The organism is Variovorax saccharolyticus (genome assembly GCF_030316765.1).
Taxonomy (GTDB): Bacteria; Pseudomonadota; Gammaproteobacteria; order Burkholderiales; family Burkholderiaceae_C; genus Variovorax; species Variovorax saccharolyticus.
The window spans coordinates 110,934-164,281 of the sequence record NZ_JASZYT010000001.1 but is presented as its reverse complement, the minus strand read 5'-3'; the positions used below and the strand labels follow the sequence as shown (position 1 = coordinate 164,281).

Genomic DNA, 53,348 nt, shown 5'->3' with positions numbered 1-53,348 from the left:
AGGAGAGCTTGTACCTGCCGATGGACCGCTAGTCAGGGTCCGCTGCGGCGATAGGCGCCCGGCGCGCTGCCGGTCCAGACCTTGAAGGCGCGCTGGAAGGCCGCGCTGTCGGCGAATCCGAGTTCGAAGGCCAGTGTCGCCAGCGGCACGCTGCCGCCGATCAGGCGCACGATCGCCGTGTCGCGCCGAAGCTCGTCCTTGAGCGACTGGAACGATGTTCCTTCCGCGGCCAGGTGCCGCTGCAGCGTCGAGGTCGACATGTGCAGCGCTTCGGCGGTCGCGGCCAGGTCGGGCCACGCAGGCTGGGTGTGCTGCAAATGGCTGCGCACGCGCGCACCGCAGAGCTCGTTGCCGCGCCTCGGCACGATGATCTGGGCCTGGGCACTGGCCAGGAAGGCACGCAGCGCGGCCTCGTCGCGGCGCACCGGCTCGCGCAGCCGCGCGGCATCGAACCAGAACGCCGACTGCGCGCAGCCGAAGCGCAGCGGCGCCGGAAACACCTTGCCGTAGCTGTCGGCGTAGGCCGGGCAGTCGAAGGCGAAATCGAATCGGGCGGCCGGCAGCGCGCCGCCCGCGAGCCAGGCCAGCAGGCGCCAGACCACACGCAGCAGCAGTTCATGCAGGAAGACCGGCCCGTTGGCCGCAGCGCCGGTGAGGCGCAGCGCGATGCCGGCAAGCGCGCCGTCGCGCACCGGCTCCAGCAGCACGTCGTCCTGCAGCAGGCGGAAGACACGGGCGACGCGGCGGGCCGCGGCCTCCAGGCTCGGCGCGTCGATCGCGCAGCGGGTCATGAGCGCCAGGCTGCCGCGCCGGATCGGCCGCGACAGGAAGCCGAGGCACTCGTCGTCGAAGCGTTCGATCAGGAGCCCGAACAGCGCCACGTACTGGTCGGCGGTCACGCGGGCAGCGGGCTGCTGCAGCAGCGCGGGCGGAATGCCGGCCTCGGCCAGCAGCGGCTCGCAGTCGTGCCCGCGCGCACTCACCCCGCCCAGCATGCCCTTGACGAAGGCGATCGAGATCGTGACCGGTGGACGCATCGAAGCTGGAGGGTTGAGGTGTTTTGCCATCGGTTCGAGACGAAGCGCAATGGCCCGGGCGGCCGCCGGTTTCTACCATGAGCCCGACGACGAACAAGGCCTCGGATTCCCGCGGTCGCAAGGAGACAGACAGCATGTACATGACCCAGGGCTTGCATCGCGCGATGCAGCAGCATCCGGATCGCGTTGCCGTGCGATACGGCCCGCGGCAACGCAGCTTCCGCGAATTCGGCGACCGCGTCGCGCGGCTGGCCGGCGCGCTCCAGGGGCTGGGCATGCGCACCGGCGACCGGGTGGCGATGCTGGCGCTCAACTCCGACCGCTACCTCGAGTACCAGATGGCCGTGCCCTGGGGCGGCGGCGTGCTGAACCCGTGCAACATCCGCTGGTCGCCGGCGGAGATCCTCTACTCGCTGAACGACTCCGGCTCGACCCTGCTGCTGGTCGACCAGACCTTCGGCCCGCTGGTCGAGCAGTTCCGGCGCGAGGCGACCAGCCTGCGCGAGGTGGTCTACTGCGGCGAGGGCGACGTGCCCGCCGGCATGCATTCCTACGAGGCCCTGCTGGAAGCTGCCGCGCCGGTGCCCGACGCCCTGCGCCGCGACGAGGACCTGGCCGGCATCTTCTACACCGGCGGCACCACCGGCTTCCCCAAGGGCGTGATGCTGAGCCACGCCAACCTGTGCAGCTCGGGCATGGCCCTGCGCTCGGAGGGCCTGGCCGAGCCGGACGGCATCTACCTGCACTGCGCGCCGATGTTCCATCTGGCGGACATGGGGCTGTCGATGCCGCACTGGATCGAAGGCAACACGCACGCCATCGTGGCGGCCTTCAATCCCGAAGTGGTGCTCGACACGCTGGAGCGCGACCGCGTCACCCACCTGCTGCTGGTGCCGACGATGATCCAGATGCTGGTCGACCATCCGGCCATGAAGAAGCCGCGCGACCTCGGCGCGCTGCGCACCATCGCCTATGGCGCCTCGCCGATCTCGGAGGCGGTGCTCGAGCGCGCCATGGCCGCGCTGCCGGGCGTCGGTTTCGTGCAGGCCTACGGCATGACCGAGCTGTCGCCGCTGGCCACCCTGAACCCGGCCTGGTACCACACGGCCGAAGGGCGCCGGCTCGGCAAGCTGCGTTCGGCCGGACGGGCCAGCCACTGCACCGAAGTCCGCATCGTCGATCCGCAGGACCGGGAAGTGCCGCGCGGCACGGTCGGCGAAGTGGTGGTGCGCGGGCCCAATGTGATGCAGGGCTACTGGAACCAGCCGGCGTTGACGGCCGCCGCCCTGCGCGACGGCTGGATGCACACCGGCGACGGCGCCTGGATGGACGAGGACGGCTTCATCTTCATCGCCGACCGGCTCAAGGACATGATCATCACCGGCGGCGAGAACGTCTACTCGGCGGAGGTCGAGAACGCCCTCGCCCAGCACCCGGCGGTCGCCGCCTGCGCGGTCATCGGCATCCCCAGCGACGAGTGGGGCGAGAGCGTGCACGCGGTGGTCGTGCGCCATCCGCAGCACGAGGTCGCGGCCGATGCGCTGATGGCCCACTGCAGGCCGCTGATCGCGGGCTACAAGTGCCCGCGCAGCGTGGACTTCGTCGAAGCGCTGCCGCTGTCGGGCGCCGGCAAGGTGCTCAAGACGAAGTTGCGCGAACCCTTCTGGCGCGGCCGCGAACGCAGCGTCGCCTGAACAACCAAGGAGAAGCACCATGAGCCATGACGTCTTTGTCGCCGGGGTCGGCATGATCCCCTTCACCAAGCCCGGGGCCGGCGAGCCCTATCCCCAGATGGCCGCGACAGCCGCGCGCGCGGCGCTGGCCGACGCCGGCATCGGCTACGAAGCCGTGCAGCAAGCCTATGTCGGCTATGTCTACGGCGACTCCACCGCGGGCCAGCGCGCGCTCTACGAAGTCGGCATGAGCGGCATCCCGATCGTCAACGTCAACAACAACTGCTCCACCGGCTCGACCGCGCTGTTCCTAGCCCGCCAGGCGGTGGCCAGCGGCGCCGCCGACTGCGTGCTCGCGCTCGGATTCGAGCAGATGAGCCCCGGCGCCCTCGGGGCCGTCTTCGCCGACCGGCCCAGCCCCTTCGAGCACTTCGACCGCGCCACCGCCGAGCTGGTCGGGCACGAGGAGATTCCGCTGGCCCTGCGCTACTTCGGCGGTGCCGGCCTCGCGCACATGCAGCAGTACGGCACCCTGCTGTCGACCTTCGCCAAGGTCCGCGCCAAGGCCAGCCGCCATGCGGCGAACAACCCGCTGGCCTTGTTCCGCAACGTGGTCAGCGAAGAAGACGTCATGAACACGCCCGTGATGTGGCCCGGCGTGATGACCCGCCTCATGGCCTGCCCGCCGACCTGCGGCGCCGCGGCGGCCATCGTCTGCTCGGAGGCCTTCGCCGGGCGGCACGGCCTGCATCGCGGCGTGCGCATCCGGGCGCAGGCGATGACCACCGACCGCCCGGCCACCTTCGAGGCCCGCGACATGCGCGAGGTGGTCGGCTTCGGCATGGCGCAGGCGGCCGCGCAGCAGGTCTACGAGGCAGCGGGCATCGGTCCGCAGGATCTCGACGTGGTCGAGCTGCACGACTGCTTCGCGCAGAACGAGCTGATCAGCTACGAGGCGCTCGGCCTGTGCGCGCCGGGCGGCGCCGAGCAGTTCATCTGCGACGGCGACAACAGCTATGGCGGGAAGGTCGTCACCAACCCCTCGGGCGGACTGCTGAGCAAGGGCCATCCGCTGGGCGCCACCGGCCTGGCCCAGTGCTACGAACTCACCCACCAGTTGCGCGGTACGGCCGAGCAGCGCCAGGTCGAGGGCGCGCGGCTGGCGCTGCAGCACAACCTCGGGCTCGGCGGCGCCTGCGTGGTCACCCTGTACGAACGCGTCTGAAAAAAAGGAAAGCTCCCATGATCGACAAGAAATGGATCGGCCACGAACTGCCCGCGTCGGTGCTGCCGATCGAGCGCAGCCGGCTGCAGTTCTTCGCGAAGGCGATCGGCGAGACCGACCCGGTCTACACCGACGCCGCCGCCGCGCGCGATGCCGGCTACCCCGACCTGCCGGCGCCGCCGACCTTCCTGTTCGCGGCGGAGCTGGACTCTGGCGCCTCCGAACGGCTGCTCGCCGACCTGCAGATCCCGATCGCCAGGCTGCTGCACGGCGAGCAGGGATTCAGCTACCACCTGCCGGCCTGCGTCGGCGACACCGTGACCGTGCGCAGCACGATCAGCGACATCTACGACAAGAAGAACGGCGCCCTCGAGTTCGTCGTCAAGACCGCGCGAGCGACCAACCAGCGCGACGAACTGGTGGCCGAACTGCGCACCGTGATCGTCTGCAGGAACTGAAGGAGCCAGCCGCATGACCTCTCCCACTTTCGACAGCGTGCAGGTCGGCGACGCACTGCCGCCGCTGCAGCTGCCTGCGGTGACCCGGACCGCGCTGGCCCTGTTCGCCGGCGCCTCGGGCGACCACAACCCGATCCACATCGACACCGACGTGGCGCGCCGCGCCGGCATGCCCGACGTGTTCGCGCAGGGCATGCTCGGGATGGCCTGGCTCGGCCGCGTGCTCACCGGCTGGGCGCCGCAGGGCCGGCTGCGCCGCTTCGACGCGCGCTTCCAGGGCATCACCCACCTGGGCAACGCGATGCGCTGCAGCGGCACCGTGGCCGAGAAGCTCGAGCACGAGGGCGAACGCTGCGTGCGCATCGAACTGCAGAGCGCCAACCAGTTCGGCCAGACCAAGATCGTCGGCGAGGCGCTGGTCGCCCTGCCCTGAACACAAGCAAAGGAAAGAACCATGACACGCAAACTCGAAGGCAAGGTCGCCCTCATCACCGGCTCGGGCCGCGGCATCGGGCGCTCGATCGCCCTCAAGCTGGCCGGCGAAGGCGCGCGCATCGTCGTCAACGATCTCGATGCCGAGCCGGCGCAGGAAGCGGTGCAGGCGATCCGCGAGGCCGGCGGCCAGGCGGTCGCCTGCGTCGGCAACGTCACGGCGCCGGATTTCGCCGAGCGCTTCGTCGGCACCGCGGTGAGCGAATACAAGGGCCTGGACATCGTCGTCAACAACGCCGGCTACACCTGGGACAACGTGATCCAGAAGATGACCGACGAGCAGTGGTACGCGATGCTCGACTGCCACCTGACGGCGCCGTTCAGGATCCTGCGCGCGGCGCAGCCGGTGATCCGCGCGCTCGCCAAGTCCGAAGGCGAAGCCGGCCGGCGCGTGATGCGCAAGGTGGTCAACATCTCCTCGGTGGCCGGCCTGTTCGGCAATGCAGGGCAGGCCAACTACTCGGCCGCCAAGGCCGGCATCGTCGGCATGACGCAGACACTGGCCAAGGAATGGGGCCGCATGAACGTCACGGTCAACTGCGTCGCCTACGGCTTCATCAAGACCCGGCTGACCGGCAACGCCGCCGACGGCGGCACCGCCCGCATCGACGGCCGCGACATCAAGGTCGGCGTCAACCCCGAGCTGATGGCCGCGATGGAACGCAGCATCCCGCTCGGCCGCGGCGGCACGCCCGACGAGGCGGCCGGCGCGGTGTACCTGCTGTGCATCCCCGAGTCGGACTACGTGAGCGGCCAGACGCTGATGTGCAGCGGCGGGCTGACCGGGATCTAGCCGATGGCCACCTTGGTGCGCAGCACGCTGCAGGACGGGGTCGCCACCCTCACGCTCGACCGGCCCCAGGCGCTCAATGCGCTTTCGCCGGGGCTGATGGTCGAGCTCGCGGCAGCGCTGCAGGCCTGCATCGCCGACCGCGGCACGCAGGCCGTGGTGCTGACCGGCGCCGGCCGCGCCTTCTCGGCCGGCGGCGACATCGGCTGGTTCGGCGAAGTGCTGGCCGGCGGCGCGCAGCATGCGCGGGCCGAGATCGGCGGCTACATGGAAGAGGTCGGCAATCCGCTGACCCGGGCGATCGCCGAATGCCCGCTGCCGGTGGTCGCGGCGGTCAACGGACCCTGCGTCGGCGGCGCGGTCGGCATTGCGTTGGCGGCCGACATCGTGCTGGCCGCGAGCTCGGCCTACTTTCTCGTGCCGCAGCTGCCGCAGCTCGGCGCGGTGCCCGACCTCGGCGCCACCTGGATGCTGGCGCGGCTGCTCGGACGCAGCCGGGCCCTGGGCATCGCGCTGACCGGCGAGCGCGTCGGGGCGGCGCAGGCGCAGCAGTGGGGGCTGATCTGGCGCTGCTGCGCCGATGACGAGCTGCAGGCGCAGGCTTTCGCGCTGGCCCGGCGCCTGGGCGGCGCATCGCCCGCCGCGCTGCGCGACACGCGGCGGCTGGTCGATGCGGCGACCGCCAACACCCTCGAGCGGCAGCTCGCGGACGAATGCGCGGCCCAGCGCGAGCACGTGGCCGGCGATTTCTTCAACGACGCCTGCGCGCGCTTCCTGGCCCGCCCGGCAAGCCACGACTGAGGACGGAACGAGCATGCTGCTGCCCCGACTGCTGCGCCATCCATGGATGGACGACGACATCGAGCTGTTTCGCGAGCAGGTCCGGCGCTACGTCGGCGCCGAGTTGTCGCCCCGGCTCGACGGCTGGCGCCGCCAGGGCTACATCCCGCGCGAGGTCTGGCGCCCCTTCGGACGGATGGGCTTCCTGCTGCCCGAACTGGACGAAGCCTACGGGGGTGCGGGCGCCTCGCCGGCCTACCAGATGGTGGTGCAGGACGAGCTCGCCCGGGCCGAAGTCCCGGCCAACACCGGCGTCCACAACCTGGCCGCGCACTACATCCTCGACTACGGCACCGAGGCCCAGAAGCAGCGCTGGCTGCCCCGGCTCGCGAGCGGCGAGATGCTGGCTGGCATCGCGCTCACCGAACCCGGCTGCGGCTCGGACCTGAAGGCCCTGCGAACGCGCGCCCGGCGCGACGGCGACGCCTACGTCATCGATGGCGCCAAGACCTTCATCACCAACGGATTCACCGCCAACCTGCTGGTGGTCGCGGTGCGCACCGGCGACGCCGGCAGCCGCGGGGTCTCGCTGATCGTGCTCGAGACCGAGGACCTGCCGGGCTTCCGGGTCGGCCGCAGGCTCGAGAAGCTGGGCCAGCACGCCTCGGACACGGCCGAGCTGTTCTTCGATGGCGTGCGCGTGCCCGCCGACCACCTGCTGGGCGCGCAGGAAGGCAAGGGCTTCGTGCAGCTGATGAGCCAGCTGCCCTACGAGCGCCTTTTCCTGTGTGTGCCGGCGGCCGCCGTGATCGAGCGGGCGGTCGAGCTCACGCTGGCCTACACGCAGCAGCGAAAGGCCTTTGGCCAGACCGTGTTCGACTTCCAGAACACCCGCTTCAAGCTGGCGGAGTGCGCGACCATCGCGCACGTGGTGCGCAGCTTCGTCAACGACTGCATCCAGCGCCTTGTCGACGGCAGCCTCGACCCCGAAGCCGCCTACATGGCCAAGTGGTGGTGCACCGAGCAGCAGGGCAAGGTCACCGACGAATGCCTGCAGTTGTTCGGCGGCTATGGCTACATGGTCGAGTATCCGATCGCCCGGCTCTATGCGGACGCCCGCATCCAGCGCATCTACGGCGGCACCAGCGAAATCATGAAGGACCTGATCGCGCGGAAGCTGGGTGCATGACGGCGGCGGGCATGGGGCTCGCTAGAATCCCGCCCCTTGTCCCGCATCCGCATCGCGCTCCATGAACATCGTCGTCAACGAAGACCTGAAATCCTATATCGACCCGTTGACTCCGGACGAATACGAATCCCTCGAACGCAGCATCCTCGCCGAAGGCTGCCGCGATGCGCTGGTGCTGTGGGGCGAGGTGCTGGTCGACGGCCACAACCGCTACGGCATCTGCCAGAAGCACGGCCTGCCCTTCCAGACGGTGCAGAACACGCGCTTCAAGTCGCTCGAGGACGTGCACCTGTGGATGATCGACCAGCACCTGGGCCGGCGCAGCGTGTCGGACTTCCTGCGCGGCGTGCTGGCCTTGCGCAAGAAGGAGATCGTCGCCGGGCGGCAGGCCCGTGCCGCCGCCGCGCCGGCCGATGCCGCGGACGATCCGCCCTTCGATGCCGATCCCGCCGTGCCGCCGCCGGCGCCGCTCAACAGCCGCGAGGCGATCGCCAAGGCGGCGCGCCTGAGCAGCAGCCAGGTCGTGATGATCGAGAAGATCCAGAAGCAGGCGGCGCCCGAAGTGGTGGCCGCGCTCAAGTCCGGCACGATCTCGATCAATGCGGCGGCCGCGGTTGCGAGCCTGCCGGCCGAGGAACAGGTCGCCGCGGCCCACGGCGGCAAGGACGAACTCAAGCAGGCGGCCAAGCGCGTGCGCGAGGCCAAGCGGCCGGCGCGCGCGGAAGCTGCCCAGGCCGGAGCTTCGGATGAGCCGGACGAGGTTCAGCGCCTGACGCAACGCGTCGCCGAACTGACGGCCGAGAACGCGGACCTGCGCCGCCAGGTGGCCTCGCTGCACGCGCTGCTGGCGGCCGAAGCCTGACGCGCTTTCGGTGGTCCCGGCCGAGTTCCCGGCCGGAGCATGCGCCCTCCCAAAATACCGGTTCTCGGTGATGGACAAGAGGTGTCCGGCCTCCAAGAATATCCATCAGAAGCCCCTCAGGCCTTCAGCCTGAGGGGCTTCTTTGCGTTCACCTATAAATTGAATGAGGGCCGAGGATGACGTTGAGTCAATTGAGTTTCTACGGGCGCTGCGGCGCGGTGGCAGGCGCGATCGCGCTGCTGGCTTCTTGTGGTGGGGGCGGAAGCAACGCAGCTGGCTTCGTTGCGCCAGCATCGACCCCGGCGCAGACGGAACTGGCGCCCGCGACCCCGGTCGTCAAGAAGCATGCTGTTGGCGGTACCGTGACTGGCCTGGTCGGCAGCCTGGCGCTGCAGAGCAGCGCGGGTGACGACCTCCAGCTGACAGCCGACGGCAAGTTCACCTTTTCGACCGCGATTGCCGAAGGCTCGACCTACGAAGTCAGCGTGCGCACCCAGCCCTTCTGGCAGTTCTGCACCGTGACCCAAGGCAGCGGCACCGTCACGGCCGACGTCGGTGACGTGGCCGTGACCTGCTCGGCGGCCTTGGCACAGGTCTCGACGCTGGCCGGATCGGGCAATTTCGGTGCACTCGATGGCAACGGCACCGCCGCAACCTTCGCCGACCCCTACGGCATCGTCATCGACAAGAATGGCGGGCTGATCGTGTCGGACGTGGGCGGCAACCGCGTGCGCAAGATCACGGCCAACGGCGACGTCACCACCTTTGCCGGCAACAACACGACCGCCACGGTCGACGGCCACGGCACCGCGGCATCGTTCAACAATCTGAGCGCCATCGCCCTCGCGCCCGCGGGCGATATCTACGCTGCGGAATTCAGCGGCAACCGCATTCGCAAGATCTCACCCGCAGCCGACGTGACCTCGTTCGTGGGCACCGGTGCGGGCACGTCGGTCGACGGCAACGCCACCAACGCCACGTTCACCGGCCCCATCGCGATGACGGTCGACAGTGCCGGCAACATCTACCTGGCCGAACTCAACACCTCCCTCATCCGCAAGATCACGCCGGCGGGCGACGTGATCACGCTGGCCGGCTCCGGCGGGTTCGGCTTTGCCGACGGCACCGGCGGCGCGGCATCATTCTACCGGCCCTACGGCATCGCCATCGACGCCGCGGGCAACCTCTTCGTGGCCGACAGCGAAAACAACAGGATCCGCAAGGTGACACCAGGCGGCGTGGTCACGACCTTCGCGGGCTCGGGAGCGCCGGGCTCCGCGGACGGCGTGGCCGCCAGCGCGAGCTTCCAACGCCCGGGCGGCGTGGCCTTCGACGCCACCGGCAACCTCTACGTGGCTGACACGGGCAACAGCCTGCTGCGCAAGATCACGCCGGCGGGCGTGGTGTCCACGCTCGCAGGCCAGGCCGGCGTGACCGGGGGCCAGAACGGCATCGGGTCGGCTGCAAGGTTCAGTCAACCGTCCGGCGTGGCGGTCGGCGCCGACGGCACGGTCTACGTGGCCGATACCCTGGGCAACCGGATCCGCAAAGTCACACCGGTCGGCGCGCCCTAAGGCGCGAGAAAGCCCGCCCCGCGCAGCGCGCGCTGTCCGGTGCCGCTGCGCAGGTCGTCCGCGAACGCCTGCGCCGCAGGGGGCGCATCCCTGCGCACCGCGAGTCCGTACTCGGCGCTGACGTTGATCGCCGCGGGCAGTTCGATGCGCTGCAGCTTCGGCTCTTCGGCGATGGCGATCACGGCGTTGGTGCAGTAGGTCAGGAACAGGTCGGCCTGTCCGCTCGCGACCAGCATGCCGTACACGTTGCGCCCTGCAGGCGGCGGTGGCGAACCGGGCCCGCCGGTCAATTGCAGGGCTTGGCCGCCAGCACGCGGGCCGAGCCCGCGGCCGCCGCGCCGCTGCGCTCCACGCGCTCGAACAGCTCGAAGGCATAGTCGCCCGACGGATCGGCCCTGGGCGTCGAGGTGCCGAGCTTGACCGCCGGATCGAGCATCGTCCCGACCAGCGTGTCGGGCGTCACCGCCAGTCCGGGCCGCACCAGCGCGCACAGGGCATTGCGCGCGAAGGCCTGCGTCGGCGTCCAGCCGGCACCGAGCGACTGCGGATGCGCCATGTTGGCCGAGGCGAACACGTCGGCTTGTTCGCCCGCCGCAATGCGGTCGCGCAGCAGGCCCGAGGCGCCGAAGATCAATGTGATGCGCGTGCCGGGATGAACCGCTTCGAAGGCCCGTGCGGCCTGCGTGATCGGGCCGCGCAGGCTGCCCGCCGCGTAGACCGACAGCGGCTCGCCAGCCCGCGCAGAAGGGGCAATTGCCAGGCTCGATGCCAGCGCCACGACACGCAGCCCGTCAGGGGTTCGCATTCGGGAAGAAGAGCTGCTCGCCGCCGATCTTGTAGGCCGCGATGGTCGACTGCCCGGCCGGCGAGATGACCCAGTCGACGAACTTCTGCGCGCCCGCGCTGTTGAGGTTCGGGAACTTGCTCGGGCTCACGACCATCACGCCGTACTGGTTGAACAGCCGCTTGTCGCCCTCCACCAGCACCGCGAGCTCGGCGCGGTTCTTGAAGCTGAGCCAGGTGCCGCGATCGGCCAGCACGTAGGCGCCGCTCGACGCCGCGATGTTGAGCGCCGGCCCCATGCCGCAGCCGCACTCCTTGTAGCCCGTGCCCTTCTTGTCGTTCGGCACCGGCTGGCCCGCCTCGCCGATCCCGGTCTGCGCCCACAGCCGGCGCTCGGCGGCGTCGGTGCCGCTCTTGTCGCCGCGCGAGACGAAGGGCGCGTTGGCGGCCGCGATCTTCTTCAAGGCGGCCACGATGTCCTGGCCCTTGACGCCCGCCGGATCGGTCTTCGGCCCGACCAGCACGAAGTCGTTGTACATCACCGGGAAGCGCTTGGCGGCGAAGCCTTCGGTGACGAATTTCTCCTCGGCCGCGGTGTCGTGCACGAACAGCACGTCGGCATCGCCGCGCTTGGCCATGTCGATCGCCTGCCCGGTGCCGACCGCGACCACCTTGATGTCGATCCCGCTGGCCTGCTTGAAGGCCGGCAGCAGGTGCGAGAACAGGCCCGACTGCTCGGTCGAGGTGGTCGAGGCCATGGTGAGGGTCTCGGCATGCGCGGCCAGCGCGCTCGCCGCCAGCACGACGGCACCGAAGTTGGACACCAGGCCCTTGGACAGATTGAACAGCTTCATACCAGTTCTCCTTTGACAAACAGACGGGCTTCCTCGGGCAGGGGCCCGCGGAAGAATTCGTGCACCGGCAGGTCGGCCACCACCCTGCCGTGCTCGAGGTAGACGACGCGGCTCGCGAGCCGCTTGACCTGCCCCAGGTTGTGGCTCGCGAAGACCAGCGTGCGTCCCCGCGCAGCCTCCGCGATCAATGCCTCGACATCGCGCTTGGCGGTCGGGTCCAGGCTGGCGGTGGGCTCGTCCAGCAGCATCACGTCCGGATGCAGGGCCCAGGCCCGCGCCAGCGCCATGCGCTGCTGCTGGCCGCCCGACAGCGTGCGCGCGTTGCGGCCCGCGAGATCGGCCAGGCCGACCCGTCCGAGCGCGATCGTGGCCTCGTGCTTCGCATTGCGCCACGACGCGCCCTGCAGCCACAGGGCCAGCGCCACGTTGTTGCGGACGCTGGCGCGCAACATGTGGGGACGCTGGAACAACATGGCTTGCGAGGCCGCCGACACGCTGCTGAGAAAGACGCCCGCGGAATGCGGAACCAGCCCATGCAGCAAACGCAGCAGGCTGCTCTTGCCGCTGCCGTTGGCGCCGATCAGCGCCACCCGCTCGCCGGTCGCGATCTCGAGGTTGATGCCGGCCAGCGCCTGGACCTTGCCGAAGCGCAGTGCCACGCCGTGCAGGCTGAACAGGGGCGCACCCACTTCCGGCAGCGCGGCCGACTTCATGGCGCAGCCTCCAGCATCCGCGCGCGCAGCGCATCCGCTGCGCCGCCGTCGATCCGCTCGCGCCAGGCGCGCAAGGCCGCGATCCCCAGGTTCAGCAGCAGCACCACGGCCAGCAGCACCAGGCCCAGCGCCAAGGCCAGCGGCAGGTCGCCCTTGCTGGTCTCGAGCGCGATCGCGGTGGTCATCACGCGCGTGAAGCCGTCGATGTTGCCGCCGACGATCATCACGGCGCCGACCTCCGACACGGCACGGCCGAAGGCGGTGATCACGACCGTGAGCAGCGCGTAGCGCTCGTCCGCCACCAGCAGCAGGCCGCGCGTGAAGCTGCCGGCACCGAGCGAGCGCAGTTGCTCGCCGTGGGCGCGGTCGGCGTCCTCGATCGCCTGCCGCGTCAATGCCGTGACCACCGGCAGCACGAGAACGGTCTGGGCCAGCACCATGGCCTTGAAAGAAAACAGCCAGCCCAGGAAGCCCAGCGGACCCGAGCGCGACAGCAGCAGGTAGATCACCAGGCCCACCACCACCGACGGCAGCGCCAGCAGCGTGTTGAGCACGGTCAGCAGCAGGCCCCGTGCCGGGAAGCGGGCCACCGCCAGCCAGGCCCCCAGCAGCAGGCCGAAGCCGCAGGCCAGCAGGCAGGCCGTCGCGCTGACCGCCAGCGATCGCCCGACGATGGAGAGCAGCAGGGGGTCGGCGGAGACGACAAGGTGCCAGGCGGCAGCGGTGCTGTCGGCGAAGGTGTTCATGTGGGCGTGAAACGGGGAGCGTGCAGTATGGTCAAGACGGCACAGTGGACCTATGCAATCACTTGCATAAGTGAGGGGCCGGCTCTGCATAATCTCCCCGGCGCTCCCCTCTCTCCTTTCGCTTCCCCGTGCAACAGATCGAACTCTCCTACGCCATCGCACCGCGCCGCCAGGGCCGCGCCCTGATCCGCAACCCGCTGATGGAACTGCTGCACGCGGTGCGCGAGCACGGCTCGATCTCGGCGGCGGCGCGGGCCGTGGGCTATTCGTACCGCCACGTGTGGGGCGAACTCAAGCGCTGGGAGCAGACGCTCGGCCATCCGCTGGTGACCGGCGACCAGGGCCGCTCGGCCCAGCTGTCGGAGTTCGGGGACAAGCTGCTGTGGGCCGAACGCCAGGCCCAGGCCCGCCTGGCGCCGCAGATCGAGGCGCTGCATGCCGACCTCGAACGCGCCTTCGCGCTCGCCTTCGACGACAGCACGCACGTGCTGAGCCTGCACGCCAGCCACGACGATGCGCTGGTGCTGCTGCGCGCGCACGCGGCGGCCACGGCACGGCTGCAGCTCGACATCCGCTTCACCGGCAGCGTGGATGCGATCAGTGCGCTGAACCAGGGGCGCTGCGTGATGGCGGGCTTCCACACGCTGGAGCGGCCGCCGTCCGGATCGCTCGCGCAACGCACCTACAAGCCGCTGCTCAAGCCCGGACTGCACAAGATCATCGGCTTCGCGCGCCGCACCCAGGGCCTGATCGTCGCGCCGGGAAATCCGCTCGGGCTGAAGAAGCTGTCGGACGTGGCGGGCCGCCACGCCCGCTACGTGAACCGGTCCATCGGCACCGGCACCAGGGTGCTGTTCGACGAACTGCTGGAGCGCGACGGCCTGTCGGCCGACGCCATCGACGGCTATGCGCGCGACGAGCCCTCGCACGCGGCCGCGGCACACGCGGTGGCGGCCGGCGAGGCCGACGCCGCGCTCGGGATCGAGTCGGCGGCGCTCGGTGCCGGCCTGGGCTTCGTGCCGCTGGTGCAGGAGCGCTATCACCTCGCCTGCCTCAAGTCGGCGCTGGCGCAGCCGGCCATCGAGGCCCTGCTGGTGCTGCTGCGCGGCGCCGCCTGGCAGCACCAGCTCGGCACGCTGCCGGGCTACGAGAGCGCCAGCAGCGGCGAAGTGGAGTCGCTGCGCTCGCTGCTGCCGTGGTGGAACTTCAAGCCGAAGAAGAACACCTGAGACCTTGGTCTGTCCTCGACTGATCAGGTCGCGCAGGTCCGAAAGCCGAAGAAGCCGTCGTCGCGGCCGGGCAGCGCGAAGCCGCGGCGCTTGGCCGATCGCAGCCGCGCACGGGTGGCGAACGAGGCGCCGCGCAGCACGCGGGCCTGGCCGAAGGCGGGCACCGGATCGAACTCGGCGCCCTGGCTCCAGGGGTCGACACGGAAGCCCGTCCAGGGCTGCAGCGTTCCGGAGGTCCATTCGTGCACGTCGGCCCAGCGGAAGCCGCGGCGGCCGGCGGTGTGGGCCGCGACCTCCCATTCGACCTCGGTCGCCACGCGGCGGCCGGCCCAGCGCGCCCAGGCGTCGGCCTCCCACCAGGCGACATGGACCGCGCTGCGGTTGCCGGCGGCCCGCACCGTGCGTCCGAACTGCTGCTGCAGCACCGAGCCGCCGGTGCCGTGGCGGGCCGCGCCGATCTGTTCCACGTGCCGCGGTCCGCGGCGGCCCTCGGCCTGCTGCGCCAGCCAAGCCAGCCCTTCGGGACGCCAGAGTTCGGGCCGATCGTAGCCGCCGTCGTCGACGAACTCCACGTACTGGCTCCAGGTGACCGGCTGGGCATCGATCTCGAACTCGGGCACCCGGATGCGCTCGAGGCCGCGCTCCTGCGCGAAGGCGAAGCCGGCGTCGGCGAGGCCGAGCTCCCAGTCGACAGCCGGCAGGTCGAGTGGCGGCCGCGTCACGGCGGCCGGCGGCAGCTCGACCGTCAGCGGCAGGCCGAGGGTCTGCGCCATCACCAGCAGCTGCTCGCCGCGCAGGTCCTCGTGGAACAGCGCGAGCCGATAGAAGTACAGGCCGGCGTCGGTCTCGGCCGCATGCTCGAGCAGTTCGAGCGTGCTCTCGAGCGTGTCGAGCAGGTAGGCCTTGGTCTGCGCGAGGTCCGGCAGGCCGGGCGCGGCGCGGTCGGCCGGCGCGCACTGGGCAGGATTCCACCAGTCGTCGGCCTCCGGCTCGATGGCGGACAGCCGCGTCGGCCGCACCGGGCAATCGGCGCCGAAGGCCCGCTGCGTGTTGCGTCCGATCCACCATTCGGCGAACCAGCCGATGTGCCCGGCCAGCCAGACCGGCGGGTCCAGGCCTTCGGTGCGGGGCAGCGCCAGCGTGGGAGAGCCCAGCGCCTGCTCGTAGAGCGACAACAGGTGGAGCGTGTGGTTGCGGGCGTCGATCAGCGCCAGCGAGAGCAGTTCGCGGCCGGCCCGGCGCATGTCCGGGGAGTCGATCGAATGCGGCCGGCCGGGCGTGCTGAACGGCGTCGAAGACGACGAGCTTGAAGGCATGGACCATTATCGCGAGGCGCGGGCGCGGGGTTCGCGCGGTAACTCCCCATCGGGTAAACCCGAGGGGCTGGGGCAGCCAGAGCGATGGCAACACCGCGTTACCATTGAGAACTTTGCGCCCCACGACCGGCGTTACAGCATTACATCCCGCCGGGAGACAACGAGTTGCCAGCTTTCCTCAAATTCACCCTCGCCATGGACTGGATCAGCGCCCAGCTCGGCAAGGTGGCCGCCTGGGCCGTGCTCTTGGCCGCGCTCATTTCCGCCGGCAACGCGGTGATCCGCTATGGCCTCGACCTCAGCAACAACGCCTGGCTCGAGATCCAGTGGTACCTGTTCGCCGCCACCGTCATGCTCGGCGCTCCGCTGGTGCTGAAGCTCAACGAGCATGTGCGCGTCGACATCATCTACGGCAAGCTCAAGCGCAACGGTCCGGTCTACGTCGACCTGTTCGGCCTGGTGTTCTTCCTGCTGCCGGTGATGGGCCTGCTGTTCTGGCTGACCTTCCCCTTCTTCCTCGGCATGCTTCGCACGGGGGAGATCTCCGGCAACATCGGCGGCCTGATCCGCTGGCCCGCCGCCTTGATGATGCCCCTGGGATTCGGCGCCATGTTCCTGCAGGGCGTGGCCGAGATCATCAAGCGCATCGCCTATCTGCGCGGCCTCATCGAGATGGACACGCACTACGAGAAACCCGTGCAATGAGCGCCGCCCGCTTCTCGCATCGCTTCCCAGGATAAGAAAAAATGCAAATGGAGAATTTCGCCCCGATCATGTTCGCGGGGCTGATCGTGATCATGCTGATCGGGTTTCCGGTCGCGTTCTCGCTGTCCGCCCTCGGCCTGCTCAGCGGCTTCATCGCCATCGAGATGGGCTGGTTCCCGGCCGGCTTCATGGCCAACCTGCCGCTCAACGTGTTCGGCATCCTGTCCAACGAGACCCTGCTGGCGATCCCGTTCTTCACGCTGATGGGCGCGGTGCTCGAGAAATGCGGGCTGGCCGAGGACATGCTCGACTCGATGGGCCAGCTCTTCGGCCCGATCCGCGGCGGCCTCGGCTACTCGGTCATCATCGTCGGCTTCATCCTCGGCGCCATCACCGGCACCGTGGCCGGCCAGGTGATCGCGATGGCCATGATCTCGCTGCCCGTGATGATGCGCTACGGCTACAACATGCGCTACTCGACCGGCGTGCTGGCAGCCTCCGGCACCATCACGCAGCTGGTGCCGCCGTCGCTGGTGCTGATCGTGATGGCCGACCAGCTCGGCACCGACGTCGGCCAGATGTACAAGGGCGCCTGGGGTCCGTCGATCCTGCAGGTGCTGATCTTCGCGATCTACACCTTCCTGGTCGCGCGCATCCGCCCGAGCTACGTGCCGGGCGTTCCGGCCTCGGCCCGCACCCTCACCGGCTGGGCGCTGTGGGGCAAGTGCCTGCGCGGCATCATTCCATCGGCCATCCTGATCTTCGCGGTGCTCGGCTCGATGGGCGGCCTGCCCTTCATGGACCATGCGATCGCGACGCCGACCGAAGCCGGCGCGATGGGCGCCGTGGGTTCGCTGATCCTCGCCGCGATCCACCGCCGCCTGAGCTGGCCGATGCTCAAGGACGCGATGAACGGCACCATGCGCCTGACCGCGATGGTGGTGTTCATCCTGATCGGCTCGCGCGTGTTCTCGCTCGTGTTCCAGGGCGTCGACGGCGCGAAGTGGATCGAGCACATGCTCTCCGGCCTGCCGGGCGGCCAGATCGGCTTCCTGATCGCGGTCAACATCTTCATCTTCTTCCTGGCCTTCTTCCTCGACTTCTTCGAGATCGCCTTCATCATCCTGCCGATGCTCGGGCCGGTCGCGGCCAAACTCGGCATCGACATGGTCTGGTTCGGCGTGCTGCTGTGCGTGAACATGCAGACCTCGTTCATGCACCCGCCCTTCGGCTTCGCGCTGTTCTACCTGCGGGGCATCGCCGACACGCTGTTCAAGACCGGCGCGCTGCCGCGCAAGATCGAATCGCGCGACATCTACCTGGGCGCCATCCCGTGGGTCGGGCTGCAGCTGCTGCTGGTGGCGATCGTGATCTTCTTCCCGCAGACCGTGACCGTCTTCCTCGACAAGAAGGTGGTGGTCGACGTCGACAAGGTGCAGCTCGAGATCCCGGCCGAGGCCCAGGGCTCGGACAGCGGCGGCATCAACATGGAAGATCCGTTCGGGACCCAGAAGCAGTCCACGCCGGAAGAGCCCGCGCCGGCCAGCCCGGCGCCGGACGCCGATACCAAGCAGTGAGTGCCATCGAGACCGGAGACCCCGGTTCGCCGGGCGAGGCCGAGGCCGCAGCCGCTCTCGAGAGCCCGGCCTATCCGCGCTTCATACGTATCCTGGCGATCATCGTGGTGGTCGACCTGATCGGCTTCGGCATCTGGAGCATGCCCGCGCTGAGCGGCGAATCGTGGTCCGCGGGCAGCCTCGCCCTGTTCGGGCTGGCGGCGCTCTGCATCGGCTGGACGGGCTTCTGGATCGTCAACAGCCGCACCCGCCTCGAAGGCGACGTGCTCAGCCAGACCTGGCTCTGGAACAAGCGCGAGGATGCGGCCGACGTGGCGCAGCTCAAGCTCGTGCACTGGCGCTGGCTCGAGCGCGTGATGGCGCCGCGCCTGCTGGTGCGCCGCCGCAACGGCGCCGTCACCTGGTTCCACTCGGCCGACGCGCGCCTGCTGACGGGCTTCGCCGAGCGTGTCGCGGCACGCGGTCTGGCGCCGCCGCGGCGCTGAACCTCCGGCGCCCGGCGCCATGAAAAAAGCCCCGCTGTCGCCAGCGGGGCTTTTTGCCTTCGGAAGACGACCGGGCCGGCCGCTCAGGACAGCTTCTGCTGCTGCATGAAGCGGTCGAAGGTGCCTTCGGTGAAGCGGAACCAGGCGTTCTGGTCGGCCAGGAACTTCGAGTAGTCGGGGTAGACCTTCTTCCACTCGGGATTGCTGCTGTTGAGGTCCGAGTAGATCTGCTGGGCCGACTTGAAGGCGGCGTTCATGACGTCCTGGGTGAAGGGACGCAGCTTGGTGCCGGAGCCGACGAGCTGCTTGAGCGCGACCGGATTGCGGGCGTCGTACTTCGCCGTCATGCCGATGTTGGCCTGTGCAGCCGCTGCGGTGACGATCGCCTTGTATTCGGCCGACAGGCCTTCCCACGCCTTGGTGTTGATGTAGAAGTCGAGCTGCGGGCCGCCTTCCCACCAGCCGGGGTAGTAGTAGAACGGCGCGACCTTGTTGAAGCCGAGCTTCTGGTCGTCATACGGGCCGACCCATTCGAGCGCGTCCAGCGTGCCCTTTTCGAGCGCCGGGTACAGGTCGGCGCCGGGGATCGATTGCGGGATCACGCCGAAGGGCTCGAGCACGCGGCCGGCGAACGGGTTGGTGCGGAACTTCAGGCCCTTGAGGTCGGCGACCGACTTGATCTCCTTGCGGAACCAGCCGCCCATCTGAGCGCCGGTGTTGCCGCCCGGCAGGTTGTAGATGTTGTACTTGGCGTAGAACTCGCGCATCAGCTTGAGGCCGTTGCCTTCGTACATCCAGGCATTCATCTGGCGCGTGTTGAGGCCGAAGGGCACCGCGCAACCGAGACAGAAGGTCGGGTCCTTGCCGTAGAAGTAGTAGGGCGCGGTGTGCGCCATTTCGACCGACGCGTTCTGCACGCCGTCGACCACGCCGAAAGCCGGCATCAGTTCGCCACCGGCATGCACCGAGATCTGGAACTTGCCGCCCGTCATGTCGCTCACGCTCTTGGAAAACGTTTCGGCCGTTCCGAAAATGGTGTCCAGGGACTTGGGGAAGCTCGACGCGAGGCGCCAGCGGACGGCCGCCTGCGCATGGACCGCAGGCGCGATGCCGGCGGCGAGGACACCGGCAATGCCAGCGTTTTTGATGAGGGAACGACGATCCATTGAATTCACTCCGAGTGCATGGGAAAAACGACAACGCGGCTTGTGGCCGCGTCAATGACTTTTTGGGTCGACAGCGATTGTAAAAAGCGCTTACAAGCCGCCGGGGGGGGTTTTCCCTGCGGAACTCCCACTGTCGAACCGCGTCCGTATCGACTGCTCGATGCCCGTGGCATCGAGGCCGATGCCGGCCAGCAGCTTGGCCGGATCCCCGTGCTCGATGAAGCGGTCGGGCAGGCCCAGTTGCAGCACCGGCTTCTGCACGCCGGCCGCCTGCAGCGCCTCCAGCACCGCACTGCCGGCACCGCCCATGAGTGCGCCCTCTTCGAGCGTGACGATCGCATCGTGCCCGGCCGCGACCTGCAGCAGCAGTTCGACATCGAGCGGCTTGGCCCAGCGCATGTTGACCACCGTGGCGTCGAGCGCCTCGGCGGCGCTGAGCGCCGGATACAGCAAGGTGCCGAAAGCCAGGATCGCGATGCGGCTGCCTTCGCGGCGGATCTCTCCCTTGCCGAAGGGCAAGGCATCGAGCGTGAGATGCGGCGCGACGCCGGCGCCGGCACCGCGCGGATAGCGCACCGCCACCGGATGGTTCTGCTCGAAGGCGGAAGACAGCAGTTGCCGGCACTCGGCCTCGTCGGCCGGGCAAGCCACGCTCATGTTCGGGATGCAGCGCAGGAACGGGATGTCGTAGGCACCGGCATGGGTGGCGCCGTCGGCCCCCACCAGGCCGGCACGGTCGAGCGCGAACACCACCGGCAGGTTCTGGATCGCGACATCGTGGATCAGCTGGTCGTAGGCGCGCTGCAGGAAGGTCGAGTAGATCGCCACCACCGGCTTGAGGCCCTCGCAGGCCAGGCCGGCGGCGAAGGTCACGGCGTGCTGCTCGGCGATGCCGACGTCGTAGTAGCGGCCGGGAAAGCGCTGCTCGAACTCCACCAGCCCCGAGCCTTCGCGCATCGCGGGCGTGATGCCGACCAGCCGGCCGTCCTGCGCCGCCATGTCGCACAGCCAGTGGCCGAAGACCTGCGTGAAGGTCTGCTTCGGCGCGGTGGCCGGCTTGACGAGGCCGACCGCGGGATCGAACTTGGAGGGTCCGTGGTAGGCCACCGGATCGGCCTCGGCCAGCTTGTAGCCCTGCCCCTTCTTGGTGACCACGTGCAGGAACTGCGGACCCTCGAGATGCTTGAGGTTCTCGAGCGTCGGGATCAGCGAATCGAGGTCGTGGCCGTCGATCGGCCCGACGTAGTTGAAGCCGAACTGCTCGAACAGCGTGGCCGGCACCACCATGCCCTTGGCATGCTGCTCGAAGCGCTTGGCCAGCTCGAACAGCGGCGGCGCGGCGCGCAGCACGCTCTTGCCGACGTTCTTCGCGGCGGCGTAGAAGTTGCCGCTCATGAGTTGCGCGAGGTAGCGGTTGAGCGCGCCGACCGGAGGACTGATCGACATGTCGTTGTCGTTCAGGATCACCAGCAGCTTGCAGTCGCACACGCCCGCATTGTTGAGCGCCTCGAAGGCCATGCCGGCGGTCAGCGCGCCGTCGCCGATGATCGCGACCGAATGCCGGTCCTCGCCCTTCTGCTTGGCCGCCATCGCCATGCCGAGCGCGGCCGAGATGCTGGTCGACGAATGGGCGGTGCCGAAGGTGTCGTACTCGCTCTCGCTGCGCTGCGGAAAGCCCGAGATGCCGCCGAGCTGGCGCAGGGTCGGCATGCGCTCGCGCCGGCCGGTGAGGATCTTGTGCGGATAGGTCTGGTGGCCCACGTCCCACACCAGCCGGTCGTGCGGCGTGTTGAAGACATGGTGCAGCGCGACCGTGAGCTCGACCGTGCCGAGGTTGGAACTCAGGTGGCCACCGGTGCGCGACACGTTGTCGAGCACGCAGGTGCGCACCTCGTCGGCCAGTTGCTTGAGCTGCGCGCGGTCGAACTGGCGCAGCGCGGAAGGATCGTGGAGAGTGGGGAGCAGCGGAGCCATGGGGGTGTCTTGTTGTTATCGATCGCGATCCACGACCATGCAGGCCAGCGCCCGCAAGGCGCCGGTGTCGGCCAGCATGCTGCGATCGAGGGCGGCGAGCGCCTGCGCGAGCAGTTCGCGGGCCTGCGCACGCGCGCCTTCGAGGCCGAGCAGCGAGACATAGGTCGGCTTGTCGCTGGCGGCATCCTTGCCGGCGGTCTTGCCGAGCGTTTCCGAATCGGCGACGACGTCGAGGATGTCGTCGACCACCTGGAAGGCCAGCCCGACGGCCGCGCCATAGTCGCGCAGCGCGGCCGGCGTCGCGGGCGAGGTCGATTCATCGCCGCAGGCCGCGCCCATCTCGACGCTGCCCTGCAGCAGTGCGCCGGTCTTGAGGCGGTGCATTTCGCGCAGCTGCGCCTCGTCGAGGGCCAGGCCGACGCTGGCGAGATCGATCGCCTGGCCGCCCGCCATGCCCTGGCTGCCCGCCGCACCAGCCAGCAGGCGGCACAGCCGGGCCTGCACCGCGGGCGCCACCTCGTCGCCGGCCGGCGTGAGGAGCTCGAAGGCCAGCGCCTGCAGGGCGTCGCCGGCCAGCAGGGCACCGGCTTCGCCGAACTTCACATGCACCGTCGGCTTGCCGCGGCGAAGCACATCGTTGTCCATGCACGGCAGGTCGTCGTGCACCAGCGAGTAGGCATGGATCAGCTCGACCGCGCAGGCCGCACGCAAGGCCGCCTCGGGCCGGCCGCCGACCGCCTCGCTGGCGGCGAAGACCAGGAGCGGCCGCAGCCGCTTGCCGCCGTCGAGCACCGCATAGCGCATCGCGTCGCCGAGCTGCGCCGGGGCGTCGACGCCGACCCATTTCGACAGCGCGGCCTCGACCCGCGCCAGATGGGGTTCGCTCCAGGCGGACAGGCGCGCCGCATCCCAGCGCAGGGCATCCGCGCGGCTCATTCGGCCCAGGCCTTGAGGCTGCCTGCGTCGAGCACCTTGATCTGGTCTTCGACCGCCTGCAGCCGCTCGCGGCAGAAGGCCAGCAGCGCGGCGCCGCGCTGGTAGCTGCCAAGCAGCTGGTCGAGCGGCAACTGCCCGGATTCGAGTTCGGTCACGAGTTGTTCGAGTTCCTGGAGCCCGGCTTCGTAGCTCGCGGGCAGGGCGCTGGCGTCGGGCAAGTCAGGCACGGCGGCCGATGGGGAGGAAGGCACCTTGGGCATTCAGGAGTTTGGCGTGAAACGCGCCATTTTAGGGCGGGGGGCGGGGATGCATGGCCGAGGGTACAATCGCCGTCTCCCAAAGCCGGCCCTGCCGGCGCCCTCCTCCGGGCCGTCTGTACCTTCGACGGCAGCCTTCCGTTTCATCTCTTTCTCCCTGTGGGGAGCTTGGTCAGGTCACCCATGTCTGATTTAAGTCTTCAACTGCAGCAGGCCTCGAGCCAACTTCCGGTTTCCGCGTACTTCGACGAGGCGCTCTACGCCCGCGAGCTGCAAACGCTGTTCGCCAACGGGCCGCGCTACGTCGGCCATCGCCTCGCGGTGCCCGAACCCGGCACCTTCCACACCTTGCCGCAGGAGCAGCAAGGCCGCGCGCTGGTGCACACGCCGAAGGGGGTCGAACTGATCTCCAACGTCTGCCGCCACCGCCAGGCCCTGATCCTGCAAGGCCGCGGCCAGCTCGACGCCAGGTCCGGCGGCAACATCGTCTGCCCGCTGCACCGCTGGACCTACGCCGCCGCCGACCCGCGCACCACCGGCACGCTGATCGGCGCGCCGCATTTCGAACAGGACCCCTGCCTCAACCTGCACAACTATCCGCTGCGCGAGTGGAACGGGCTGCTGTTCGAGCAGAACGCCGACAGCCAGGGCCGCGACGTCGCCGCCGACCTGGCCCGCATCGGTCCGCGCCTCGACCTCGATTTCGAAGGCTACGCCTTCGATCGCGTCGAACTGCACGAGTGCAACTACAACTGGAAGACCTTCATCGAGGTCTACCTCGAGGACTACCACGTCGGGCCCTTCCATCCGGGCCTGGGAAGCTTCGTCACCTGCGACGACCTGCGCTGGGAATTCGGCCACCACTTCTCGGTCCAGACCGTGGGCGTGGCCAACCGGCTCGGCCGCGCCGGCAGCCCGGTCTACCAGCGCTGGCAGGAGCAACTTCTCAAGTACCGCAACGGCAACCCGCCGCGCTACGGGGCGATCTGGCTCAGCTACTACCCGCACGTCATGGTCGAGTGGTATCCGCACGTGCTCACGGTCTCGACGCTGCATCCGGTCGGTCCGCAAAAGACGCTCAACATGGTCGAGTTCTTCTATCCCGAGGAAATCGTCGCCTTCGAGCGCGAGTTCGTCGAAGCCCAGCAGGCGGCCTACATGGAGACCTGCGTCGAGGACGACGAGATCGCCGAGCGCATGGACGCCGGCCGCCGCGCGCTGATGCTGCGCGGCGACGACGAGAGCGGTCCCTACCAGAGCCCGATGGAAGACGGCATGCAGCAGTTCCACGAGTGGTACCGCAGGGAAATGAGCTCCCCCCCAGTCAGCGTCTGATGCAGGCTCTCTGGATGGTGCTGGGCGCACTGATCTTCGCCACCATGGGCGTGTGCGTGAAGTTCGCCTCGGCCTGGTTCTCCAGCGCCGAACTGGTTTTCTACCGCGGCCTGATCGGTATCGTGTTCCTGTGGGTGCTGGCGCGCAGCCGCGGTGTCACGCTGGCCACGCGCTACCCGGGCATGCATGCCTGGCGCAGCCTGATCGGCGTGGTCTCGCTGGGCGCCTGGTTCTTCGCCATCGCCCACATGCCGCTGGCCACCGCGATGACGCTCAACTACATGAGCAGCGTCTGGATCGCGGCCTTCCTGGTCGGCGGCGCCCTGCTGGCCTGGGTGCCGGTGCCGGGCCGCGACGGCAAGCTGCCGCGGCCGCCGCTGCAGGGCCCGCTGGTTCTGACGGTGCTGGCCGGCTTCGGCGGCGTGGTGCTGATGCTCAAGCCCACGGTGGGCGACAACCAGGGTTTCGCCGGGCTCATGGGGCTGCTGTCGGGCCTGACGGCGGCCTTCGCCTACATGCAGGTGGTGGCCCTGTCGCGGCTTGGCGAACCCGAGGCGCGCACGGTGTTCTATTTCGCGGTCGGCTCCGCGGTGGCCGGCGGCTTCGGCACGCTGCTGGGCGGGGCCACGCCCTGGGACCAGTGGACCTGGGGCCACGCTGCGTGGCTGCTGCCGGTCGGCGTGCTGGCGGCGCTGGGCCAGCTCTGCATGACCCGCGCCTACGCCAGCGCCAAGACCGAGAGCGGGACGCTCCTGGTCGCCAATCTCCAATACTCCGGCATCGTCTTCGCCGCCATCTACAGCGTGCTGCTGTTCGGCGACCGCATCGACGCCGCGGGCTGGGCCGGCATGACGCTGATCGTCTGCAGCGGCATCGCCGCCACCGTGCTGCGCCAGCGCTCGCTGCCCAAGGCACCGGCCGAAGAGCACTAGGCTCGCACATCGGGCCAGCGGCCCGGCGAAGCCGGTTCCGCGGTGTTTCACGAGCGGGCAAAGAGGCAAAGAGCGCGGATATCGTTGGACAATCTGCTTTTCGCCGAGGCCATGATGCAAAACCCGCCCTTCACCACCCTGATCACCGCCGAGCAACTCAAGGCCCTGCTCGACCGCAGCGCAGCGTCGACGATGGTGTTCGACTGCAGCTTCGAGCTCATGAAGCCCGACGCCGGCCCGCAGCTCTACCGCACGGCCCACATCCCGGGCGCCGTCTATGCCAACCTCGACACCGACCTGAGCGCGAAGCACGGCGCACCCGGCGCGCGCGGCGTGGTGATCGCCCAGGACGACGGCCCGCCGGCCTCGGGCGGGCGCCACCCGCTGCCCAGCCGCGAGCGCTTCGCCACCTGGCTGTCGAGCGTCGGCTTCGCCAACGGCATGCAGGCCGTGGTGTACGACCGCAACGGCGCCAACTACTGCGGCCGGCTCTGGTGGATGCTGAAGTGGATCGGCCACGAGGCCGTCGCCGTGCTCGACGGCGGCCTGCAAGCCTGGCAGGCCGCCGGCGGCGAGGTGACGAGCCGCGAGGAGCCGACGCACTTCCAGTCGAACTTCGTCGCCGGCGAGCCGCTGCTGAAGCTGGTCGACACGCCGACGGTGGCGGCGCGGCTCGAACAGGCCGGCCAGACGCTGGTCGACGCCCGCGCCGCCGCAAGATATCGCGGCGAGGTGGAACCTCTGGACCCGATCGCGGGTCACATCCCGGGGGCCCTGAACCGGCCCTTCACCGAGAACCTCGGTCCCGACGGAAAGTTCAAGCCGGCCGCGCAGTTGCGCGCCGAGTTCGAGAACCTGTTGGCGGGCCGGGATCCCGCGACGGTCGTCCACCAGTGCGGCAGCGGCGTGAGCGCCGTGCCCAACCTGCTCGCCATGCAGATCGCGGGCCTCGGGCCGACCGCGCTCTATGCCGGCAGCTGGAGCGAGTGGAGCAACACGCCGGGGCTGCCGACCCGGCAAGGCACCCAAGCATGAACCTGTTCCGACGGCCCTTCTTCACCTTCGCCCTCAGCGCCTTCCTGGCCGCCCCCTTCGCCGCATCGGCACAGAGCCCGGCGGCCCACGTGCACGGGCAGGTCAGGCTCGACATCGTGATCGACGGCCCGACCATCGTGATCGCGATGGAATCCCCGCTCGACAACTTCGTCGGCTTCGAACGCGCGCCGCGCACCGACGCCGAGAAGAAGACCGCCGAGGACGCGATCGCGCAGCTGCGCGCCGGCGCCCAGCTGTTCAAGATCGACCCGGCCGCCAACTGCAAGCTCGGCCCGGTCACGCTGCGTTCCTCGGCGCTGGGCCTGGGCAAGAACGAGGAAGGCGCCGGCGAAGGCCACGCCGACCTCGACGGCAGCTTCGCCTTCAACTGCACCAACACGGCGGCCGCCAAGTTCATCGACATCGATCTCTTCAACGCCTTCAAGGGACCGCGCCAGATCGAGGCCCAGATCGCCGCGCCGCAGGGCCAGTTCAAGCGCACGCTGAAGCGGCCGGCGACACGGCTGGCCTGGAACAAATGACGCGGCCAAGAGCCGCCCGGCCGCTCCGAAGGCGCGCTGCGAAGCGCTGCCGCCACGCGAAGGTCCTGCGGTGAGCTTCGTCCTTTCGGCAGCGGCGCTGCGCTTTTGCTGGCCCGGCGCCCCGCACCCCTGCATCGACATCGAGCGCTTCGAGGTCGCCGCCGGCGAGGCCGTGTTCCTGCATGGCCCGAGCGGCTGCGGCAAGAGCACGCTGCTGTCGCTGCTGGCGGGCGTGCTGATCGCCGACGCCGGCCAGGTGCGGCTGCTGGGCCACGACTGGGCCCAGCTCTCGGGCACCGCCCGGGACCGGACGCGGGTCGCACATGTCGGCTACATCTTCCAGCAGTTCAACCTGCTGCCCTATCTCAGCGTGCTCGACAACGTGCTGCTGCCGTGCCGCTTCTCGGCCCGGCGCAGCGCACGGGCCTCGCGCGACGGCGCCGCACGCGAGCAGGCCGGCGAACTGCTCGACCGCATGGGCCTGGAGCGCAGCCTGTGGCCGCGCCAGGCGATGCAGCTGTCGGTCGGCCAGCAGCAGCGCGTGGCCGCGGCGCGGGCGCTGATCGGCCACCCCGAGGTGGTGATCGCCGACGAGCCCACCTCGGCGCTCGACGAGGACCGCCGCGAAGCCTTCCTCGACGTGCTGCTCGCGGCCTGCGAGGCGAACCGCAGCGCACTGGTCTTCGTGAGCCACGACCAGCGCATCGCCGGCCGCTTCTCGCGCCATGTGCTGCTGCCCGAGATCAATCGCGCGGCTTCGGAGGCATCCCGATGACCGCGCTGTTCCAGATCGCCTGGCGCAGCGCGTGGAACCGGCGCTTCACGCTCGCGCTCACCGTGCTGTCGATCGCGCTGTCGACCTTCCTGCTGCTCGGCGTCGAGCGCATCCGCACCGAACTGCGCGAGAATTTTTCCTCGTCGGTGTCCGGCACCGACCTGATCGTCGGCGCCCGCACCGGCTCGACGCAGCTGCTGCTGTACTCGGTGTTCCGCATCGGCGCCGCCACCAACAACATGCAGTGGAAGAGCGTGCAGGCGCTGGCCGCGCACCCGGGCGTGGCCTGGGTGGTGCCGCTGTCGCTCGGCGACTCGCACCGCGGCTTCTCGGTGCTGGCCACCACGCCGGCCTACTTCGAGCATTTCCGCTACGGCAACCGCCAGCCGCTGCAGCTGCGCGAGGGCCGGCCCTTCGCCGAGCTGTTCGACGCGGTGGTCGGGGCCGAAGTGGCCGACGCGCTGGGCTACCGAGTCGGCCAGCAGATCACGCTCGCGCATGGCAGCGGCGAGCTCAACGTCGCCGAGCATGCCGACAAGCCCTTCACCGTGGTGGGCGTGCTCGCACGCACCGGCACGCCGGTCGACCGCACGGTGCACATCGGACTCGAGGCGATGGAGGCGATCCATCTCGAATGGATGAGCGGCGCGCCGATGCCCGGGCTCAAGATTCCGGCCGAGCAGGTGCGCAAGTTCGACCTGACGCCGAAGAACGTGACCGCGGTGATGGTCGGGCTGAAGAACCGGGCCGCGGTGTTCGCGGTCCAGCGCTGGGTCTCGACCTATGCCGGCGAGCCGCTGATGGCGATCCTGCCGGGCGTGGCGCTCGACGAACTGTGGAGCGTGGTCGGCGTCGGCGAGCGGGCGCTGCTGCTGATGTCGGCGCTGGTCGCGCTGGTGAGCCTGGCCGGCCTGGTGTCGGTGGTGATGGCCGGCCTCAACGAGCGGCGCCGCGAACTGGCCGTGCTGCGGGCCGTGGGCGCCAGCCTGCGCCATGTGCTGGCCTTGCTGGCGCTCGAGGGCGCCCTCGTGACGCTGCTGGGCGTGGCGCTCGGCGTCCTGGCGGCGGTGCTCGGCATCGCCTTCCTGTCGCCATGGCTTCAATCGCACTTCGGACTCGCGCTGCGGCTGTCCGAACCTACGCACAACGAATGGCTGCTGCTCGCGAGCCTGGTCGCTGCGGGCTGGCTCGCCAGCCTGCTGCCGGGCATCCGGGCCTACCGGCTGTCGCTCGCCGATGGGCTTTCACCCAGAATCTGAATACCTTGCGGGACAGAGCAAGAAACTGCACAGCAGTTTTTGCTCTGTCCTCAACCAGCCAGAATAGACCATCATGACCCGTCCCCTTCTCCTCACGCTGCTCTCGCTGGTCGTCGCCGGCACCGCCTTCGCTGCCGGCCCCGCCCCGCAGGCCACTTCGCCGACCCAGCCGCTCGGCGGCAAGGCCGCGGAAGCCAAGCCCGCGCCGGGCCAGCCCCGGCTCATCAGCTGGGAAGAGCTGGTGCCCAAGGACTGGGATCCGATGAAGGAACTCAAGGGCATGGACCTGAGCAAGCTCGACGACAGCGACCCGCGCGCCAACGAGCTGCTCATGAAGCTGCAGGAAGTGTCGAACAACGCACCCACCAACCCGGCGCTCAACGGCGTCGAGGTGAAGATCCCCGGCTTCATCGTGCCGCTCGAGGAGAACAAGGGCGAGATCACCGAGTTCCTGCTGGTGCCCTACTTCGGCGCCTGCATCCACACGCCGCCGCCGCCGGCCAACCAGATCCTGCACGTGCGCCCGAAACAGGGTGCGAAGTTCCGCGCCATGGACACCGTCTGGGTCACAGGCAAGCTCCAGACGGTGCGCAACGATTCGATGATGGGCGTCAGCGGCTACCAGGTCACGGCCGACAGCGTCACCAAGTACACGGGCAGCCCGAAGTAGCCGGCGCCGCCCTCAGCGGCTGAACAGGCGGTAGATCCGGTCGTAGAAGTCGGCCGGGAAGCGCCAGTAGCGCGCCCCGCCCGGCGTCGTCTGCTCGTCCAGCCCGCGGCGCGGCGGCGGCGCATTCAGAAGAAACTGCGCCAGCATGTCGCCGCTGACCCATGGATCGTCGTACCAGAACGCGTGCGAGCTCTCCGGCAGGTTGGGGATGTCCTTCGGGTCGACGCGGATCAGGTCGAAGCGCAGCTTGCGCGAAGCCTCGACCAGAAAGCGGGTCTGCTCCTCGTCCAGTTCGGTGACATCGGGCCGGCCTGCGCGCGACGCCCGGCCGACGATGGCCGCGAAGCGGAGCACCGAATCGTTGAGGTTGGCCGCGATGCTCACGCGCTCGATGATGTCGATGTAGCCGCCGAGCTCGGTCACGAAGCGGCGGGTGTCGATGTCCGGCGCCGCGAAATAGATCTGGCCCAGCCGCAGCCGCTGCTGCAGCTGCTCGCGCGACTCCCCGGGCCGCGGCGTGCCCAGGCGCACCAGTGCCGGGCTCAGCACCTGCGCGCCGGCGCTGTAGGCCAGCACGTCGATCTTCGACGCCGTCGTGTTCTCTGCCAGCAGCTCGACCATCCGTGCGAAGGGCTCGACCGTGCTGGCCGCGTTGCTGACGTCGGTCAGGTAGCGCAGGATCGAGCCCGCCGACGGCCACATGAAGACCAGCACGACCATGCGCCGTCCGGTGAAGTGCCGGAACTGCGCCGCCTGCGCCGCCGCGCGCGGCACCGTGTTGTTGGAGCCATGCACATAGATCAGCAGCTCGCTGTTGGGGCTGGCGGCCAGGGCCTTGTTCACCAGCGCGAAGAAGGCCTTGGCCTCGGGCGAGTTCTTCACTTCTTCGTTGGACCGCAGCACGGCCAGCTGCTCGAGCCGTTCCAGGTGGACGATCGGCCGCTCGTCCGGATCGGCGCTGGTGGACAGGCGGTGCAGGGTCTCCCAGTCGAGCGTCTCGTCGCCGACCCGGACATGCGCGACCCCCATGCGCAGGTCGTCGGTGGGCACGATGGTGTGGACCGGCTCCGGCTGCTCGATCAGCGCCAGCCGGTTGGTGGCGTACAGCACCGGAACCTCGGTGGACTTGAGCTTCTCGCCGATCTGCTCGAAGGGATCGACATCGCCGTTGCTGAAGCTCACCGGCGTGGGCATGAGCCGCACCGGTGCATAGCAGCCGGCCAGCAGGACCGAGGCCAGCACCATGGAAAGGACCGCGGCCGTCCTGGCGATTCCGAATGTTCCGAGTTCGAGGTTGCGCATGCGCCGGAAGTATAGGGAGCCTCCACAGACCGCCCCGGACGTGCCACCATGGCGTCTCTCAAAAAAGGAGACCCCCATGTCGGATCACGTCTACAAGCTACTCGAACTCACCGGCTCCTCGCCGACCAGCAGCGACGACGCCGTGCGCCGCGCGATCGCCAAGGCCAGCGAATCGGTGCGCAACATCCAGTGGTTCCAGGTCACCGAGACCCGCGGCCACGTGGTCGACGGCAAGGTCGGCCACTGGCAGGTCACGCTGAAAGTGGGCTTCACCCTGGAAGACTGAAAGCAGACCCCGCGAGCAGGCCGGCGAAGCCCGGCCTTGTTGGTGAAACACCGCGGAACTGGCTTTGCCAGGCCGCTGGTGTTGCCCCCGGCAGGGGGTGGGCGCCCGGACACGAAGTGCCGGGCAACCTGGGGGCGAGCAACTAATCCGGCGCCTGCATCACCCGATCGAATTCCTCGTCCGCCGGCACGTTGTCGGCGTCGAGTTCGCTGGCGTCGGTGAGGTCGATGCCGGTCTCGTCGGAGAGCTCGTCCGTGGCTTCGGCCTCGGAATCGAATTCTTCCTCCTCTTCGGGCAAAGCGTCGTCGGCTTCGTCGATCTCGGGTTCTTCGGCGGCATCGGCGGACCGTGGAGGAGGCTCGGCGCTGATCATGATCTGACTCCTGGATGACTGCCTTGCATGATGCACCCACTGTGCACCTGCTGCCGAATCAGCCTCATCGGCAAAGGGGGAAGTAGCTTGTCAGAAAGCGCGCCGTGTGTCCAATCAGTGGGTGTGGCCGGACTCGTGGACGTGGCCGTGGTCGGCGCCCTCGTGGTCGTGGTCGGCATGGGCCAGCCGGCTCACCAGCGTGACCAGCAGGATGCCGGCCACCAGCCAGACGATCTGCAGCGCGGTCTGGCGCGCCGGCAGGCGCTTCTGCAACTGCGGGATCAGGTCGGCCAAGGCGACGTAGACGAAGCTGCTGGCCGCCAGCACCAGGAAGTACGGCAGCCATCCGTGCAGCTGGTCGACCAGCCACCAGCCGGCCAGGCCGCCCAGGGCGGTCATGGTGCCGGCCAGCGACACCTTGACCAGCGCCGCCCGGTGGTTGGTCGAACTCTGGCGCAGCACGACGAGGTCGCCGATGTGGTGCGGAACCTCGTGCGCCAGCACCGCGATCGCGGCCACCACCCCCAGGCGCAGGTCGGCGACGAAGGCCGAGGCGATCAGGATGCCGTCGCCGAAGCAGTGCACGCTGTCGCCGGTGAGGACGGCCCAGCCGCCACCGCCCCGAGGCGCATGCGCGTGGTCGTGCGAATGGTCATGCGCATGGCCGTGATGGTCGTGGCCGTGGCCGCCTTCATGCCCATGGTGATGCTCGTGCCCGTGGTGCCACAGCTCCGCCTTGTCGAGCAGGAAGAAGAAGACCAGGCCGAACAGCAGCACCCCGAACAGCACGCCCGGCTCGATCCGGCTTTCGAAGGCCTCCGGCAGCAGATGCATGAAGGCGGTCGCCAGCAAGGCGCCCGCGGCCAGGCTCAGCAGATGCTGCGGATTGACGCCGCCGGCGCCGCTGCGCACGCCCACGCGCAGCAGCAGCGCGGCGATCCAGACACTTCCGATGCCGGCGACCAGGGTCGCGGCGATGATGGCTAACAAATTCATGACGGCGTTGCGCAACAGGGCAAAAACAAAAAGCCGCCTCGAGGACGGCTTTCGCGCGACCCGCTTCGGGGCACACGGCGAATCGCGACGCCCTGGCGGCCGGGGTGCCGGGTGGCCAGGGGGGCTTTCGTCATCTTATCAACCGTGTCAAGGGGCTGCCCCGAGGTGGTAGGCACGGGAGGCCAGCGCCGACGCCAGCACCTGCGCCGGATCCAGCAGGTCCAGGCGCTCGACCTCGTCGGCGCCCTGAAGGCCGAGCGGGATCTCGGTGCAGCCCATGACGATCGCGACCGGCCCGTGCCGTTGCGCCAGTTGCAGCGCCACCCGGCTGAAACAGGAACGGGCCAGCGCCCTGTCTCCGGCCTTCACGCCCTCGTAGATGCCGCGCATGAGCAGTCGGCGCTCGTCCTCGCGTGGCAGGTGGCAGGCGATGCCGGCGCGGGCCATCGCCTGCTCGTAGAGACCGATGCGGTAGGTGCCCTCGGTTGCCATGAGCGCGGCGCCCTGCACGCCGCGCGCGGCGAGGTGGGCCGCGACTTCGCGCGCCACATGCAGCACCTCGATCTGGGGAAAGCGCTGCTGCAGCGTCTCGTGCCAGGCGTGCGCGGTGTTGCAGGCGATGGCCACCGCCCGGCTGCCCAGGGCGGCCAGCCGGCCCAGCGCCTGCAGCATCGGCTCGAGCGGCTGGTGCGCACCGAGCTGCGCCGATTCGATCGCCTCGCTGCGGTCGGGCACCGGCACCTGGGCCAGCCAGTGCTCCGGGAACGCCTGGTCCCCCACTGCCTGGCCGCGCGCCCGCAGCAGCACCGCGCAGGCCTCGACGAACAGGCGCACGAAGTCGGCGCCCGCTGCCGGGCCCATGCCACCGAGAATGCCGACGGTCTGCGGCGTGCGCATGGGATGCCGGGCTCCGCGCTCAGGTCGCCGGCTTGTCGCTCGGCGACTGGATGTTCTCGCGCAGCTGCGGCGCCATCGGCAGGTTCAGCGGCACGCCCTTGGGCGGGATCGGCTGCAGGAACCACTTGGTGTACATCTTCTCGAACTCGCCGCTCTTCATGAGGCCGATGAAGGTGTCGTCCACCAGCTTCTTGAAGGCCGGGTCGTCCTTGGCCATCATGCAGGCGTAGGGTTCGACCTGCAGCGCATCGCCCACCACCTCGAAGTCGGCCGGGTTCTTGGCATTGGCGATCAGGCCGAACAGCAGGATGTCGTCCATCGCGAAGGCCACCGCGCGGTCGCTCTCGACCAGCAGGAAGGCGTCGGCGTGGTCCTTGCCGAGCACGATGTCCATGTCGAGGTTCTTGTCGGTGTTGTACTTGCGCATGACCAGCGCGTTGGTCGTGCCGGTGGTGCTGGCCACGGTCTTCTTCGCGAGGTCGGCGTAGTTCTTGATCTTCGAGGACTTCTTCACCAGCAGCCGGGTGCCGGTATAGAAGTGGTTGATCGCAAAGCTGACGTCCTTGGCGCGGGCCGTGTTGTTGGTGGTCGAGCCGCATTCGAGGTCGACCGTGCCGTTGCTGATCAGCGGAATCCGGTTCTGCGAAGTCACCGGCGTCAACGCCACTTCGAGGTTCGGCTTGTTGAGCTTCTTCTTGACCGCCTCGACCACCGCATTCGACAGGTCGACCGAGAAGCCGATCGGCTTGTTGGAGCCCTCGAGGTAGCTGAAGGGCACCGAGGACTCCCGGTAGGCCAGCGTGATCTTGCCGGTCTCGGCGATCTTGGCCAGGGTGTCGGCGGCCTGGGCGGCCGTGGTGGCGGCGGCAGCGAGCAGAACCGCTGCCATCGATGCGGTGAATTTCATGCGAGCCCTTTCGAGTTTTTGAAGGTGAGGGAGTGTAGGAATCATTCGCCCGCCGCTCACAATTCCTTTAGCACCATCGGCCATGACCAAAAGTCATGGGCTGGCCATGCCATGCGCTTTGGCTATGGGCCGCGGTGCTTTTGGCATTTCCCGATCCGCGGCTGCCGGCCTAGAGTCGACCCTCCACAGAACAGCGAGAGGAAAGCGTCATGCACGTCTGCGTGCTGGGGGCCGGCATCGTCGGCCTGGCGACCGCCTGGCACCTGAACCGCGAGGGTTTCCAGGTCAGCGTGATCGATCGCGCCGTGCCCGGCGCCGGAGCCAGCGGCGGCAATGGCGCCCAGCTGAGCTATTCCTACGTGCAGCCGCTGGCCGACCCGTCGATCTGGAGGCAGTTGCCCAAGCTGCTGCTTTCGCCCTCTTCGCCGCTCAAGCTGCGCCCGCAACTCGACCCCCTGCAATGGCGCTGGGCGCTGGCCTTCCTGGCCGCCTGCAACGCCCGCACCTCGCGCGACAGCACCGCCAGCCTGCTGGCGCTGGCGGCGCAAAGCCGCGCAGCCTTCGAGGCCATGCGCGCCGACATCGGGCCCGACTGCGATTTCTCGGCCACCGGCAAGCTGGTGCTCTATGGCGGAGCGGCGTCGCTGGCGGGTGCCCAGCGGCAGCTCGAACTGCAGCGCGCGATGGGCAGCCAGCAGCGCCTGGTGACCGCCGACGAGTGCGTCGCCCTCGAACCGGCGCTGGCGGACTACCGCGCGCAGATCGCGGGGGCGGTCCACACGCCCAGCGAATGTGCGGCCGACTGCCTCAAGGTCTGCAGCGAACTCGTGCGGGCGCTCGATGCCCGCGGCGTGCGCTTCCTGCTCGATACCGAGATCCACGGCTTCGATGTGCGCGGCGGACGCGTGGCTGCGGTGCAGACGGCCGGCGGCAGCATCGAGGCCGATGCCTTCGTGATGGCGCTGGGCACCGCCTCGCACCGGCTCGGCCGCCAACTCGGCGCCTACCTGCCGGTCTACCCGCTCAAGGGCTACAGCATCACGGTCGACGTCGATCCTGCGCCCGGCGCCGCGCCGCAGGTGAGCGTCACCGACAGCGCCCGCAAGGTGGTTTTCGCGCGCATCGGTTCGCGCCTGCGCGTCGCCGGCATGGCCGAGCTGGTCGGACACGATGCGAGCATCCCCGCGGCCCGCATCGACACCCTGGCCGAGGCCACGCGCGCGGTGTTCCCGCGGGCCGGCCGGCTGGACGCGCTGCACCCCTGGACCGGCATGCGCCCAGCCACGCCGACCGGCGTGCCGATCGTCGGCCGGCTCGAGGGCGCGCCGTCCAACATGATCTTCAACACCGGGCACGGCGCGCTGGGCTTCACGCTCGCTTTCGGCTCGGCGCTGCGGGTGGGCGAGGCGCTGGTCCCCGCGCCGGCCACTTTGGGGTAGCCTCTACCCTGAGCCAAGACAGCAAGGAGACAACGATGGCCAACACCCTCTCCCCCGCCGAAGAAGCATTGCGCGATGCCGCACGGGAATACCACCGATCGCCCGTCAAGGGCAAGATCTCGATCTCGCCCACCAAACCTCTGCTGAACCAGCGCGACCTGTCGCTGGCCTACTCGCCCGGCGTCGCCTACCCCTGCCTGGACATCGAGGCCGACCCCTCGCTGGCGGCCGAGTACACCTCGCGCGGCAATCTCGTCGGCGTGGTCACCAACGGCACCGCGGTGCTGGGCCTGGGCAACATCGGCCCGCTGGCCAGCAAGCCGGTGATGGAAGGCAAGGGCTGCCTGTTCAAGAAGTTCGCCGGCATCGACGTCTTCGACATCGAGCTGGCCGAGACCGACCCCGACAAGCTGGTCGACATCATCGCCGCGCTCGAGCCCACGCTGGGCGGCATCAACCTCGAGGACATCAAGGCGCCCGAGTGCTTCTACATCGAGAAGAAGCTGCGCGAGCGCATGAACATCCCGGTGTTCCACGACGACCAGCACGGCACCGCGATCATCTCCGCGGCGGCGCTCATCAACGGCCTCGAGCTGGTCGGCAAGAAGATCGAGGACGTCAAGATCGCGGTCTCGGGAGCCGGCGCCGCAGCCATCGCCTGCCTCGATGTCATGGTGGGCCTGGGCGCCAAGCCGGCCAACATCTACGCGGTCGACTCCAAGGGCCTGATCTACATCGGCCGGCCCGGCGGCTTCGACGACTCGAAGACCCGCTATGCGCAGAAGGACAGCGGCGACCGCACGCTGGCCGACGTCATGAAGAACGCCGACGTCTTCCTGGGCTGCTCGGCGCCCGGCGTGGTCACCCAGGACATGGTCAAGAGCATGGGCAGCCAGCCGATCATCCTGGCGCTGGCCAACCCCGAGCCCGAGATCCGGCCCGAGCTGGCGAAGGCCGTGCGGCCCGACTGCATCATCGCCACCGGCCGCTCGGACTACCCGAACCAGGTCAACAACGTGCTCTGCTTCCCCTACATCTTCCGCGGCGCGCTCGATTGCGGCGCGAGCAAGATCACGGAAGAAATGAAGCTGGCCTGCGTGCGCGAGATCGCCGACCTCACCAAGGCCGACATCAGCGAGGAAGTGGCCACCGCCTACGCCGGCCAGGAACTCGCCTTCGGGCCGGACTACATCATCCCCAAGCCCTTCGACTCGCGCTTGATCCTGCGCATCGCGCCCGCGGTCGCCAAGGCGGCGCAGGCCTCGGGCGTGGCCACGCGGCCGATCGAAGACCTCGACACCTACCGCCAGCACCTGACGCGCTTCGTCTACCAGACCGGCATGTTCATGCGCCCGGTGTTCAGCGCCGCCAAGGTGGCGAGCGCCAAGCGCGTGGCCTACGCCGAAGGCGAGGACGACCGCGTGCTGCGCGCCGCCCAGCTGGCGGTCGACGAGGGCCTGGCCAAGCCGATCCTGATCGGTCGCCCGGCGGTGATCGAGGCCCGCATCAAGAAGGCCGGCCTGCACATCAACCTGGGCCGCGACGTCGAGTGCGTCGATCCCGAGGACGATCCGCGCTTCCGTACCTACTGGGAGACCTACCACCAGATCATGGGCCGGCGCGGCATCACGCCCGAGGCCTCGAAGGCCATGGTGAGGCGCTCCAACACCACCATCGCCTCGCTGATGCTGCACCTGGGCGACGCCGATGCCATGCTGTGCGGCCTGGTCGGGCGCTTCGACAGCCACCTCAAGATCCTGAACCAGGTGCTGGGCCTGAAGCGCGGCGCGCCGGGTTTCGCGACGCTCAACGCGCTGACGCTCGAGAAGTACACCCTCTTCATCGCCGACACCAACGTCCACGAAGACCCGAGCGCCGAGACCCTGGCCAACATCGCGGTGATGGCGGCCGACGAGGTGCGGCGCTTCGGCCTGCCGCCCAAGGTGGCCTTCCTGTCGCACTCCAACTTCGGCTCGTCCGAACGCGGCTCGGCGCGCAAGATGCGCCTCGCGCGCGACCTGTTCTCCAAGATGGCGCCCGACATCGAATGCGATGGCGAGATGCACGGCGATGCGGCCCTGTCGGAAGACGTGCGCCTCAAGGCGCTGCCCGAGACCTCGCTCACCGGCGAGGCCAACCTGCTGATCTGCCCGAACCTCGACGCCGCCAACATCCTCTTCAACGTGCTCAAGATGACCGGCGGCAACGGCGTGACGGTGGGCCCGATCCTGATGGGCGCGCAGGGCTCGGCCCACATCCTGACGCCGTCGTCGACCGTGCGGCGCGTGGTCAACATGACCGCGCTGGCGGTGGCCGACGCCAACTCGCCGCGCTAGCACCCGGGCGCGCGCACCAAGCTGGACGCCCCGTCGCGGTGCACGCGACGGGGCGTTCTGCATCCGGCTCCCTGAGAAGCCATGAACCCCCGGTTACCGCATGCACCCGCATGGGACGGCCGGAAGGGTTCGCACCAATCGCGTGCCGGCACCGTTTTTGCTTGAATCCCGTGCATCCATCTTTCACGGAATCCTGAATGAACAAGCGCGCCCTGCTCCAGACCTTCCTCGCCGTCTCGGCACTCGGCCTCGGCCTGGCCACCGCCCAGGCCCAGACGACGACACCGATCAAGTTCCAGCTCGACTGGCGCTTCGAGGGACCCGGCGCCTTCTTCACGCATCCCGCTGCCAAGGGCTACTTCAAGGCCAGCGGCCTCGACGTCACGGTCGACGCCGGCAACGGCTCGGGCGGCGCCGTCACGCGCGTGTCCTCGGGCGCCTACGACATGGGCTTCGCCGACCTGGCGGCGCTGATGGAGTTCCACGCCAACAACCCCGACAGCCCGAACAAGCCGGTCGCGGTGATGATGGTCTACAACAACACGCCGGCCTCGGTCATGGCGCTCAAGAAGAGCGGCATCACGAAGCCCGCCGACCTGACGGGCATGAAGCTCGGAGCCCCGGTGTTCGACGCCGGCCGCCGCGCCTTCCCGATCTTCGCCAAGGCCAACAACGTCGGCGCGGTGAACTGGACAGCGATGGACCCGACGCTGCGCGAGACCATGCTCATGCGCGGCGACATCGACGCCATCACGGGCTTCACCTTCACCTCGCTGCTGAACCTCGAATCGCGCGGCGCCAAGGCGGCCGACATCGTGATCCTGCCCTACCCCGACTTCGGCGTGAAGCTCTACGGCAACGCGATCATCGCCTCGCCCAAGCTCATCAAGGAGAACCCGGCGGCGGTCAAGGCCTTCCTCACGGCCTTCACCAAGGGCGCCAAGGAAGTGATCGCCAGCCCGGCGGTGGCGATCGAGTCGATCAAGGCGCGCGACGGCATCGTCAACAGCGAACTCGAGACGCGCCGCCTCAAGCTGGCGATCGACACCGTGGTGAACACACCCGACGCGCGCGCCGAGGGATTCGGCCAGGTCAATGCCGGCCGGCTGTCGCTGATGGCCTCGCAGGTGTCGGACGCCTTCGCGACCAAGACCCGCGTGAACCCCGACGCCGTGTGGAACGGCTCGCTGCTGCCGTCCTCGGCCGAGCTGAACATTCTGCGCAAGTGATGGCGGAGACCGACAACGCGCCCTTCGTCGATTTCCAGGACGTCTGGCTCGCCTACAACGAGGAACTGCTGCGCGCCAACCACTTCGCGGTCGAGGCGATCGACCTGAAGGTCAAGCGCGGCGAGTTCATCGCCATCGTCGGCCCTTCGGGCTGCGGCAAGTCGACCTTCATGAAGCTCACGACGGGCCTCAGGATGCCGTCGATGGGCAAGATCCGGATCGACGGCGAGCCGGTCACCGGTCCGCTGAAGATCTCGGGCATGGCCTTCCAGGCGCCGTCGCTGCTGCCCTGGCGCACCACGGTCGACAACGTGCTGCTGCCGCTGGAAATCGTCGAGCCCTACCGCTCGACCTTCAAGGCCAAGCGCAAGGAGTACGTCGAGCGGGCCCGCAAGCTGCTGCAGAAGGTCGGCCTCGGCGGCTACGAGGACAAGTTCCCGTGGCAGCTCTCGGGCGGCATGCAGCAGCGCGCCAGCATCTGCCGCGCGCTGATCCACGAGCCCAAGATGCTGCTGCTCGACGAGCCCTTCGGCGCGCTCGACGCCTTCACGCGCGAGGAGCTCTGGTGCATCCTGCGCGACCTCTGGACCGAGCAGCAGTTCAACGTGATCCTGGTCACGCACGACCTGCGCGAGTCGGTGTTCCTGGCCGACACGGTCTACGTCATGAGCAAGAGCCCGGGCCGCTTCGTGGTCAAGCGCGAGATCGAGCTGCCGCGCCCGCGCGAGCTGGAGCTGACCTACACCAAGGAATTCACCGACATCGTGCTGGAGCTGCGCGGCCACATCGGCGCCATCCGGAGCAACGCGATCGCCGATGCCGCCAAGGCCCCGGCGGCGATCCCGCAGTAAGCCATTCATGAAGAACAACAAGCAAATCGAACGCTGGTCGCCCTGGCTGCTGCTGGTCGCGGTCATCGTGCTGTGGCAGATCATCTGCTCGGGCTTCGGCGTCTCGGAATTCATCTTCCCGAGCCCCTGGCGCATCTGGACCCAGTTCTGGGAGTTCAAGGAAATCATCGCCGGCCACGCCTGGCGCACCTTCTGGGTCACGATGGCGGGCTTCGGCCTGGCGATCGTGGTGGGCGTGCTGCTGGGCTTCGTGATCGGCAGTTCGCGGCTGGCCTACGCGGCGATGTACCCGCTGATGACCGCCTTCAACGCACTGCCGAAGGCGGCCTTCGTGCCGATCCTGGTGGTCTGGTTCGGCATCGGCGTCGGGCCGGCGATCCTCACGGCCTTCCTGATCAGCTTCTTCCCGATCATGGTCAACATCGCGACCGGCCTGGCGACCCTGGAGCCCGAACTCGAGGACGTGCTGCGCGTGCTCGGCGCCAAGCGCTGGGACGTGCTCATGAAGATCGGCTTCCCGCGCTCGATGCCCTACTTCTTCGCCTCGCTCAAGGTGGCGATCACGCTGGCCTTCGTCGGCACCACGGTGTCGGAGATGACCGCCGCCAACGAGGGCATCGGCTACCTGCTGATCTCGGCCGGTTCGTCGATGCAGATGGGCCTGGCCTTCGCCGGCCTGATGGTGGTGGGCGCGATGGCGATGGGCATGTACGAGCTGTTCAGCGCGGTCGAGAAGCACACGACGGGCTGGGCGCACCGGGGTTCGCAGGGGGAGTGAAAGCGCCTATCCTTGCGGGTTCTTTTTCAGGAGAGACGAACCCATGATCAAGGTCAGCGTGATGTACCCCTTCTCCCCCGGCGCGCGGTTCGACCACGCCTACTACCGCGACAAGCACATGCCGCTGCTCGCGAACCGGATGGGCGACGCCTGCAAGTCCTACACGATCGACAAGGGCCTGGCCGGCGGCGCACCCGGCCAGCCGCCCACCTATGTCGGCATGTGCCACGTCTTCGCCGACTCGGTGGAGTCTTTCCAGGCCGCCTTCGGCCCGCATGCGAAGGAGATCCTGGCGGACATCGCCAACTACACCGACATCCAGCCGGTGATGCAGATCAGCGAAGTGGTGGTGGGCTGAGGCCTGCTCACACGAGCCGGGTCTCGATCTCGGTCTTGACCTCGGTCATCAGGCGGTGCACCGGGCACTTGCCCGCCACCCGCAGCAGTTCGGCGCGCTGCGCCTCGGTCAGCTCACCCGTGACCCGCAGCGTGCTGTCGAGGCGGTAGACGCCGTGGCGCTCCTCGCTGTCGTCGCGGTCGACCGCGACCTCGATCTCCTCGATCGGCATGCCCTTGCGCCGCGCGTACAGCAGCACGGTGAGCGCCTTGCACGCGGCCAGCGAGGCGTCGTAGAGGTCGTGCGGCGTCGGGCCCGCATCGGTGCCGCCGCCGTCGGGCGAGGCGTCGACCGGGATTTCGTGCGCGCGGATATTTAGGATGTGGCGGGTGCCTGTGACGCCGTCGCGCCGGACCGTGAGGGTCATTTGAATTGCTCCTGTTTGAATGTCATTCGGCGCCACCATAGCGCTCGGTTCGGATCATGCCCGCCGACAGCGATTCGCCGGCCAGCCCTCGGGTCACGCCCTCGACGAAGCGGTTCGAGCCGCACACGAAGACGTGGCGCGGCTGATGGCCCCATTGCGCGATCAGTTCCTTCAGCGCGGCGGCATCCAGCCTCTGGCTGCGGTCGGCGGGGCGGCGGCCGGGACCGCGCGTGATCGCGGCGACGAAGCGGAAATCAGCGCGGCTCGCTTCGAGTCGCTCCAGCTCTTCGCCGAAGGCCAGTTCGTCCCAGGTGCGAGCCGAACAGACCAGCATCAATGGCAGGTCGGCCGCGGTGCGCGCCCAGTCGCGCACCATCGCCATCAGCGGCGCGATGCCCGAGCCGCCCGCCACAAGCAGCACGGGCCCTCCGTCCCCGGCGCGCCAGATGAAATGGCCGCCCAGCGGACCGCGCACCTCGATGGCGTCGCCGGCTCGAGCGATGTCGTGGAAATACGGCGAGACCTCGCCGTCGTCGAGCTTCTCGATGATCAGCTCGACCGGCTGCCCGGGCGCCGAGGCGATCGAATAGCTGCGCTGGGCCGCGTAGCCGTCGGGCGCGGTCAGGCGCACGTCGACATGCTGGCCCGCCACATGCCGCGCCAGGTCCGCCTTCAGGATCACGCTGACGATGCGCGGCGTCAGCGGCGCGATGCGCTCGATCACCGCCTCCTGCCAGCGCGTGGGCCCCTGCGCGCTCACGGATCGTCCGAGTAGCGCTGCTGCTTCCACGGATCGCCGTACATGTGGTAGCCGCGCAGCTCCCAGAAGCCGGCCTCGTCGCGCGCCGTGAAGCGCAGGCCCTTGAGCCACTTGGCGCTCTTCCAGAAGTACAGGTGCGGCACCAGCAGCCGCGCCGGCCCGCCATGCTCCGCCGTGAGCGGCTGGCCGTCGAAATGGGTCGCTACCATCGCGCGTCCGCCGACCAGGTCGGCCAGCGGAACGTTGGTGTCGTAGTCGTCGTGCGAGAGCGCCAGCAAGAAGGCACTGGGCGGCGCCACGCCCGCAGCGGCCAGCAGGTCGTCGATGCTCACTCCCTCCCAGCGGGTGTCGAACTTGGACCAGGTCGTGACGCAGTGGATGTCGCCCTGCCACAGCGTGCGCGGCAGCGCCTGGAACTCGGCCCAGTTCCAGCTCGCGAGCGGACGCGGCCCCTGGCTCAGCGTGAAGCGCCAGGCCGCGAGATCGACCTCGGGCGTCGGCCCCTTGGCCAGCACCGGGAAGTCGTCGGTCTCGAACTGGCCGGGCGGCAGGCGGCGGGCAAAGGCAGCGGTCGGACGTCGTCCTGTGAATCCACGCGTGACCATCGGCACTCCTTCGATTGGAGCGCCATGGTAGCGCCGCTTCAGGCGGCCTGCTGCAGCGGCACCACGCGCATGCCGCGATGCACCTCGGCCTCGCCATGCCTGGCCAGCAGCTGCATCAGGTGCTTGCGGATCAGCATACCGGGGCGGTCGGACTCCATCGAATACTCGACGCCGCGCCGGCGGGTGTCGACCAGCGCATCGGGGTCGGTCGACTCGAGGATGTCCTTGTCCTCGCGCGTGATCTCCTCGTCGAAGTCGATCAGCATCTGCGCCGCGCAATCGGCCTCGGTGTCGTTGCGGAACAGCCATTGGCACAGCTGCATGCGGCCGTCGTCGATCGGCGTGAAGCAGTTGATGATGATGTGGCGGATGCCCGAGGGGTACTCGATGTCGAGCCGGCGCGAGAACGGCAGGAAGTAGGCGTTGCGCATGTGGCGGGTGGTGATCGGGTCGGTCACGCCGCTGATCGCATGGAACTTCTCGGGGTTGACCGCCTGGATCACGGTCTCGGCGTAGAAGCCCGATTCGTTCTCGACCAGTTCGTACTTGCTCGGCTTCGGGCTCGCGGCCACGCCGAAGGTCGCCCGGTGCACGAAGCTGAAGTGCGAGTTGTCGAAGGAGTTCTCGAGCGCGCGCATCGGGCTGGTCTGCCACTCTTCATAGAACTGGTGGATGGTGCGAAATCCCGGATCGTCGAACTCCGGAATCGCCGGGATCTCCGCGATCGGCTCCTCGAGCGCGACCCAGGCGTAGCCGTAGCGCGCGCTGCAGTGGTAGGCGGTGGTCTTGTATTCGGGCGAGATCTTGCGGTCCGGCTCGTACTGAGGGATGCGGATCACCTGGCCGCTGCGGTCGTAGGTCCAGCCGTGGTAGCCGCACTGGATCGCGCCCTGCCCGCAGGCCTTGCCTTCGCCGTCGACGCACCAGCCCTTGGACAGCTTCGCAGTGCGGTGGCAGCAGCGGTCGCGCAAGGCGGCGGGCTGGCCGTCGGCATCGAGGAACAGGACGATGTTCTCGCCGAGCAGCGTGAAGGGCTTCGGGCCCTGCTGCAGATCGGCCAGGGGCATGACGGCATGCCAGAACTTGCGGAAAACGGGTTGCTGCGTGACGAGCATGAAAAGACTCCTTCGGTTGCGTGGGGACCCACCTGAAAGAGCAATTTCCCGCTCCGCGACCGTGCGCTGGAGCTGAACGCTTCTACTCTGCTCCGATTCTCATGCAAATTGCGGGCCCGCGGCGCTGGCATGCCTCCTGCATGACAGCGGTCAAGAGTAGAAGCGTTCAGCAGCGCACGCACCCGATTCGTGCGCCGCCCGGAAATTGCTCTTGAAGTGCCTCGCCGGCCCGGCGGGGTGTTCAAGGCCCCGCGAATTCCGGAGATCACCCACATGCAACGCCGTACCTTCATCACCACGGGCGCCGCCTGCGCCGCCACCCTCGCCGCGCCTGCCGTCCTCGCCCAGGGCGGCAAGCCGATACCGCTCAAGTTCACGCTGGACTTCCGCATCAACGGCCAGACCGCGCCCTTCTTCCTGGCCGAGAGCAAGGGTTACTACAAGGACGAAGGACTCGACGTCACGATCGACACCGGCGCCGGCTCCGTGGCCTCGATCACGCGCATCGCCAGCGGCGTCTACCAGCTCGGCCTCGGCGACATCAGCTCGCTGGTGGAGTTCAACGCACAGAACCCGGGCACCCCGATGGTGCAGGCGGTGTACCAGTACTACAACCGTGCACCGTTCGTGATCATCGGGCGCAAGGACCGCGGCGTCGGCGCCGACTTCAAGAGCCTGCAGGGCAAGAAGGTCGCTGCCGCCGCCGTCGAGTCGACGCGCCGCGCCTGGCCGATGGTGGCGCGCAAGCAGGGCATGAAGCCCGACGCCTTCCAGTGGCAGACCACCGACTTCAGCGCCCGCGACAACGTGATGGTGCGCGGCGACGTCGATGCAGCCACCTACTTCCACGACTCCGCGATCTCGCTGTTCGCGCGCATGAAGAGCGAGGAGCTCTCGGTGCTGAAGTACTCGGACGCCGGCGTCAACCTGTACGGCAACGCGATCCTCGCCAGCAGCAACCTGATTGCCCAGAACCCGAAGGCGGTGGCGGCCTTCCTGCGCGCCACCAACCGCGCGATCGTCGAGACCTTCGCCAACCCGGCGCCCAGCATCGCGGCCATGCGCCTGCGCGAGCCGATCCTCGATGCGAAGATCGAGCTCGACCGCTGGGCCATCACCGCGCAGTACGTCGGCGCGGCCGATACGCGCAGCCATGGCCTGGGCGACATCAAGAAGCTGCTGCTCGAGCAGCAGGTCGACGAGGTGGCCGAGGTGTTCGGCCTCAAGACCAGGCCGTCGGCCGACGCCATCTTCAACAGCTCGATGCTGCCGGCGCGCAACGAACGTAGCATCAAGGCATGAGTTCACTTCTTTCAGACACCTTTCCGGCTGAACAGCAGCTCGACGAGCGCGACGGCCGCTACCTGCGCAAGGCGATCGTCTGGTCGCACGCCGGGCGCCGGCGCGGCAACCGGCCCTTCGGCGCGGTGGTGGTCTCGGCGGCCGGCGAGGTGCTGGCCGAGGCCTACTGCAACACCGCCGAGACCGGCGACGTCACGGGCCACGCCGAGACCAATGCGGTGCGCATGCTCGGCGAGCGCAAGCTGTCGCGCGAGGAGCTCGCCGGCGCCACGATCTATTCGTCGGGCGAGCCCTGCGTGATGTGCGCGGGCGCGATCTTCTGGTCGAACATCGGCCGCGTGGTGTTCGGCATCGACGCCGAGCGGCTGCGCGTGTTCCGTGGCGAGCGCGGCGACCAGCGCGACGCCGAGCTGTCCTGCCGCGACGTGTTCCGGGCGTCGCCGCATCCGATCGAGTGCATCGGCCCGGCGCTGGTCGATGAAGCCGGCGCGGCGCACGTGGGGGCCTGGAAGGCCTGATTGCGCGGGACGCCGGGGCGGAGCGTCGCGGTCCTTGTCCCTACACTCACCCCATGCCCTGGCACGCCCGACTCGATCTCGACTACCAATCCGAAAGCCGGCGCAGCGTCGCCCGCTTCCGCCATGACGGCCCGCTGCGCATCCTGCAGAGCCTCTACCCCGAGGGCGACGCGGTCTGCCACAACGTGCTGGTGCATCCGCCCGGCGGCCTGGTCGGCGGCGACACGCTCGACATCCGCGTGCGTGCCGCGGCTGGCAGCCACGGCCTCATCACGACGCCCGGCGCCTCTCGCTTCTACCGCTCGGACGGCGAACTGGCCTTGCAGCGGACCGAACTGAGTGTCGAAGCCGGCGCCCGTCTCGAATGGCTGCCGCTCGAGGCGATCTGCTTCAGCGGCTGCCGGGCCGAGAACCGGCTGACCCTGCGGGTCGAGGCCGGCGCCGAGCTGATCGGCTGGGACGTCACGGCCCTCGGCCTGCCCAACGCCGGCAAGCCCTTCGAACGCGGCACGCTGCAGCAGCACATCGAGGCCCCGGGCAGGTGGCTGGAGCGCGGGCGCATCGACGCCGACGACCGGCGGCTGCTGCAGAGCCCGCTCGGTCTTGCGGGGCAGCGCTGCCTGGCGTCGATCTTCTTCGTCGCCGGCTCGCCGATCGCGCGCGCGCGCCGCGATGCGGCGCTCGACGCCGCGCGCTCGCTGATCGAGGCCCACCCACTGCACGAGAGCGCCGGCGCCACCAGTCCGCATGCCGAGATCATCGTGCTGCGCGCCCTGGCGCCGGTGGTCGAGCCGGCGATGCAGCTGCTGCGCCAGGTCTGGAAAGCCTGGCGCGCCGAACTCTGGGGCATGACCAGCGAGCCGCCGCGCATCTGGTCGATGTAGGCCGCTGAACGGGCGCTCGTCCGACGAGGACGCCCCGCCGTGCTGCCTAGACTGGCCGGCGATGACCCGCACCGACATCCCGGCCCGTCTCGACCGCCTCCCCTGGTCGCGCTGGCACTGGCGCGTGGTGATCGCCCTCGGCGTGGCCTGGGTGCTCGACGGGCTCGAGGTCACGCTGGTCGGATCGATCGGCGGCGTGCTCGAGCGGCCCGACACGCTCGGGCTCGGCGCGGCGCAGATCGGCTGGACCGGTTCGCTCTATATCGGCGGCGCAGTGATCGGCGCGCTGGTGTTCGGCCGGCTGGCCGACCGGCTGGGCCGCAAGAAGCTGTTCCTGATCACGCTGATGGTCTATGCGGCGGCGACGCTCGCCACCGCCTTCTCGCCGAATTTCGCCTTCTTCGCCGTGTGCCGCTTCATCACCGGTCTGGGCATCGGCGGCGAGTACGCGGCGATCAACTCGGCCATCGACGAACTGATTCCGGCGCGCGTGCGCGGCCGCGTGAACCTCGCGATCAACGGCAGCTTCTGGATCGGCGCGGCACTGGGCGCCGGCCTGAGCCTGTGGCTGCTCGATCCCCGGGTGCTCGGCCCGACTTGGGGCTGGCGCGCCGCCTTCGCGCTCGGTGCACTGCTCGCGGTGGCGATCCTGCTGGTGCGGCGCGACGTGCCCGAGAGCCCGCGCTGGCTGATGGCGCATGGCCGTGCCGAAGAAGCCGAGGACATCGTGCGGCGCATCGAGGCGGAGGTCCGGGCCCAGCATGGGGCGCTCGCGCCGCCGGACGGACCGCCGGGCCCGGCCGGGCGCGCGCAGAGCCCGGGCTGGCGCGAGATCGCCCACGTGCTGCTGCGGCGCTATCCGCAGCGCAGCGCGGTGGCACTGGCCCTGATGATCTCGCAGGCCTTCTTCTACAACGCGATCTTCTTCACCTATGCGCTGGTGCTGACCCGTTTCCACGGCGTGCCGGCCGAAAGGGTGGCGCTCTACATCTTTCCGTTCGCGCTCGGCAACGTGCTGGGCCCGCTGCTGCTGGGTCCGCTGTTCGACCGCGTCGGCCGGCGCCGCATGATCGCGCTGACCTATGTGCTGTCGGGTGTCGGACTGGCGCTGACCGGCTGGGCCTTCATGCAGGGATGGCTCGACGCCCGCAGCCAGGCGCTGTGCTGGTCGGCGGTGTTCTTCCTCGCCTCGGCGGCCGCCAGTTCGGCCTACCTCACGGTCAGCGAGGTGTTTCCGCTCGAGATGCGCGCGGTCGCGATCTCGATCTTCTATGCGGTGGGCACCGGTGCCGGCGGCTTCGTGGCGCCAGTGCTGTTCGGCGCGCTGATCGAGACCGGCAGCCGCGGCGCGGTCGCCGTCGGCTACGCGATCGGTGCCGCACTGGTCGTCTTCGCCGGCTTGCTGGCGCTGCGCTACGCGGTGAATGCGGAACGCAAGCCGCTCGAGGAGGTGGCGCCGCCGCTCGGCTCGGACCGCGCTCCATGATCCGGGCTTGCGCGCGGGGGCGAAGGGCGTCAGCGCAGCTGGTAGTCGACCGGCAGCAGCGGCTCGGGGGCCTTGTCGCGCACCGACTCGCGCAGATCGATCTCGATGGCGCGGCAGATGGCATCGAGCGGCAGGTCGTTCGCCTCGTTGCCGAAGGGCTCCTCGATCTCGTCGCCCAGCGCGTCCAGGCCGAAGAAGGTGTAGGCGATCATGAGCACGACCAGCGGCGTCATGAACCCGACCGAGTCCACCAGCCCGAAGGGCAGCAGATAGCAGTAAAGATAGGCCGTCCGGTGCAGCAGCAAGGTGTACGAGAACGGGATCGGCGTGCCCAGGATGCGTTCGCATGACGCGGCCGCGCTGCCGAGCGCGCCGATCGAGTTGTCCACGTTCACGGCCAGAACCGGGTCGATGCGTCCGGTACGCAGCGCTTCCTGCAGGTCGGCGCCCATGCGCAACAGCAGGAAGTGCGGCTTGTTGGAAAACTCGGCCATCTCCCGCCACTCGTCTTCGCGCAGGAACGGCCGCGTATCGGCACGCTCGTCGCTGCGGCGCAGCAGATGGCGCAGGGCGTGGGCGAAGGCGGCGCTGCGCAGCGTCATGCGCACCCGCAGGTCGTCGAGGCCCCCGTTGGCGACATCCACCGGGCCGTCGCCGACGATCAGGCTCTGGCATTGCCGCGCCAGGCCGCGGGAACGCAGCACCACCTCGCCCCAGAGCTTGCGCGCCTCCCAGAAGCGGTCGTAGGCCGCGGAGTTGCGGAATCCCAGGAAGATGGCCAGCGGCAGTCCGAGCAAGGCGAAAGGCGCGGTCCCGATGGGAATCTTGAGGCCGCCCAGACTGCCGTGCGCCGCCGTCACGATCACGGCAACCAGCACGTTGACCAGCAACGGAAGGGCGATGCGCGGAAGGATGGAGCCACGCCTCAACAGGAACAACTTGAAGCCGGACGGGCGTGGCCGGACGATCATGAGGGCAGCGAATTCGGTTCGGTGAGCATGGCGCGATTCGCACCATGGCCGGTGCGACGCAGCGATTGTCGCCGAGAAGCGGCGCAGCAGTCCGGGCCGCCCGGCCCGGCGCTCACTCGATGATCGCGCGCTTGACGTCTTCCTGCAGGCTGCGCAGGTGCTCGCGCATGGCCGCACGGGCCCGCTCGGGATCCCGTGCGCGCAGGGCCTGGATGATCTCGCCGTGCTCTTCGTGGTTCTCGCGCTGGCGGTGCAGCGGACTGTGCAGCCGGAACAGCCGCGCATTCACGCGCAGTTCCTCGACCAGGCGCGGGAACACCACGTTGCCGCTGGCGGTGGAGATCAGCTGGTGGAAGCGGTCGTCGAAATGCCAGTGCTCGATCTCGTCATGCTCGCCGCTGTCGAGGGTCTTGAGATCGGCTTCGAGCGCATCGATCTCGGCATCGGTGATCTTGCCGCAGGCCTGTGCGATGGCCTCGCATTCGATCACCTCGCGCGCCCGCATGCAGTCGAAGTACTCCTTGGTGCCCAGCGCGCGCACCGCATAGGAGCGCGCGTCGCGGCGCACCAGCAGGCCCTCGCCGGCCAGCCGCACCAGCGCCTCGCGCATCGGCGTGCGCGAGATCCGCAGGTCGTCCGCCAGGCGGCCTTCCTGGAGCGGGCTGCCGGGGGAAATCTTGCGGTCGAGGATCAGCGTGCGCAGGCTCGCGTAGGCCTGCTCGGCCAGGCTGGCGGAGCGCACCTCCAGCGGAGCGATGGTGATGGTGGCGGGTTGCGCGGGACTGGGAAGGCTTGGCATGCGGAGATGGAAGGTTTCCACGAAGGGACGGGGAAAAGCTTAGCAGGCCGATGCGGTGCGACGCGAGAACTTCAGATCCACTTGTCGAGCGGATTCGTGGCATTGGGCGTGCGCGGCCGCAGGCAGGGCTGGAACTGGCCCGAGCCGGCCGCAGCCGAGAACACGCCGTCCTGCCAGACCACCCGGCCGCGGGACACCGTGACCCCCGGCCAGGCGCGCAGCTTCATGCCCTCGTAGGGCGTGTAGTCGGCCGCGTGGTGGAGCATGTCGTTGGCGATGATCTTCTCCTCGCCCTCGCCGAACACGTCCCAGACCACGAAGTCGGCGTCGCCGCCGACCGCGATGGTGCCCTTCTTCGGGTACAGCCCGTAGAGCCGCGCCGGGTTGGTGGCCGTGAGTTCGACGAAGCGGTGGATGTCGATGCGTCCGGCCATCACGCCCTCGCTCATCAAGAGCGGCAGCCGGGTCTCGACGCCAGGAATGCCGTTCGGGATGCGGTCGAAGGAGGCATCGTCGCCGGCAACGCGCTTGCCGTCGCTGCCTTGCATGTTGAACGGCGCGTGGTCGGACGAGAAGATCGTGAACAGCCCGCTCGACAGGCCGTTCCAGATGAACTGCTGGTTGCCCTTGTCGCGCGGCGGCGGGCTGCAGATGCAGCGCGCGCCATGCATCGGGTCGTCCGGATCGATGCCCAGGTCCTCGGCGCTCAGGAACAGGTACTGCGGGCAGGTCTCGGCATGGATCGGCAGCCCGCGCCCGCGCGCCCAGTGGATCTGCTCGACCGCCTCCCGGCCCGACACGTGGACGATCAGGATCGGGGTGTCGATCAGCTCGGCCAGCGCGATCGCACGGTGCGTGGCCTCGCGCTCCACCGCCATCGGCCGCGAGCTCGAGTGGTAGCGCGGCGCGGTCAGGCCGGCTTCGAGCAGCTGCTCGGTGAGCCAGGCGATGCAGTCGCTGTTCTCGGCGTGGATCATGGTCATCGCGCCGTGCTTGCGCGCCACCGCCAGCACCTCGATGATCTGCCGGTCGGCCAGCTTCAGGTCGTCGTAGGTCATGTAGATCTTGAAGGAGGTGTAGCCCTTCTCGATCAGGGCCGGCAGCTCGCGCTGCGTCACGTCCTTGGTGGCGTCGGCCACGATCAGGTGGAAGGCGTAGTCGATCACCGCCTTGCCTTCGGCGCGGCGGTGGTAGTCGTCGACCGCCTCCTGGATGCTGTGACCCTTCTGCTGCGCCGCGAACGGCAGCACCGTGGTGGTGCCGCCGCAGGCCGCCGAGCGGGTGCCGGTGAAGAAGTCGTCGGCAAAGCGCGAGCCGTCGCTGGTCGGCTGGTCGAAGTGGCAGTGGCCGTCGACGCCGCCGGGCGTGACCAGCCGGCCCGCGGCATCGATCTCGCGCGCGGCGCTGCCGTCGAGCTGCTGCGCGATGGCGCAGATGCGGCCGTCGCGCACGCCGATGTCGGCGCGATAGCGGTCGCCGACCGTGGCGATGTCGGCGTTGCGAAGGATCAGGTCGTAGTGGTTCATGGCACGGCTCCGGCTAGCGTTGCTCAAGCACGGCCTCGGTCGCCACCGGCACGGCGGCGCTCGCGGTGCCGTAGGCGCGGCCGTAGTGGCGCTCGATGCGGCGCTGGATGAAGTCCCACGCCGTGGTCATCAGCAGGTAGTAGATGGCGGCGACGACGAACAGCTCCAGCACCATGAACTTCTCCTGGATCAGAACCTGGGTGCGGCGCAGCAGCTCTTCCATCGAGATCACCGAAGTGATCGAGGTGGTCTTGAGCAGGCCGTTGATGCTGTTGCCCAGCGTCGGGATGATCAGGCGCATGGCCTGTGGCATCACGATGTAGCGCATCGACTGGGCGCTGCTGAAGCCGACCGCGCGCGCCGCGTTGGTCTGGCCCGCCGGCACCGACTGGATGCCGCCGCGCACCACCTCGGCAAGATAGGCGGCCTCGTTGAGGATCAGACCGAGCAGCGCCGACTCGACCACCGACAGCTTGACCCCGAGCTGCGGCAGGCCGGTGTAGATGATGATCAGCTGCACCAGCAGCGGCGTGCCGCGGAAGACCCAGATGTAGAAGTGCGCCGGCGCCGCCAGCCAGGCGTGGCGCGACAGGCGGGCCAGGGCCAGCGCACATCCGACGACCAGGCCGCCGGCGATCGACGCCAGGGTGAGCCAGAGCGTGGTCAGCGCCCCGTTCAGGATGTACGGATTGAACAGGTAGTCGGCGAATCCCGACCAGCTCCAGCCTTGTCCCATGGACTTTCCTTCTCGAACTCAGTGTGGTGATGCGGCAGGCGGAAGACTCAGCTCGCCGGGCCCTTGACGACCACGGCGCCGTCGATCGACTTGACGCCGTACTGGTCGAACAGCTTCTGGAAGCTGCCGTCGGCCTTCATGTCGTTGAGGGCCTTGGCCATGGCAACCGACAGGTCCTTGTTCTTCGCGGCCAGCGCCACCGGGGTCGGGAACAGGCCGTTGAGGACGCGGTCGAAATCACCGCGCTTCTGGTATTCGGCGCCAGTGGAATCGATCGACAGCGCGACCTCGACCTGCCCCGCGCGCAGCGCCTGGAAGGCCATCGCGAAGTTCTCGAAGGTGCGGATGGTCATGCCCTTCATGCCCTTGTCGGTCAACTGCTTGTCGAGTTCGCGCGCCTTGCGCTCTTCGAAGCCGCCGATCTCGACGCCGATGCTCTTGCCCGACAGGTCGTCGGGCTTCGTGATCTTGAGCGGGTTGCCCTTGGCGGTGCTGATGCTGATCGCCTGGTCTTCGTAGGGCAGCATCTGCATCAGCTTGGCGCGCTCGTCGGTGTAGAAGATGCCGGTATTGATGACGTCCCAGCGGCCGGCCTGCAGGCCCGGGATCATGGCCGAGAACTCGATGCGCACGTATTCGGGCGTCAGGCACAGGCGCTTGGCGATCGCCTCGCCGAGTTCCACACGCATGCCCTTGAGCGTGCCGGTCTGGTCGACGAACTGCATCGGCGGCAGGGTCGGGTTGACCGACATGATCAGCGTGCCCTTCTTGACCAGCGCCGAATCGGGCACCGGCGACTTGCAGGCCTGGGCGTTCGCTAGCCCCGTGCCGAGGATGAAAAGAGCCGTGGCCGATGTGAGAGCGGGAAGCAGTTTCATGGTGGTTTCCTGGTGGAGATGGAACGAGGCGAAAGGTGGGAACAGGTGTCGACTAGGCGGCGATGGAGCCCAGCAGGCCCAGGCGGTCGAGTTCGCGCCGCAGGTCGACGGCATCGGCCTCGGGCAGCGGCAGGCGCGGCGCACGCGGCTTGCCGACCGGCAGGCCCATCATCGTGAGGCCGTCCTTCGAGGCCGCCACATAGCGGTGGCCACCGACCCAGCGCACGATCGGCAGCATCTC

The 53,348-nt window shown here is 68.9% G+C and carries 58 protein-coding genes (2 of these 58 cut by a window edge); 32 read left to right on the top strand and 26 right to left on the bottom strand.

Annotated features, from left to right (window positions below; all coding sequences use genetic code 11):
- On the top strand, positions 1–32 hold the end of the coding sequence (locus QTI45_RS00835; RefSeq protein ID WP_286371205.1) for an Lrp/AsnC ligand binding domain-containing protein. Its footprint begins 436 nt before the window's first position; 32 of the gene's 468 nt are visible here — the last part of the coding sequence; its start codon lies off the left edge, out of view; the stop codon is at positions 30–32.
- Here the strand turns inward: QTI45_RS00835 and QTI45_RS00830 are convergent, their stop codons facing one another.
- Complete coding sequence (locus QTI45_RS00830) at positions 33–1,037, bottom strand: AraC family transcriptional regulator (RefSeq protein WP_286371204.1); 1,005 nt, start codon at positions 1,035–1,037, stop codon at positions 33–35. It lies immediately after the preceding gene.
- A gap of 134 nt (positions 1,038–1,171) precedes the next feature.
- Here QTI45_RS00830 and QTI45_RS00825 point away from each other — a divergent pair, with 134 nt between their 5' ends.
- The 9 genes from QTI45_RS00825 (at position 1,172) to QTI45_RS00785 (ending at position 10,080) form a co-directional block, all read left to right on the top strand.
- Entirely contained in the window at positions 1,172–2,731 is a 1,560-nt protein-coding gene (locus tag QTI45_RS00825) for a long-chain-fatty-acid--CoA ligase (protein WP_286371203.1), read from the top strand.
- 19 nt (positions 2,732–2,750) lie between these two features.
- Positions 2,751–3,935, top strand: a complete 1,185-nt coding sequence (locus QTI45_RS00820) for a lipid-transfer protein (RefSeq protein ID WP_286371202.1) — start codon at positions 2,751–2,753, stop codon at positions 3,933–3,935.
- Positions 3,936–3,952: 17 nt separating this feature from the next.
- On the top strand, positions 3,953–4,393 hold the full coding sequence (locus QTI45_RS00815; protein ID WP_286371201.1) for a MaoC family dehydratase N-terminal domain-containing protein: 441 nt from the start codon (positions 3,953–3,955) through the stop codon (positions 4,391–4,393).
- A gap of 13 nt (positions 4,394–4,406) precedes the next feature.
- Positions 4,407–4,826, top strand: coding sequence for a MaoC/PaaZ C-terminal domain-containing protein (locus QTI45_RS00810; RefSeq protein ID WP_286653274.1), 420 nt, complete (start codon positions 4,407–4,409; stop codon positions 4,824–4,826).
- 21 nt (positions 4,827–4,847) lie between these two features.
- Positions 4,848–5,678, top strand: a complete 831-nt coding sequence (locus QTI45_RS00805; RefSeq protein ID WP_286371199.1) for an SDR family NAD(P)-dependent oxidoreductase — start codon at positions 4,848–4,850, stop codon at positions 5,676–5,678.
- 3 nt (positions 5,679–5,681) lie between these two features.
- On the top strand, positions 5,682–6,476 hold the full coding sequence (locus tag QTI45_RS00800) for an enoyl-CoA hydratase/isomerase family protein (RefSeq protein ID WP_286371198.1): 795 nt from the start codon (positions 5,682–5,684) through the stop codon (positions 6,474–6,476).
- 13 nt (positions 6,477–6,489) lie between these two features.
- Positions 6,490–7,644, top strand: a complete 1,155-nt coding sequence (locus QTI45_RS00795) for an acyl-CoA dehydrogenase family protein (protein WP_444813167.1) — start codon at positions 6,490–6,492, stop codon at positions 7,642–7,644.
- Positions 7,645–7,705: 61 nt separating this feature from the next.
- Positions 7,706–8,506 (top strand): ParB N-terminal domain-containing protein, encoded by an 801-nt coding sequence (locus tag QTI45_RS00790; protein ID WP_286371197.1) that lies wholly within the window; start codon positions 7,706–7,708, stop codon positions 8,504–8,506.
- Positions 8,507–8,682: 176 nt separating this feature from the next.
- Positions 8,683–10,080: an NHL repeat-containing protein gene (locus QTI45_RS00785; RefSeq protein ID WP_286371196.1), complete on the top strand. Its 1,398-nt coding sequence runs from the start codon at positions 8,683–8,685 to the stop codon at positions 10,078–10,080.
- Here QTI45_RS00785 and QTI45_RS00780 read toward each other — a convergent pair.
- The 5 genes from QTI45_RS00780 to QTI45_RS00760 are packed head-to-tail and all read right to left on the bottom strand — an operon-like array spanning position 10,077 to position 13,176.
- Positions 10,077–10,316: a substrate-binding domain-containing protein gene (locus QTI45_RS00780; protein WP_286653786.1), complete on the bottom strand. Its 240-nt coding sequence runs from the start codon at positions 10,314–10,316 to the stop codon at positions 10,077–10,079. The two genes, QTI45_RS00785 and QTI45_RS00780, sit on opposite strands and share 4 nt — an antisense overlap.
- Positions 10,317–10,366: 50 nt before the next feature.
- Complete coding sequence (locus QTI45_RS00775) at positions 10,367–10,885, bottom strand: substrate-binding domain-containing protein (RefSeq protein WP_286653273.1); 519 nt, start codon at positions 10,883–10,885, stop codon at positions 10,367–10,369.
- Positions 10,872–11,717 (bottom strand): ABC transporter substrate-binding protein, encoded by an 846-nt coding sequence (locus QTI45_RS00770; RefSeq protein WP_286371194.1) that lies wholly within the window; start codon positions 11,715–11,717, stop codon positions 10,872–10,874. Before QTI45_RS00770 ends, QTI45_RS00775 begins: the two co-directional genes overlap by 14 nt.
- Positions 11,714–12,430, bottom strand: a complete 717-nt coding sequence (locus QTI45_RS00765) for an ABC transporter ATP-binding protein (RefSeq protein WP_286371193.1) — start codon at positions 12,428–12,430, stop codon at positions 11,714–11,716. Before QTI45_RS00765 ends, QTI45_RS00770 begins: the two co-directional genes overlap by 4 nt.
- The gene (locus QTI45_RS00760) at positions 12,427–13,176 is read right to left on the bottom strand and encodes an ABC transporter permease (RefSeq protein ID WP_286371192.1); all 750 of its coding nucleotides are present in this window, start codon (positions 13,174–13,176) and stop codon (positions 12,427–12,429) included. The genes QTI45_RS00765 and QTI45_RS00760 overlap by 4 nt, the downstream gene beginning before the upstream one ends.
- A gap of 128 nt (positions 13,177–13,304) precedes the next feature.
- Here QTI45_RS00760 and QTI45_RS00755 point away from each other — a divergent pair, with 128 nt between their 5' ends.
- Entirely contained in the window at positions 13,305–14,405 is a 1,101-nt protein-coding gene (locus QTI45_RS00755) for a substrate-binding domain-containing protein (protein ID WP_286371191.1), read from the top strand.
- A gap of 23 nt (positions 14,406–14,428) precedes the next feature.
- Here the strand turns inward: QTI45_RS00755 and QTI45_RS00750 are convergent, their stop codons facing one another.
- Positions 14,429–15,721, bottom strand: a complete 1,293-nt coding sequence (locus QTI45_RS00750; RefSeq protein WP_286371190.1) for an SUMF1/EgtB/PvdO family nonheme iron enzyme — start codon at positions 15,719–15,721, stop codon at positions 14,429–14,431.
- 165 nt (positions 15,722–15,886) lie between these two features.
- Between QTI45_RS00750 and QTI45_RS00745 the strand changes: the two genes are divergently transcribed.
- The 3 genes from QTI45_RS00745 to QTI45_RS00735 are packed head-to-tail and all read left to right on the top strand — an operon-like array spanning position 15,887 to position 18,488.
- Complete coding sequence (locus QTI45_RS00745; RefSeq protein WP_286371189.1) at positions 15,887–16,426, top strand: TRAP transporter small permease subunit; 540 nt, start codon at positions 15,887–15,889, stop codon at positions 16,424–16,426.
- Positions 16,427–16,467: 41 nt separating this feature from the next.
- Positions 16,468–18,003, top strand: coding sequence for a TRAP transporter large permease (locus QTI45_RS00740; RefSeq protein WP_286371188.1), 1,536 nt, complete (start codon positions 16,468–16,470; stop codon positions 18,001–18,003).
- A complete protein-coding gene (locus QTI45_RS00735; RefSeq protein ID WP_286371187.1) occupies positions 18,000–18,488 on the top strand; it encodes a hypothetical protein in 489 nt (162 codons plus the stop codon). The genes QTI45_RS00740 and QTI45_RS00735 overlap by 4 nt, the downstream gene beginning before the upstream one ends.
- An 83-nt stretch (positions 18,489–18,571) precedes the next feature.
- On the opposite strand, the gene QTI45_RS00730 is transcribed toward QTI45_RS00735, so the two are convergent.
- The 4 genes from QTI45_RS00730 to xseB all read right to left on the bottom strand — a co-directional run bounded on the left by QTI45_RS00730 (position 18,572) and on the right by xseB (position 22,824).
- On the bottom strand, positions 18,572–19,654 hold the full coding sequence (locus QTI45_RS00730) for a TRAP transporter substrate-binding protein (protein WP_286369289.1): 1,083 nt from the start codon (positions 19,652–19,654) through the stop codon (positions 18,572–18,574).
- A gap of 90 nt (positions 19,655–19,744) precedes the next feature.
- Positions 19,745–21,628, bottom strand: a complete 1,884-nt coding sequence (gene dxs / locus QTI45_RS00725) for a 1-deoxy-D-xylulose-5-phosphate synthase (RefSeq protein ID WP_286369288.1) — start codon at positions 21,626–21,628, stop codon at positions 19,745–19,747.
- A 15-nt stretch (positions 21,629–21,643) separates the two neighbouring features.
- Positions 21,644–22,564 (bottom strand): polyprenyl synthetase family protein, encoded by a 921-nt coding sequence (locus tag QTI45_RS00720; RefSeq protein ID WP_286369287.1) that lies wholly within the window; start codon positions 22,562–22,564, stop codon positions 21,644–21,646.
- The gene (gene xseB, locus QTI45_RS00715) at positions 22,561–22,824 is read right to left on the bottom strand and encodes an exodeoxyribonuclease VII small subunit (RefSeq protein ID WP_286369286.1); all 264 of its coding nucleotides are present in this window, start codon (positions 22,822–22,824) and stop codon (positions 22,561–22,563) included. The genes QTI45_RS00720 and xseB overlap by 4 nt, the downstream gene beginning before the upstream one ends.
- Positions 22,825–23,004: 180 nt before the next feature.
- On the opposite strand from xseB, the gene QTI45_RS00710 reads away from it, so the two are divergent.
- The 7 genes from QTI45_RS00710 (at position 23,005) to QTI45_RS00680 (ending at position 29,369) form a co-directional block, all read left to right on the top strand.
- On the top strand, positions 23,005–24,156 hold the full coding sequence (locus QTI45_RS00710; protein WP_286369285.1) for an aromatic ring-hydroxylating oxygenase subunit alpha: 1,152 nt from the start codon (positions 23,005–23,007) through the stop codon (positions 24,154–24,156).
- Complete coding sequence (locus QTI45_RS00705; protein WP_286369284.1) at positions 24,156–25,088, top strand: DMT family transporter; 933 nt, start codon at positions 24,156–24,158, stop codon at positions 25,086–25,088. Before QTI45_RS00710 ends, QTI45_RS00705 begins: the two co-directional genes overlap by 1 nt.
- A 114-nt stretch (positions 25,089–25,202) precedes the next feature.
- A complete protein-coding gene (locus QTI45_RS00700; RefSeq protein ID WP_286369310.1) occupies positions 25,203–26,123 on the top strand; it encodes a sulfurtransferase in 921 nt (306 codons plus the stop codon).
- A complete protein-coding gene (locus QTI45_RS00695) occupies positions 26,120–26,665 on the top strand; it encodes a DUF2796 domain-containing protein (RefSeq protein WP_286369283.1) in 546 nt (181 codons plus the stop codon). The genes QTI45_RS00700 and QTI45_RS00695 overlap by 4 nt, the downstream gene beginning before the upstream one ends.
- A gap of 70 nt (positions 26,666–26,735) precedes the next feature.
- A complete protein-coding gene (locus QTI45_RS00690) occupies positions 26,736–27,440 on the top strand; it encodes an ABC transporter ATP-binding protein (RefSeq protein ID WP_286369282.1) in 705 nt (234 codons plus the stop codon).
- Positions 27,437–28,699, top strand: coding sequence for an ABC transporter permease (locus QTI45_RS00685; RefSeq protein ID WP_286369281.1), 1,263 nt, complete (start codon positions 27,437–27,439; stop codon positions 28,697–28,699). Before QTI45_RS00690 ends, QTI45_RS00685 begins: the two co-directional genes overlap by 4 nt.
- A gap of 73 nt (positions 28,700–28,772) precedes the next feature.
- Complete coding sequence (locus QTI45_RS00680) at positions 28,773–29,369, top strand: DUF3299 domain-containing protein (RefSeq protein WP_286369280.1); 597 nt, start codon at positions 28,773–28,775, stop codon at positions 29,367–29,369.
- A gap of 12 nt (positions 29,370–29,381) precedes the next feature.
- Here the strand turns inward: QTI45_RS00680 and QTI45_RS00675 are convergent, their stop codons facing one another.
- On the bottom strand, positions 29,382–30,671 hold the full coding sequence (locus QTI45_RS00675) for an alpha/beta hydrolase (protein ID WP_286369279.1): 1,290 nt from the start codon (positions 30,669–30,671) through the stop codon (positions 29,382–29,384).
- A gap of 76 nt (positions 30,672–30,747) precedes the next feature.
- Between QTI45_RS00675 and QTI45_RS00670 the strand changes: the two genes are divergently transcribed.
- Positions 30,748–30,957 (top strand): dodecin, encoded by a 210-nt coding sequence (locus QTI45_RS00670; protein ID WP_286369278.1) that lies wholly within the window; start codon positions 30,748–30,750, stop codon positions 30,955–30,957.
- A 142-nt stretch (positions 30,958–31,099) separates the two neighbouring features.
- Here the strand turns inward: QTI45_RS00670 and QTI45_RS00665 are convergent, their stop codons facing one another.
- The 4 genes from QTI45_RS00665 to QTI45_RS00650 form a co-directional block, all read right to left on the bottom strand.
- Positions 31,100–31,330, bottom strand: a complete 231-nt coding sequence (locus QTI45_RS00665) for a hypothetical protein (protein WP_286369277.1) — start codon at positions 31,328–31,330, stop codon at positions 31,100–31,102.
- Between the two features lie 114 nt (positions 31,331–31,444).
- Complete coding sequence (locus QTI45_RS00660; RefSeq protein ID WP_286369276.1) at positions 31,445–32,326, bottom strand: ZIP family metal transporter; 882 nt, start codon at positions 32,324–32,326, stop codon at positions 31,445–31,447.
- A gap of 147 nt (positions 32,327–32,473) precedes the next feature.
- Positions 32,474–33,223, bottom strand: a complete 750-nt coding sequence (locus tag QTI45_RS00655) for an aspartate/glutamate racemase family protein (protein WP_286369275.1) — start codon at positions 33,221–33,223, stop codon at positions 32,474–32,476.
- A gap of 19 nt (positions 33,224–33,242) precedes the next feature.
- Positions 33,243–34,130: a transporter substrate-binding domain-containing protein gene (locus QTI45_RS00650; protein WP_286369274.1), complete on the bottom strand. Its 888-nt coding sequence runs from the start codon at positions 34,128–34,130 to the stop codon at positions 33,243–33,245.
- A gap of 209 nt (positions 34,131–34,339) precedes the next feature.
- On the opposite strand from QTI45_RS00650, the gene QTI45_RS00645 reads away from it, so the two are divergent.
- The 6 genes from QTI45_RS00645 (at position 34,340) to QTI45_RS00620 (ending at position 41,121) form a co-directional block, all read left to right on the top strand.
- Positions 34,340–35,569 carry a D-amino acid dehydrogenase gene (locus tag QTI45_RS00645; protein WP_286369273.1) on the top strand — a complete coding sequence of 410 codons (1,230 nt, stop codon included), beginning with the start codon at positions 34,340–34,342 and terminating at the stop codon, positions 35,567–35,569.
- A gap of 35 nt (positions 35,570–35,604) precedes the next feature.
- Positions 35,605–37,905 carry an NADP-dependent malic enzyme gene (locus QTI45_RS00640; protein WP_286369272.1) on the top strand — a complete coding sequence of 767 codons (2,301 nt, stop codon included), beginning with the start codon at positions 35,605–35,607 and terminating at the stop codon, positions 37,903–37,905.
- A gap of 197 nt (positions 37,906–38,102) precedes the next feature.
- Positions 38,103–39,134, top strand: a complete 1,032-nt coding sequence (locus tag QTI45_RS00635) for an ABC transporter substrate-binding protein (RefSeq protein WP_286653272.1) — start codon at positions 38,103–38,105, stop codon at positions 39,132–39,134.
- Positions 39,134–39,985 (top strand): ABC transporter ATP-binding protein, encoded by an 852-nt coding sequence (locus QTI45_RS00630; RefSeq protein ID WP_286369270.1) that lies wholly within the window; start codon positions 39,134–39,136, stop codon positions 39,983–39,985. Before QTI45_RS00635 ends, QTI45_RS00630 begins: the two co-directional genes overlap by 1 nt.
- Before the next feature lie 7 nt (positions 39,986–39,992).
- Entirely contained in the window at positions 39,993–40,763 is a 771-nt protein-coding gene (locus QTI45_RS00625; protein WP_286369269.1) for an ABC transporter permease, read from the top strand.
- A gap of 43 nt (positions 40,764–40,806) precedes the next feature.
- Positions 40,807–41,121, top strand: coding sequence for an EthD family reductase (locus QTI45_RS00620; protein ID WP_286369268.1), 315 nt, complete (start codon positions 40,807–40,809; stop codon positions 41,119–41,121).
- Between the two features lie 7 nt (positions 41,122–41,128).
- Here QTI45_RS00620 and QTI45_RS00615 read toward each other — a convergent pair whose 3' ends face one another.
- The 4 genes from QTI45_RS00615 to QTI45_RS00600 are packed head-to-tail and all read right to left on the bottom strand — an operon-like array spanning position 41,129 to position 44,007.
- Complete coding sequence (locus QTI45_RS00615; RefSeq protein ID WP_286369267.1) at positions 41,129–41,527, bottom strand: OsmC family protein; 399 nt, start codon at positions 41,525–41,527, stop codon at positions 41,129–41,131.
- Between the two features lie 22 nt (positions 41,528–41,549).
- Positions 41,550–42,287, bottom strand: a complete 738-nt coding sequence (locus tag QTI45_RS00610) for an FAD-binding oxidoreductase (protein WP_286369266.1) — start codon at positions 42,285–42,287, stop codon at positions 41,550–41,552.
- On the bottom strand, positions 42,284–42,892 hold the full coding sequence (locus QTI45_RS00605) for a sulfite oxidase-like oxidoreductase (RefSeq protein WP_286369265.1): 609 nt from the start codon (positions 42,890–42,892) through the stop codon (positions 42,284–42,286). Before QTI45_RS00605 ends, QTI45_RS00610 begins: the two co-directional genes overlap by 4 nt.
- A 38-nt stretch (positions 42,893–42,930) precedes the next feature.
- Positions 42,931–44,007: an aromatic ring-hydroxylating dioxygenase subunit alpha gene (locus tag QTI45_RS00600; RefSeq protein WP_286369264.1), complete on the bottom strand. Its 1,077-nt coding sequence runs from the start codon at positions 44,005–44,007 to the stop codon at positions 42,931–42,933.
- A 273-nt stretch (positions 44,008–44,280) separates the two neighbouring features.
- Between QTI45_RS00600 and QTI45_RS00595 the strand changes: the two genes are divergently transcribed.
- The 4 genes from QTI45_RS00595 (at position 44,281) to QTI45_RS00580 (ending at position 48,197) form a co-directional block, all read left to right on the top strand.
- Positions 44,281–45,309 carry an ABC transporter substrate-binding protein gene (locus QTI45_RS00595; RefSeq protein ID WP_286369263.1) on the top strand — a complete coding sequence of 343 codons (1,029 nt, stop codon included), beginning with the start codon at positions 44,281–44,283 and terminating at the stop codon, positions 45,307–45,309.
- Positions 45,306–45,827: a nucleoside deaminase gene (locus tag QTI45_RS00590; RefSeq protein WP_286369262.1), complete on the top strand. Its 522-nt coding sequence runs from the start codon at positions 45,306–45,308 to the stop codon at positions 45,825–45,827. The genes QTI45_RS00595 and QTI45_RS00590 overlap by 4 nt, the downstream gene beginning before the upstream one ends.
- Positions 45,828–45,880: 53 nt before the next feature.
- Complete coding sequence (locus tag QTI45_RS00585) at positions 45,881–46,711, top strand: urease accessory protein UreD (RefSeq protein WP_286369261.1); 831 nt, start codon at positions 45,881–45,883, stop codon at positions 46,709–46,711.
- Positions 46,712–46,772: 61 nt separating this feature from the next.
- A complete protein-coding gene (locus tag QTI45_RS00580) occupies positions 46,773–48,197 on the top strand; it encodes an MFS transporter (RefSeq protein WP_286369260.1) in 1,425 nt (474 codons plus the stop codon).
- A 29-nt stretch (positions 48,198–48,226) separates the two neighbouring features.
- On the opposite strand, the gene QTI45_RS00575 is transcribed toward QTI45_RS00580, so the two are convergent.
- The 6 genes from QTI45_RS00575 to QTI45_RS00550 form a co-directional block, all read right to left on the bottom strand.
- Positions 48,227–49,168, bottom strand: a complete 942-nt coding sequence (locus tag QTI45_RS00575) for a bestrophin family protein (protein WP_286369259.1) — start codon at positions 49,166–49,168, stop codon at positions 48,227–48,229.
- A gap of 112 nt (positions 49,169–49,280) precedes the next feature.
- Positions 49,281–49,967, bottom strand: a complete 687-nt coding sequence (locus tag QTI45_RS00570) for a GntR family transcriptional regulator (protein WP_286369258.1) — start codon at positions 49,965–49,967, stop codon at positions 49,281–49,283.
- A 71-nt stretch (positions 49,968–50,038) separates the two neighbouring features.
- Positions 50,039–51,493, bottom strand: coding sequence for a dihydropyrimidinase (gene hydA / locus QTI45_RS00565; protein WP_286369257.1), 1,455 nt, complete (start codon positions 51,491–51,493; stop codon positions 50,039–50,041).
- 13 nt (positions 51,494–51,506) lie between these two features.
- Positions 51,507–52,229 carry an amino acid ABC transporter permease gene (locus QTI45_RS00560; protein WP_286369256.1) on the bottom strand — a complete coding sequence of 241 codons (723 nt, stop codon included), beginning with the start codon at positions 52,227–52,229 and terminating at the stop codon, positions 51,507–51,509.
- Between the two features lie 47 nt (positions 52,230–52,276).
- Complete coding sequence (locus QTI45_RS00555; protein WP_286653271.1) at positions 52,277–53,107, bottom strand: ABC transporter substrate-binding protein; 831 nt, start codon at positions 53,105–53,107, stop codon at positions 52,277–52,279.
- 52 nt (positions 53,108–53,159) lie between these two features.
- Positions 53,160–53,348, bottom strand: the final stretch of a protein-coding gene (locus QTI45_RS00550) for a dihydrodipicolinate synthase family protein (RefSeq protein ID WP_286369254.1). The gene runs 708 nt beyond the window's last position; 189 of the gene's 897 nt are visible here — the last part of the coding sequence; its start codon lies beyond the right edge, outside the window; it ends in the stop codon at positions 53,160–53,162.

Excerpts from the sequence above, each read along its gene's own strand:
- QTI45_RS00700 (WP_286369310.1), top strand. The coding sequence starts at position 25,203 with ATGCAAAACCCGCCCTTCACCACCCTGATCACCGCCGAGCAACTCAAG.
- QTI45_RS00560 (WP_286369256.1), bottom strand. The coding sequence starts at position 52,229 with ATGGGACAAGGCTGGAGCTGGTCGGGATTCGCCGACTACCTGTTCAAT.
- QTI45_RS00770 (WP_286371194.1), bottom strand. The coding sequence starts at position 11,717 with ATGAAGCTGTTCAATCTGTCCAAGGGCCTGGTGTCCAACTTCGGTGCC.
- QTI45_RS00795 (WP_444813167.1), top strand. The coding sequence starts at position 6,490 with ATGCTGCTGCCCCGACTGCTGCGCCATCCATGGATGGACGACGACATC.
- QTI45_RS00760 (WP_286371192.1), bottom strand. The coding sequence starts at position 13,176 with ATGAACACCTTCGCCGACAGCACCGCTGCCGCCTGGCACCTTGTCGTC.
- QTI45_RS00605 (WP_286369265.1), bottom strand. The coding sequence starts at position 42,892 with ATGGTCACGCGTGGATTCACAGGACGACGTCCGACCGCTGCCTTTGCC.
- QTI45_RS00555 (WP_286653271.1), bottom strand. The coding sequence starts at position 53,107 with ATGAAACTGCTTCCCGCTCTCACATCGGCCACGGCTCTTTTCATCCTC.
- QTI45_RS00785 (WP_286371196.1), top strand. The coding sequence starts at position 8,683 with ATGACGTTGAGTCAATTGAGTTTCTACGGGCGCTGCGGCGCGGTGGCA.
- QTI45_RS00575 (WP_286369259.1), bottom strand. The coding sequence starts at position 49,168 with ATGATCGTCCGGCCACGCCCGTCCGGCTTCAAGTTGTTCCTGTTGAGG.
- QTI45_RS00590 (WP_286369262.1), top strand. The coding sequence starts at position 45,306 with ATGAGTTCACTTCTTTCAGACACCTTTCCGGCTGAACAGCAGCTCGAC.
- dxs (WP_286369288.1), bottom strand. The coding sequence starts at position 21,628 with ATGGCTCCGCTGCTCCCCACTCTCCACGATCCTTCCGCGCTGCGCCAG.
- QTI45_RS00645 (WP_286369273.1), top strand. The coding sequence starts at position 34,340 with ATGCACGTCTGCGTGCTGGGGGCCGGCATCGTCGGCCTGGCGACCGCC.
- QTI45_RS00665 (WP_286369277.1), bottom strand. The coding sequence starts at position 31,330 with ATGATCAGCGCCGAGCCTCCTCCACGGTCCGCCGATGCCGCCGAAGAA.
- QTI45_RS00765 (WP_286371193.1), bottom strand. The coding sequence starts at position 12,430 with ATGAAGTCGGCCGCGCTGCCGGAAGTGGGTGCGCCCCTGTTCAGCCTG.
- QTI45_RS00790 (WP_286371197.1), top strand. The coding sequence starts at position 7,706 with ATGAACATCGTCGTCAACGAAGACCTGAAATCCTATATCGACCCGTTG.
- QTI45_RS00805 (WP_286371199.1), top strand. The coding sequence starts at position 4,848 with ATGACACGCAAACTCGAAGGCAAGGTCGCCCTCATCACCGGCTCGGGC.
- QTI45_RS00660 (WP_286369276.1), bottom strand. The coding sequence starts at position 32,326 with ATGAATTTGTTAGCCATCATCGCCGCGACCCTGGTCGCCGGCATCGGA.
- QTI45_RS00625 (WP_286369269.1), top strand. The coding sequence starts at position 39,993 with ATGAAGAACAACAAGCAAATCGAACGCTGGTCGCCCTGGCTGCTGCTG.
- QTI45_RS00820 (WP_286371202.1), top strand. The coding sequence starts at position 2,751 with ATGAGCCATGACGTCTTTGTCGCCGGGGTCGGCATGATCCCCTTCACC.
- hydA (WP_286369257.1), bottom strand. The coding sequence starts at position 51,493 with ATGAACCACTACGACCTGATCCTTCGCAACGCCGACATCGCCACGGTC.
- QTI45_RS00570 (WP_286369258.1), bottom strand. The coding sequence starts at position 49,967 with ATGCCAAGCCTTCCCAGTCCCGCGCAACCCGCCACCATCACCATCGCT.
- QTI45_RS00830 (WP_286371204.1), bottom strand. The coding sequence starts at position 1,037 with ATGCGTCCACCGGTCACGATCTCGATCGCCTTCGTCAAGGGCATGCTG.
- QTI45_RS00655 (WP_286369275.1), bottom strand. The coding sequence starts at position 33,223 with ATGCGCACGCCGCAGACCGTCGGCATTCTCGGTGGCATGGGCCCGGCA.
- QTI45_RS00780 (WP_286653786.1), bottom strand. The coding sequence starts at position 10,316 with ATGCTGGTCGCGAGCGGACAGGCCGACCTGTTCCTGACCTACTGCACC.
- QTI45_RS00630 (WP_286369270.1), top strand. The coding sequence starts at position 39,134 with ATGGCGGAGACCGACAACGCGCCCTTCGTCGATTTCCAGGACGTCTGG.
- QTI45_RS00720 (WP_286369287.1), bottom strand. The coding sequence starts at position 22,564 with ATGAGCCGCGCGGATGCCCTGCGCTGGGATGCGGCGCGCCTGTCCGCC.
- QTI45_RS00680 (WP_286369280.1), top strand. The coding sequence starts at position 28,773 with ATGACCCGTCCCCTTCTCCTCACGCTGCTCTCGCTGGTCGTCGCCGGC.
- QTI45_RS00640 (WP_286369272.1), top strand. The coding sequence starts at position 35,605 with ATGGCCAACACCCTCTCCCCCGCCGAAGAAGCATTGCGCGATGCCGCA.
- QTI45_RS00585 (WP_286369261.1), top strand. The coding sequence starts at position 45,881 with ATGCCCTGGCACGCCCGACTCGATCTCGACTACCAATCCGAAAGCCGG.
- QTI45_RS00730 (WP_286369289.1), bottom strand. The coding sequence starts at position 19,654 with ATGGATCGTCGTTCCCTCATCAAAAACGCTGGCATTGCCGGTGTCCTC.
- QTI45_RS00705 (WP_286369284.1), top strand. The coding sequence starts at position 24,156 with ATGCAGGCTCTCTGGATGGTGCTGGGCGCACTGATCTTCGCCACCATG.
- QTI45_RS00810 (WP_286653274.1), top strand. The coding sequence starts at position 4,407 with ATGACCTCTCCCACTTTCGACAGCGTGCAGGTCGGCGACGCACTGCCG.
- QTI45_RS00695 (WP_286369283.1), top strand. The coding sequence starts at position 26,120 with ATGAACCTGTTCCGACGGCCCTTCTTCACCTTCGCCCTCAGCGCCTTC.
- xseB (WP_286369286.1), bottom strand. The coding sequence starts at position 22,824 with ATGCCCAAGGTGCCTTCCTCCCCATCGGCCGCCGTGCCTGACTTGCCC.
- QTI45_RS00825 (WP_286371203.1), top strand. The coding sequence starts at position 1,172 with ATGTACATGACCCAGGGCTTGCATCGCGCGATGCAGCAGCATCCGGAT.
- QTI45_RS00750 (WP_286371190.1), bottom strand. The coding sequence starts at position 15,721 with ATGCCTTCAAGCTCGTCGTCTTCGACGCCGTTCAGCACGCCCGGCCGG.
- QTI45_RS00800 (WP_286371198.1), top strand. The coding sequence starts at position 5,682 with ATGGCCACCTTGGTGCGCAGCACGCTGCAGGACGGGGTCGCCACCCTC.
- QTI45_RS00740 (WP_286371188.1), top strand. The coding sequence starts at position 16,468 with ATGCAAATGGAGAATTTCGCCCCGATCATGTTCGCGGGGCTGATCGTG.
- QTI45_RS00580 (WP_286369260.1), top strand. The coding sequence starts at position 46,773 with ATGACCCGCACCGACATCCCGGCCCGTCTCGACCGCCTCCCCTGGTCG.
- QTI45_RS00675 (WP_286369279.1), bottom strand. The coding sequence starts at position 30,671 with ATGCGCAACCTCGAACTCGGAACATTCGGAATCGCCAGGACGGCCGCG.
- QTI45_RS00815 (WP_286371201.1), top strand. The coding sequence starts at position 3,953 with ATGATCGACAAGAAATGGATCGGCCACGAACTGCCCGCGTCGGTGCTG.
- QTI45_RS00615 (WP_286369267.1), bottom strand. The coding sequence starts at position 41,527 with ATGACCCTCACGGTCCGGCGCGACGGCGTCACAGGCACCCGCCACATC.
- QTI45_RS00775 (WP_286653273.1), bottom strand. The coding sequence starts at position 10,885 with ATGCGAACCCCTGACGGGCTGCGTGTCGTGGCGCTGGCATCGAGCCTG.
- QTI45_RS00620 (WP_286369268.1), top strand. The coding sequence starts at position 40,807 with ATGATCAAGGTCAGCGTGATGTACCCCTTCTCCCCCGGCGCGCGGTTC.
- QTI45_RS00600 (WP_286369264.1), bottom strand. The coding sequence starts at position 44,007 with ATGCTCGTCACGCAGCAACCCGTTTTCCGCAAGTTCTGGCATGCCGTC.
- QTI45_RS00650 (WP_286369274.1), bottom strand. The coding sequence starts at position 34,130 with ATGAAATTCACCGCATCGATGGCAGCGGTTCTGCTCGCTGCCGCCGCC.
- QTI45_RS00595 (WP_286369263.1), top strand. The coding sequence starts at position 44,281 with ATGCAACGCCGTACCTTCATCACCACGGGCGCCGCCTGCGCCGCCACC.
- QTI45_RS00710 (WP_286369285.1), top strand. The coding sequence starts at position 23,005 with ATGTCTGATTTAAGTCTTCAACTGCAGCAGGCCTCGAGCCAACTTCCG.
- QTI45_RS00670 (WP_286369278.1), top strand. The coding sequence starts at position 30,748 with ATGTCGGATCACGTCTACAAGCTACTCGAACTCACCGGCTCCTCGCCG.
- QTI45_RS00635 (WP_286653272.1), top strand. The coding sequence starts at position 38,103 with ATGAACAAGCGCGCCCTGCTCCAGACCTTCCTCGCCGTCTCGGCACTC.
- QTI45_RS00685 (WP_286369281.1), top strand. The coding sequence starts at position 27,437 with ATGACCGCGCTGTTCCAGATCGCCTGGCGCAGCGCGTGGAACCGGCGC.